Source organism: Bradyrhizobium sp. BR13661, from assembly GCF_029892425.1.
Classification (GTDB): domain Bacteria; phylum Pseudomonadota; class Alphaproteobacteria; order Rhizobiales; family Xanthobacteraceae; genus Bradyrhizobium.
On the sequence record NZ_JARXWB010000042.1, the window covers coordinates 1 to 57,671 of the forward strand.

Consider the following 57,671-nt stretch of genomic DNA (forward strand, 5'->3'; position numbering starts at 1 on the left):
AACGCAATGATGCGCGACCGAAAACCTTATATGATCGCCCCATCGACATAACAGTTGCCGGATCGGCGCTTCGCTTGTCCGGGACGACGGCGGAGTTTGTTGCGCGCGCTTGCCTCTTACTAATTCGTCGGCAGCGGGACCTGATCGTCGATCAGCGCATCGAGCGTGGCCTTCACGTCGACCTTGGCGTCGACGACGCCGGCCTGTTGCAGCGCGAGGCCGGCGGCGAGGATCGATTCGCGTTGGGGCGCGCCGATGCGGCTGTGGGTGAGCTCGGTGCGCTCCTTGAGCTGCTTGTCGACGACGGCGTCGGGCAGCTTGGTCACGGCGATGAAGGTCTTCTTCAGATCGTCGTAGTTCGCCAGCGAATATTTGCGAGCTTCCTCGTAGACCGCGAGCACGCGGCGGGCGGCGTCCGGATAATCCTTCAGGAACTGCTCGCGCACATTGAGGATGCCCCAGGTGTTGGCGTCCGCCTTGCGGTAGAACAGTTTTGCACCCTCCTCGATTTCGGCCTGCGCCATCATCGGATCCAGACCGGCCCAGGCATCGACATCGCCGCGGATCAGCGCGGTCTTGCCGTCGGCGTGCTGCAACAGCACCGGCGTGATGTCCTTTTCAGTGAGGCCAGCGCCCAGCAGCGCGCGCACCAGGAAGATGTGCGGATCGGTTCCGCGCGTCACCGCGACGCGCTTGCCCTTCAGGTCGGCAACATCGGCAATCCTGGAGTCCTTGCCCGTCACCAGCGCGGTCCATTCGGGGCGCGAATAGACGTAGATCGACTTGATCGGGTTGCCGTTGATGCGGGCGACCAGCGCTGCCGAGCCCGCGGTCGAACCGAAATCGATCGAGCCGGCGTTGAGGAATTCGAGCGCCTTGTTCGAACCCGCCGACTGCACCCAGGTGATGGTAACGCCGTCCTTGGCGAACTCTTTCTCCAGGAGGCCCTTCTGCTTCAGCACCAGCGACACTGGATTGTAGGTCGCCCAGTCGATGCGGATTTCCTTGAGCGGATCAGCAGCCTTGGCCGCGGGGGCCACGGCGAGCGCAACGGCTCCCGCCAGCAGAATGCGTCGTGTTATCTTGGTCATGCCCAGCCTCCTCAGAAATTTCATTGTTTTTCAATGAGTTATATCTAGAGGTCAACGAGAAAATCCCACCCTTGAAAGCGTGCAGCGCGAGAACAATTTTGCTCCCAGCCGGCCTTTTCAAGCATGGAACGACTATTGCCAGAGAATGGCTGATGACAGCGCCTGTCACCTCTTATATCCGGTGAGACATGGATAGCGTTACGACCGAGCATAAGCCACAGCCGGATGATCGCTTCGACACCGCGCGGATCGCCGCCGCGGTTGATGCGCTTGCCGAAAAGCATCAGGGCCGCGAGGACACGTTCCGCACCGCGACCGCGCAATTGCTCAAGGCCGAGCTGATTGCGGCGCGCGCCGCGGCGCAAACCATCCTGCTGAAAGACCGCCACGGCCGCCACTGCGCCGAGCGTCTCTGCCACGTGCAGGACGAGATCATCCGCATCCTTTATTCGGCCGCGACCCGGCATCTCTATCGCTCGCCGATCCCGAGCGGTGCAGAGCGCATGGCGGTGGTTGCGACCGGCGGCTATGGCCGCGGCCTGATGGCGCCCGAGTCCGACATCGATCTGCTGTTCATCCTGCCCTACAAGCAGACCGCCTGGGGCGAGCAGGTCGCCGAAGCCATTCTGTATTGCCTCTGGGACATGGGCCTGAAGGTCGGCCACGCCACGCGCTCGGTTGACGAATCGATCCGCCAGGCGCGCGGCGACATGACCATCCGCACCGCGATCCTGGAGACGCGCTTCCTGACCGGCGACCAGCCACTCTACGACGAGCTGGTCGACCGCTTCGACAAGGAAGTGGTGCAGGGCACCGCCTCCGAATTCGTCACCGCAAAGCTCGCCGAGCGCGAAGAGCGCCATCGCCGCGGCGGCCAGTCGCGCTATCTGGTCGAGCCCAATGTCAAGGACGGCAAGGGCGCGCTACGCGACCTGCACACGCTGTTCTGGATCGCCAAATATGTCTACCGCGTCCGCGACACGGATGAGCTGGTCGAGCGCGGCGTATTCGACGCGCAGGAATATCGCACCTTCCGCCGCTGCGCCGACTTCCTCTGGTCGGTGCGCTGCAATCTGCATTTCTATTCCGGACGGCCGGAAGAACGCCTCTCCTTCGATCTTCAGCGCGAGATCGCTGTCCGGCTCGGCTACACCTCGCATCCCGGCATGCAGGACGTCGAGCGCTTCATGAAGCACTACTTCCTGGTCGCGAAGGAAGTCGGCAATCTCACCGCCATCCTCTGCGCCAAGCTCGAGGATCAGCAGGCCAAGCCCGCGCCGGTGCTGAGCCGGATGATGGCGCGGCTGCGACCGACGCAAATGAAGCGGCGCGTCCCCGACAGCGACGACTTCATCGTCGACAACAACCGCATCAACGTCGCCGCGCCCGACATCTTCAAGCACGATCCGGTCAATCTGATCCGGATCTTCCGCCTGGCACAGAAGAACAACCTCGCCTTCCACCCGGACGCGATGCGCGACGTGACGCGCTCGCTCGGCCTGATCAACGCGCAGATGCGCGAGAATCCGGAAGCGAACCGGCTATTCATGGAGATCCTGACCTCCGACAACGCCGAAATCGTGCTGCGGCGGATGAACGAGACCGGCGTGCTCGGTCATTTCATCCGCGCCTTCGGCAAGATCGTCTCGATGATGCAGTTCAACATGTATCATCACTACACGGTGGACGAGCATCTGATCCGCTGCGTCGGCTTCCTCCAGGATATCGAGCGCGGCGGCATCGAGGAGTTCACGCTCGCCAGCGATCTGATGCGCAAGATTCGCCCCGAGCACCGCGCGGTGATCTACATCACGACGCTGCTGCACGACATCGCCAAGGGACGGCCCGAGGATCATTCGGTCGCGGGCGCCAAGGTCGCGCGCCGGCTGTGCCCGCGGCTCGGCTTCAGCGCGGCCGACACCGAGCTCGTGGCCTGGCTGATCGAGGAGCATCTGACGATGTCCACGGTCGCGCAGTCGCGCGATCTCTCCGACCGCAAGACCATCGAGAATTTCGCAGCCGTGGTGCAGTCGGTCGAGCAGATGAAGCTCCTGACCATCCTGACCACCGCCGACATCCGTGGCGTCGGCCCGGGCGTGTGGAACGGCTGGAAGGCGCAACTGCTCCGCTCGCTGTACTACGAGACAGAGCCGGTGCTGACCGGCGGCTTCTCGGAGGTCGACCGCGGCAAGCGCCTCACGGCCGCCTACGCCGAATTCCGCCACGCCTTCGCCGAGTGGCCAGCGGACGAGCTTGATGCCTATATCGCCCGGCACTATCCGGCCTATTGGCTCAAGGTCGAGCTGCCGCGAAAAATTCGTCATGCACGCTTCGTGCGTTCCAGCGAGCAGGCCGGCCACAAGCTCGCGATCAATGTCGGCTTCGACGAGGTGCGCGGCGTCACCGAGCTGACGATCTTCGCCGCCGACCACCCCTGGCTGCTGTCGATCATCGCCGGCGCCTGCGCCTCCGCCGGCGCCAACATCGTCGACGCCCAGATCTACACCACGACCGACGGCCGTGCGCTCGACACCATCTCGATCTCGCGGGAATACGACCGCGACGAGGACGAGGGCCGGCGCGCCACCCGCATCGGCGAGATGATCGAGGACGTGCTCGAAGGCAAGCTGCGTCTGCCGGAAGTGGTGGCGCGGCGCACCGTACGCAGCAAGGCGCGGCCGTTCGTGATCGAGCCGGAAGTGACGATCAACAACCAATGGTCGGACCGCTACACCGTGATCGAGGTCTCCGGCCTCGATCGCCCCGGCCTGCTCTACGAGCTGACCACTGCGATCTCGAAGCTCAATCTCAACATCGCCTCGGCCCATGTCGCGACCTTCGGCGAGCGCGCCCGCGACGTGTTCTACGTCACCGACCTCCTGGGCGCGCAGATCAACGCGCCGACGCGTCAGGCCGCGATCAAGAGCGCGCTGACCCATGTCATGGCCGGCGACAAGGCGGTTGCGCCGGCGGCGTGACTGGGGCGTCAGACGTCCACACCCTCATGCCGCAGCAGCCAGCGCTTGCGCGCGAGGCCGCCGCCATACTTCACCAGCGAACCATCGGCACCGATCAGCCGATGGCACGGCAGCACCACGCTGATCGGGTTGGAGCCGTTGGCATGGCCGACGGCGCGAATGGCCCTGGGCATATCGATCTTCGCGGCCAGCGCGCCGTAGCTCATCGTGGTACCAGCCGGGATTTTCGAGAGCGCTGTCCAGACCTTTTGCTGGAATGCCGTGCCGGCGATGCGCCATTCAATTCGCGAGAGCTGGTCGAGATCGCCCGCGAAGTAAGCCGACAGCGCGGCCTTCATTGCTGAGGGTGCGGACTGATCGATCAGATCCACCGCACCGAGTTGCAAGCGCAACAACTCGCGCATGCGCTGCTCGTAGTCATCCCAATCGAGCGCCCGTAGCGCACCGGTGGAGTCGGTGACGAGCAATGCGGTCCCGATCGGCGTCGAGAGGCGGTCGAGACCGAAGCGTTCGGGAGTTCTCGTTGATCGAGCGGGCATTAAGGCACCATCACGTCGAAACACATTTCGCACTTGCCATGCCGGCCATGCTAACGTCCACCCGAAAGCTGACGCTTGTGGGGGGCTCAACTTGAACCTGGTCGCGAATATCCTGGTGGCGCTGGTCGCCGCACTGCACGCTTACTTCCTGATCCTGGAGATGTTCCTCTGGGACAAGCCGCAAGGCTTGAAGGTTTTTCGCAACACGCCCGAGAAGGCGGAGATTACGAAGGTGCTGGCGGCCAATCAGGGTCTTTACAATGGTTTTCTCGTCGCCGGCCTGATCTGGGGTCTGGTCCACGGCAATCCGGCCTTCGCGTTCCAGATCAAGGTGTTTTTCCTGCTCTGCGTGATCGTGGCAGGCGCTTATGGCGCGGCGACCGTCAGCACGCGTATCCTGATCGTGCAGGCGCTGCCGGCCGCGATCGCGCTGGTTGCATTGTTCCTGGCGTGAAAGGCTGACCTAAGACTCTTAGCCTAGGTCCGAGACGCTGGCGCGCCGCGATCCTTGCGCGCGGCCTGCCCTTCCTCCACACTCTTCGGCAGCGATGGCAACCGTTGCAAGCAACGGGAAAAGACCATCGGCCGGAAATATTCCGTCAGGAGGAACAACCCGACATGAGCAATCGCAGAGCCTTCATTGCTGCCACGGCGGCGCTCGCCTTCGCGTTCTCCGCCACCCAAGCCCTCTTCAGTCCAGCCCTGGCCCAGAAGAAATACGATACCGGCGCGAGCGACACCGAGATCAAGATCGGCCAGACCGTGCCGTTCTCCGGCGCCTATTCCGTCTACGCCAATATCGGCAAGACCCAGGCGGCCTACTTCAAGATGATCAACGACCAGGGCGGCATCAACGGCCGCAAGATCAACCTGATCCAGTATGACGATGCCTATTCGCCGCCGAAGACGGTCGAGCAGGTGCGCAAGCTCGTCGAAGGCGACGAAGTGCTGTTCACCTTCCAGATCATCGGCACCGCGGCGAACGCTGCCGTGCAAAAATATCTCAACGGCAAGAAGATCCCGCAGTTGCTGGCTTCGACTGGCGCCGCGCGCTTCAACGATCCGCAGAACTTTCCCTGGACCATCGCCTATAATCCCAACTACGTGTCCGAAGGACGGATCTACGCAAAGTACATTCTCAAGGAGCATCCGAATGCCAAGATCGGCGTGCTCTATCAGAACGACGACATGGGCCGCGACTATCTTGCGGGTCTCAAGAGCGGCCTCGGCGACAAGGCCGCCGGCATGATCGTCGGCGAAGTCTCCTACGAGGTCACTGATCCGACGGTGGATTCTCAGGTGGTCAAGCTGAAGTCGATGGGCGCCGATCTGTTCTATGACGCGTCCACGCCGAAGTTCGCGGCTCAGGCAATCAAGAAGGTGGCCGAGCTCGGCTGGACGCCGGTGCACATCCTCGACATCAATGCGAGTCCGATTTCGGCGACATTGAAGCCCGCCGGCCTCGACATCTCCAAGGGCATCATCTCGACGCAGTACGGCAAGGAGCCGGGCGACCCCCAGTGGAAGGATGATCCCGGCGTGAAAGCCTTCTTCGCCTTCATGGACAAGTATTTCCCGGAAGGAGACAAGCTCAACACCGTCAACACCTACGCCTATTCGGTGGCGGAGTTGCTGGCGCAGGTGCTGAAGCAATGCGGCGACGACCTGTCACGTGAGAACGTGATGAAGCAGGTCGCCAACATCAAGGACTTCACCCCGAGCTTCGCCCTGCCCGGCATCAAGATCAACACCGGGCCGAACGACTACCGCGTCAACAAGCAGATGCAGATGATGAAGTTCAACGGCGAACGCTGGGAGCTGTTCGGACCGATCATCGAGGACGCGGGTCCGGCGGGTTAGTGGCTTCACAGGGTGGGTTACGCCTAGCGGGCTGCGCTTCACGCGACAGCAGGGCTAACCCACTCTGCAAGATTACGGTTAACCCCTACGAACTGCCATCGCGCCCCGATCTTGCATTGCAAAATCGGTTCCTCCACTATCCCGGCCGAGCGATGGCATGACAGACCATCGACGACCACAATGGGAGAGAGTTGCGAATGAGGAACGGGCTTTTGCATCTGGTGACGGGAACGGCGCTCGCCATGGCGCTTTCGGTTTCATCGGCCAGTGCTCAGAAGAAATATGATCCCGGCGCGAGCGACACCGAGATCAAGATCGGTCAAACGAATCCATTCAGCGGACCGGCCTCCGCCTATGCCACGATCGGCAAGACGCAGGCCGCCTACATGAAGATGATCAACGATCAGGGCGGCGTGAACGGCCGCAAGATCAACCTGGTCCAGTACGACGACGCCTATTCGCCGCCGAAGGCGGTGGAGCAAGTGCGCAAGCTGGTCGAAAGTGATGAGGTGCTACTCACCTTCCAGCTTCTCGGCACGCCCTCGAATGCCGCCGTGCAGAAATATCTCAACGGCAAGAAGGTGCCGCAGCTCTTCGCGGCAACCGGCGCCTCGAAGTTCACCGACCCGCAGAATTTCCGGTGGACGATGGGCTTCAACCCGAACTACTTCGTCGAGGGCCGTATTTACGGCCAGTACATCCTGAAGGAGCATCCGAATGCCAAGATCGGCATTCTCTATCAGAACGACGACCTCGGCAAAGACTACCTGAACGGTATCAAGGCCGGTCTCGGCGGCAAGGCCGCGAGCATGATCGTGGCCGAAGCGTCCTACGAGGTCTCCGATCCGACCATCGATTCGCAGATCCTCAAGATCAAGGACGCCGGCGCCGATCTGTTCTTCAGCGCCACCACGCCGAAGCAGGCCGCGCAGGCGATCAAGAAGATCGCCGAGATCGGCTGGCATCCGGTACAGATCCTCGACATCAACGCCACCTCGGTCGGCGCCGTGATGAAGCCCGCGGGGCTCGAGGCTTCCAAGGGCGTGATCAGCGTCAACTACGGCAAGGATCCTCTGGACCCGACCTGGAAGGACGACGCCGGCATGAAGAAGTACTTCGAGTTCATGGCGAAGTACTATCCGGACGGCGACAAGGACTCGAGCTTCAACTCCTATGGCTACATGACGAGCCAGTTGATGATCTACGTGCTCAAGCAGTGCGGCGACGATCTGACCCGCGAGAACGTGATGAAGCAGGCGACCAGCCTGAAGAACGTGCAGCTCGATCTCTTGCTGCCAGGCATCTCCGTCAACACCTCGCCGACGGACTACCGCGTCAACAAGCAGCTACAGATGATGAAGTTCAACGGCGAGCGTTGGGAGCTGTTCGGTCCGATCATGGAGGATACGGGCCCGGCGGGCTAGTCGAAGAGTCCTGAAATACAATCGGCGGCCTGCGGGCCGCCGATTTTTTTGAACCACCTACGCCGGTATCTCCCCAAAATTTTTCCCCACCGGCAGCACCGCATGCCGGATCAGGCGCGAATCCTCCACCGCGGCCTGGCGATGCTTCACCGCTTCGCGATAGACGGGGTCACGGATCATCTCGACGAAAGCGGCGACGCTTGGGTATTCGGCGATGAAGCAATGGTCCCAGCGCTCCTCTTGCGGACCGATCAGCATCAGCTCGAACCTGCCTTGCCAGACGATGCGGCCGCCGAGGCGCGTAAACACAGGGCCGCTCTCACGACCATAGGCCGCGTAGGCTTCCGCGCCGCTCGCCTTGCGCCCGTCTGGATAGGCCGCCTCTTTGCGCAGCCGCACCAGGTTAAGCATGTGGATCGGACCCGGACGGTCGTTCTCCCGGAATTGCGCGAAGATCTCCTTGGTCGGATCGATGTGGCCCATAGCTGTTCCCTCTTGTTGTGCCTGCGATCCTATCGCCGGTGCCCCGAAAGCGGAACTGCGGCGGGCGAATGTCGCACCTCCTAATCACGCGTTAACTTCGGGGTAACCGGGCCTTAAACAGCGACCGCTAGCGTGCGGCGGGGCGGGGTGACCGGGCGTTTTGCGTATGGGGTCGGCAAAGAAAAAGGGTGGGCGGAAGGAGCCGCTGTTCGGCTTGCCCGCGGCACTCGCCGATCTGCGCCTGACGGCGGCCGATCGCATCCCCGGCGGCGGCGACGACAGACCGAAGAAATCCACTGCCAAGCGCAAGAGCGAGCCTGCCGACGACGAGCCGCCGCGCGAACGCAAGGCACCGGCCAAGAACAGCGGCAACAAGCGCCGGTCGCGATCGTCCATCAGCGCCGGCCTCGGCCGCCTCGTCTATTGGGGCGCGGTGCTGAGCCTGTGGGGCGTGATCGCCGTGATCGGCGTCGTGATCTGGGTCGGCGCCCACCTGCCGCCGATCCAGTCGCTGGAGATTCCCAAACGACCACCAACGATCCAGATCGTCGGCATGGACGGCAGCCTGCTGGCGCAACGCGGCGAAATGGCCGGCGCCAATGTGTCGCTGAAGGACCTGCCGCCCTATCTGCCCAAGGCGTTCATCGCGATTGAAGACCGCCGCTTCTATTCGCATTTCGGCATCGACCCCGTCGGCATCCTGCGCGCGCTCGTCACCAATGTGCTCCATCGCGGCGTCTCGCAGGGCGGCTCGACGCTGACGCAGCAGCTCGCGAAGAACCTGTTCCTGACCCAGGAACGCACCATGGCGCGCAAGCTGCAGGAGGCGGAGCTCGCGATCTGGCTGGAGCGCAAGCATTCCAAGAACGAGATCCTGGAGCTCTATCTCAACCGCGTCTATTTCGGCTCCGGCGCCTACGGCGTCGAAGCTGCCGCGCAGAAATATTTCGGCAAGCCGGCGAAGAACGTGACAATCGCGGAAGCCGCGATGCTGGCGGGCCTGGTCAAATCGCCCTCGCGCCTGGCGCCGAACCGCAATCCGGAAGGAGCAGAGCAGCGCGCACAAATCGTGCTCGCGGCGATGGCGGATGCCAAATTCATCACCGACGCGCAGGCGCAGGCCTCGATCGGCCATCCCTCCTACAATGTGAAGCCTGTCGGCGCCGGCACCGTGAACTACGTCGCCGACTGGATCGGCGAGGTGCTGGACGACCTCGTCGGCCAGATCGACGACAGCATCAAGGTCGAGACCACGATCGATCCGAAACTGCAGGCGGTGGCGGAATCCGCCGTCATCGACGAGCTCGCGGCCAAGAGCGTGAAGTTCAACGTCAGCCAGGGCGCGCTGGTGGCGATGACGCCCGACGGCGCGGTCCGCGCCATGGTGGGCGGCCGGAACTATTCCGACAGCCAGTACAACCGCGCGGTCACCGCCAAGCGCCAGCCGGGCTCCTCGTTCAAGCCGTTCGTCTATCTGACGGCGATGGAGCAGGGGCTGACGCCCGACACGATCCGCCAAGACGCGCCGATCGAGGTCAAGGGCTGGAGACCTGAGAACTACACCCATGAATATTTCGGCAATGTCACGCTGACGCAGGCGCTGGCGATGTCGCTCAACACCGTCGCCATCCGCCTCGGCCTCGAGGTCGGGCCGAAAAACGTGGTGCGTACCGCGCACCGGCTCGGCATCTCCTCCAAGCTCGAACCCAATGCCTCGATCGCGCTCGGCACGTCGGAAGTTTCCGTCGTCGAGCTGGTCGGCGCCTATGCGCCGTTCGCCAATGGCGGCTTCGCCGCCGCGCCGCATGTGGTGACGCGGATCAGGACGCTCGACGGCAAGCTGCTCTACATGCGGCAGCCCGACGAGCACAACCAGGTGATCGACCCGCGCTACGTCGGCATGATGAACAGTATGATGCGCGAGACGCTGATCTCGGGCACGGCGAAGAAGGCCGAGATCCCGGGCTGGCAGGCGGCCGGAAAGACCGGCACCAGCCAGGATTATCGCGACGCCTGGTTCATCGGCTACACCGCGAACCTCGTCACCGGGGTCTGGCTCGGCAATGACGACAACTCGCCGACCAAGAAGGCGACCGGCGGCGGCCTGCCGGTGGAGGTCTGGACCCGCTTCATGCGCGCCGCGCACGAAGGCGTGCAGGTGGCGGCCTTGCCGAGCCTGCAAACCAATTGGGGGCCGGCGAACCTTGCGCAGATCTCATCGCAAGTGTCTCCGCCGACGCAGGCGCCAGCACCTGGTCTCGCACCGGCCCCGGTTAGCAATGGCGGCTATCGCGCGCCACCGCCGACCCGCGCCAATGTCAATGCGCGGCCGGAAGCAGCCGCAGGGCTTGATGGCTGGCTGATGGACCGGCTGTTCGGCGGGAATCGATAGGCCTCAAACGAAAACGCGAAAACAACCCCATGCACAGTAGGCGGGGCATCGCGACGTAACGCGCGCTGGATTGTGCGAAGGTGTTGATGCGACAGTCAGATCGGCGACTGTGGCACAAGGTGCGCTCTCTCCGCCGTCATTGCCCGCGAAAGCGGGCGATGACAGCATTTACTGGGCTAATCCTCGACCCCGTACCGGTGCAGATCGTTGCCGTAGGTGTCGAGCCACTTCTTGGCGCGCTCCATGGACGGACAGATCTTGCCGCAGACGCGCCAGAATCGCGCGGAGTGGTTCATCTCGACCAGATGGGCCACTTCATGCGCGGCGAGATAATCCAGCACGTAGGGCGGCGCGAGGATCAGGCGCCAGGAGAACGACAACGAGCCCGCCGAGGTGCAGGAGCCCCAGCGGCTGGACTGATCGCGGATCGAGAGCCGCTTCACCCTGACGCCGAGCCCGGCAGCATGGGTTTCGGCCGAACGCTGCAGATCCTTGCGCGCCTCGCGCTTGAGAAAGTCGCTGACGCGGCGATCGACATGCTCGAGGCCGCCGGCGACACAGAGAATACGTTCGCCGCTGTCGCGAATTTCGGTCCACACCGTGCCGCGGCTGCCTGCACGATGCACGATGCGATGGGGAGCGCCGCGAAGCGGTATCAGTGTGCCAGTCTGGAACGGTGCAGCCTTCGGCAAGCGACCGAGACGTGCCGCGATCCATGCGCCATGACGCGACGCAAAGTCCTTTGCCTCGGCCAGCGTGCCTCTCGGCGGCATCGTGAGGATCGCTTCGCGGTCGCTCGGATGGATTCTGAGCGTGTAGCGACGCGCGCGGCGATGCCTGCGCAGCCGAATCGCAAAGAATTGCGACCCATGGGTGATGACCAGGGTCTTCGGTTCGTGGGGCCGCCGATAAAGGAGTGCGCGTGTGGCCATGTCTGTCAGTCCGGGGAGCAGGAGATCGCCCGGATTCTGCCATAACCGCCGCCAGGGAAAGCGCTCGGCGCAAAAACAAATCATTTGCCCAATATACAGGGGTTCGGCAGTCCGGAGACCCTACAGACTGGGGTTGGAACCCGCTTTTTTCGCCCCCGCTGGACGCATGCGACACCCCCAAGGGGTGAGGGGCGACTCACTCCTATAAGACTACCTAAATACCTCGAATCTGCCGGGAACTTGCCCCTTCCGGGGCCCTTGCCGAGGCCTCGGATTTCGACGGGAAAGCCGAAATGCGCGGTTATTCCGCCGCTAACGCCTGCAACGAGCTCGGATTCGCAGCCGAGACCATGAAGTCGTGGATGCGCGGCACGATCTCCGACTTGAAGCGCGATCCGTTGAACACGCCGTAATGTCCAACGCCCTTCTGGACGTAATGAACGCGACGATGATCCGGAATCGCACTGCATAATCCGTGCGTTGCTTCAGTCTGACCGAGACCCGAGATGTCGTCGTTCTCGCCTTCGACGGTCATTAACGCAACGCGCCTGACCTTGGACGGATCGACGCGAGTTCCGCGGTGGGTCATCTCGCCCTTCGGCAGCGAATGCTTCACGAACACGGTGTCGACGGTCTGCAGATAATACTCGGCGGAGAGATCCATGACCGCGAGATATTCGTCATAGAACTCGCGATGCTTGTCGGCGAGGTCACCGTCGCCTTTCACCAGATGAGCGAAGAGCTGCTTATGGGCATCCATATGGCGATCGAGGTTCATGCTGATGAACCCGTTGAGCTGCAGGAAGCCGGGATAGACGTCGCGCATCATGCCCGGATGCGGGAACGGCACCTTGGTGATGACGTGGTTGCGGAACCAGTCGATGCCGCGCTGCTGGGCGAGGTCGTTCACACCGGTCGGATTGCGGCGGGTGTCGATCGGGCCGCCCATCAGCGTCATCGAGGTCGGCACGAACGGATCGCGCCGCGCTTCCATGATCGAGATGGCAGCAACGACAGGCACCGAAGGCTGACACACGGCCATCACATGGGTGTTGCCACCCAGCACATGCAGCATCTCGATGACGTAGTCGATGTAATCGTCGAGATCGAAGCGGCCTTCGCTCAAGGGCACCATGCGAGCGTCGGCCCAATCGGTGATGTAGACCTCATGTGCCGGCAGGAACGCCTCGACCGTGCCGCGCAAGAGCGTCGCATAGTGACCGGACATCGGCGCCACGATCAGCACACGCGGCTGCGGGCTGCGCAGCGGACGGGTGAACTTGCGATCGAAGTAAAGCAGGTTGCAGAACGGCTTTTCCCAGACCGAACGGACCTCGACCGGGACGCGGATGCCGTTGACCTCGGTGTCATTGAGGCCCCATTCCGGCTTGCCGTAGCGGCGCGTGGTGCGCTCGAACAATTCGCAGGCCGCGGCGACCGACTTGCCAACCTCGGTGCGCGCCCAGGGATTCAGTGGATTCTGAAACAGCAGCTTGGTCGCGTCGGTGACCGCGCGTGCCGGATTGAGAGAGGCGTGCGCCATCTCATACATCCAGTACATCGGCGTGGTCAGAACCGGACTGCCTTCTGCAGCCAGGGGCGGTGCGCCGCCAAACTCACCAATAGGCATATTATAATCCTCGTCGCATCGCAGCATACTGCCGAATGCGTAATATTGCGTCAATGCGTGGTTCCGTACATCTACGTGCTCGCAGCAGCCAAACCAGCCTGAATCCACGAGAAAGTGACATTATTCGCCGCCCGACAGCAGCGAGCCGTGGATCTTGGCGCTGCGCAAAAGGGCAAGGAATGCCCAAAAAGAAGCAACCAGAAGCACTGCGTTGATGGCTAACGCCTCCCCCATCAAATCGGCCCGGAAGGTGTTCTCGATCAGGAGCGCACGCATGCCCTCGAACACGTAGGTCGGCGGGAGTAGCCAGGCGATATATTGCAGCCAATGCGGCAAGACGCTGACCGGATAATAAATGCAGGCAAGCGGCATGATCGCGAACATCAGGGTCCAGACGATGCTCTCGGCGCCGAGGCCGTTCCGCAGCACCAGGCCCGAGACGAAGATGCCGACCGACCAGCTGGTGAAGATCAGATTGCAGAAGAAGGCGATCAACGGCAGGCCGAGGCTGTAAAAGTTGAAGTGAAACAGAAACAGCGCGAGCAGCGTCATCGGGATCACGCCGATCGCGAGCCGGATCAGGCTCATCACCGTCAAGGACAGCAAAAATTCGATCGGCTTGAGCGGACTCATCATGAGATTGCCGAGGTTGCGCGCCCACATCTCCTCGAGGAAGGAGATGGAGAAGCCGAGCTGGCCGCGGAACAGGATGTCCCAGAGGATGACGGCGCCGATCAGCGTACCCCCGGCGCGCGCAAAGAAATTGGCGTTCTGGGCGATGTAATATTGGATGAAGCCCCAGGTGATGACCTGGAGCGCCGGCCAGTACAGCAGCTCGAGCAGCCGCGGCCAGGATGACATCAAGAGATACCAGTAACGCAGGATCATCGCGCCGATGCGATGAACGGAGATGCCGCGGTGGAGGGATAGCTCACTCATCGCGCCTCCTCTTTCGCGCCGTTCACCCGACCGCGCGCGACATCGAGAAATACCTCTTCCAGCGTGGCGCGGTTGTAACGGGCCATGATGGCGTCGGGCGTGTCGTCGTCCTCGACGCGGCCGCGCTTCATGATGATGACGCGGTCGCAGAGACGCTCGACCTCGAGCATGTTGTGCGACGCCAGCAGGATGGTGGCGTTGTTGTCGCGGCGATACCGCTCCAGATGCGCCCGCACCCAGTCGGCCGTGTCAGGATCGAGCGAGGCGGTTGGCTCGTCCAGCAGCAACAGCTCCGGCTGGTTGATCAGCGCCTTCGCCAGCGCGACGCGGGTCTTCTGGCCGGCGGAGAGTTTTCCGTTGGCGCGGTCGATGAAATCGCCGAGATCGAGGTCGTCGGCCAGCTTCGCAATACGGTCGGCAAGGTGCCTGACTGCATAGAGCTTGCCGAATATCGTGAGGTTCTGCCGCACCGTCAGCCGCATCGGCATGTCGACATAGGGGCTTTCGAAATTCATCCGCCCCAGCACCTCGGCGCTCTCTTCGGGCATCCGGTGCCCGAGCACGCGGACGCGGCCGGAGGTCGGCAGCACCAGCCCCATGATCATCGCGATGGTGGTGGTCTTTCCGGCGCCGTTGCCACCGAGCAACCCGGTGATGCTGCCGCGCGGAAGCGAAAAGGAAATGCCGTCCACCGCGCGGGTCTGCTTGTAGACCTTGACCAGGCGATCGACCTCGATAGCCGCGGACAAAGTGCTGTCCGCGACAGTCGGCCGACTTGAAGCATTGTCGTTCCCGGTCATGCTGGAGGCGTTCTTCCGCCATTGCGTGGTGGAGCGCAAGGCTTGATTGACCTCGAGGCTTGGTTGACCTCAAGACTTGATTGACTTGATGAAAATGGCTCGTCACCAGACCTGACTTGAGGGCCAGCGTGTTTGTGATCGGACACGCGCACCGCTAGATTGATCTTTGATGACCGAGACCGCTGCTTCCGACTTCCGCCCGTCGCAACGACATATCCGCCTGGACACCCTCCTGCGGCTGCGCTGGCTCGCGGTGCTGGGCCAGCTCGCTGCAATCTTCGTCGTGGCGCAGGGGCTCGAGTTCAATGTCGAGGTCGTTCCCTGCGTCACCATCATCGGCCTGTCGGCCATGCTCAATCTGGGGCTCCAGACCGCGATCAATCCGATGCGGCGGCTGGAGCCGATCCACGCCGCAGCGCTGCTGGCGCTGAACATCATGGAACTGGCCGGCCTGTTGTTCTTCACCGGCGGATTGCAGAACCCGTTCTCGTTCCTGTTCCTTGCGCCGGTCCTGATATCGGCCACCGCCCTGCCGGCCCGGCTGACCTTCGCTCTCGGCATTCTAGCGGTCGCCTGCGCCTCGATCCTGTTCTTCTTCCATTTCCCGCTGCCATGGGACTCCGAAGACCCTGTCGTGCTGCCGCCGATCTATCTCGTCGGCGTCTGGCTTTCGATCGTGCTCGCGATCGGGGTCACCAGCCTCTACTCGTTCCAGGTGACCGAAGAGGCGCGCAAGCTTGCGGACGCGCTTGCCGCCACCGAGCTGGTGCTGACGCGCGAGCAGCACCTGACCCAGATCGACGGCCTCGCTGCCGCTGCTGCGCACGAGCTCGGCACGCCGCTTGCGACCATCTTCCTGATCTCGCGCGAGCTGGAGAAGACGGTGAAGGATCCGAGCTTCGCCGCCGATCTCAAGACCTTGCGCGAGCAGACGCAGCGCTGCCGCGACATCCTCGGCAAGATCACCCAGCTCTCCTCCTCCGGCGCGCCGTTCGATCGCATGAAACTGTCCGAGCTGATCGAGGAGGTGGTGGCGCCGCACCGCGATTTCGGCATCGACATCAAGGTTCGGATCGCGGTGGCGGCGACATCAGAGCCGGTCGGATCGCGCAATCCTGCGGTGCTCTACGGCGTCGGCAACATCATCGAGAACGCCGTCGATTTCGCGCGCACCACCGTGGAAGTGAATGCGTGGTGGAACAACGAAACGGTCGAGATCGTGATCTCCGATGACGGCCCGGGCATTCCGCCCGATCTCATGAACCGGATCGGCGAGCCTTATTTGTCGCGTCGGCGCACCCAGGATGCCGGCGGCGGCCTCGGGCTCGGCGTGTTCATCGCCCGCACGCTGCTCGAACGCACCGGCGCCAAGGTCTCGTTTACCAACAGGACCTTTCCGGAACATGGTGCGGTGGTCCAGATCACGTGGCCGCGAGAGCGTTTTGAGGCTATCGAGAGCGTAGAGGAAACAATAGGATAGGCCGCGACCTTGCGTCGCACGCAGGGCCCGATCGACTATTGGCGGCCTTGGCACCGCCTGATTGCGGCGCCATATGTGGATGCGCAGGAGAGAGGACAAAACCTTGAACGCCATCGCCGAACTGAACGAACAAACCGACCGCTCGCTTCTCATCGTTGAGGACGACAAGCCGTTCCTGGAGCGCTTGTCGCGCGCCATGGAGACGCGCGGCTTTGCCGTGACGTCATGTGACACGGTTTCGGATGGTCTTGCGCAGATCGGCAAGTCCGCGCCCGCATTCGCCGTCGTCGATCTTCGCCTGGGTGACGGCAATGGCCTCGACGTCGTCTCCGCACTGAAGAAGAAGCGTCCCGAAGCGCGCGCGATCGTGCTGACCGGCTATGGCAACATCGCCACCGCCGTCACCGCGGTAAAGATGGGCGCGATCGATTATCTTTCGAAGCCCGCGGATGCCGACGACGTCGTCGCCGCGCTGCTCTCGACCAGCGCCGAAAAATCCGAGCTGCCGGCAAACCCGATGTCGGCTGACCGCGTGCGCTGGGAACACATCCAGCGCATTTATGAAATGTGCAACCGCAACGTCTCCGAGACGGCGCGGAGGCTCAACATGCACCGCCGCACGCTGCAGCGCATTTTGGCGAAGCGCGCGCCGAGGTAACGGTGCCGTAGGGTGGGCAAAGGCGCCCTTGCGCCGTGCCCACGTTTTCTATCCGCTTTGAACCGATAGGTTTGGTGGGCACGCTTCCGCCTTCGCTCTTGGAGCTACGGCGGACAAGTCGCTTTGCCCACCCTACGGCACCTTCTTTGTGGCGCCGCTACTCCCAAAACTCCGCATGCCCCTGCGGATCGACCAGGCGGTTGATCCGAAGCGCTGCCGCCATGCCAAACCGCACCGTGATCTGCTTGCGTGTTGCGGCGGCGATCTTGTGCTCGGGCGCCTCGCAATGCATGTGCGCGCCGTAGGCATCCGCGATGATCAGGCCGGTACCTTCGGGGAAGATCTCGCAAGGCAGATCCTGCGTGAAGGCGAAGAACAGCCGGTCGCAATGCGCGCGGTATTCGTGCCATTTCTGATCGGCGCGCAGGTCTTCGACCGACGATTTGATCTCGACGATCCAGATTTCGCCGCGCTCATTCAGCGCGACGAGGTCGGCGCGCCGGCCCGACGGCAGCGGCAGCTCGCTGATGCAGGAAAAGCCGAGTGAGCGCAGCAGTCGCGCGGTGCCGCGCGCGATGGCGAGCGCGGTTTCCGACTGGCGACGATCCGGCGGCGGCACGAGGGAGATGTTGCGGGCGGGGTTGTCCATGGCGGGAGATTAGCCGATTCCTCAGTCGTCGTCCTGGCGAAAGCCAGGACCCATTACCCCGAAAGGTGGTTGTCGCGCGAGCCACTAACCGCGAGTCTTCGCCAAACTCCTCCCTGTGGTAATGGGTCCTGGATCTGCGCTTCGCTTGTCCAGGACGACGGCGAGGGTGGGAACCCGATCTCATCACAGCACTTATCACGCAGCCGCCGCACCCCTCGGCGGGAGCATCGAGGCTGCGCGCATGATCGACGATCTCTGGTACAAGAACGCCATCATCTATTGCCTCTCGGTCGGCACCTACATGGATGCCGATGGCGACGGCATCGGCGACTTCAAGGGTTTGCTGCGCCGGCTCGATTATCTGCACGGGCTCGGCATCACCACGATCTGGCTGATGCCGTTCCAGACCTCGCCCGGACGGGACGACGGTTACGACATCGCCGACTATTACAGCGTCGATTCCCGTTACGGCACGCTCGGCGATTTCGTCGAGTTCGCCCATGGCTGCAGGCAGCGCGGCATCCGCATCATCATCGACCTCGTCGTCAACCACACCTCCGATCAGCATCACTGGTTCAAGGATGCGCGGCGCGACAGGAACTCACCCTATCGCGACTGGTATGTCTGGGCGGACAAGAAGCCGGCCAACGCCAACCAGGGCATGGTGTTTCCCGGCGTGCAGAAATCGACCTGGACGCGCGACAAGGAAGCCGGCGCCTGGTACTTCCACCGCTTCTACGATTTCCAGCCCGATCTCAACACGTCGAACCCGCTTGTGCAGGCGGAGATCCTGAAGATCATGGGCTTCTGGATTCAGCTCGGGGTCTCAGGCTTTCGCATGGACGCGGTGCCCTTCGTGATCGCCACCAAGGGCGCAAAGGTGAGCAGGCCGCTCGAACAATACGACATGCTGCGCACCCTCCGCGAATTCCTGCAATGGCGCGAGGGCGACGCCATCATCCTGGCCGAAGCCAATGTGCTGCCCGATACCGACATGGAGTATTTCGGACGCGACGCCGACCGCATGCACATGATGTTCAATTTCCACGTCAACCAACATCTGTTCTATGCGCTGGCGTCGAGCGATTCACGTCCGCTCGCCAAGGCGCTCAAAGCAACAAAGCCGCGGCCGGCGTCGGCGCAATGGGGCCTGTTCCTGCGTAATCATGACGAGCTCGACCTCGGACGACTGACCAAGGCGCAGCGCGACACCGTGTTCAACGCGTTCGGTCCCGACAAGGACATGCAGCTTTACAATCGCGGCATCCGCCGTCGGCTCGCACCGATGCTCGGCGGCGACCGCAGGCGGATCGAGCTCGCCTACAGCCTGATGTGCACGCTGCCCGGCACGCCCGTGATCCGCTACGGCGACGAGATCGCGATGGGCGACGATCTCTCGCTGCCTGAGCGCGATTGCGCGCGGACTCCGATGCAGTGGTCGACCGAGCCGCATGGCGGCTTCACCAGCAGCGACAAGCCGGCTAGCCCCGTCATCGACAAGGGCCCCTACGGCTACGAACACGTCAACGTCGCAAAACAGCGGCGCGATCCGAATTCGATGCTGAACTGGACAGAGCGGATCGTGCGCATGCGCAAGGAGGTGCCCGAGATCGGCTGGGGCGATTTTGCTGTGATCCCGACGCGCGATCCCGCCGTGTTCATCATCCGCTATGACTGGCGCAATAATTCGGTGCTGTTCGTGCATAATCTCGACGAGAAGCCGCGTGAGATCGCGTTCACGGTGGGGCTGCCCGATGATGCCGGCGCGCACCTGATCAATCTGCTCGCGGAAGACCACAGCCACGCCGACAGGCGCGGGCAGCACCGCGTGGTGCTGGAGCCCTATGGGTATCGGTGGTACCGGGTTGGCGGGCTGGATTATCTACTGAAGCGGAGCGATGTGGATGAGAAGACGGTGACGAAGGGGCACGGAAGGTAGCCCCTCACATCGCTGTCGTCCCGGCAAGGGCTACGGCGGCACGACGATCACGCCCTCATTGCCGCGCAGATCCAATACGCCTTCGAGCTTCTCGCCCTCACGATCCAGAAACGTCGACAGCAATATCTCGCTGCCAAAACGTACCGCGCTCGTCGTCACCGCAATCGGCTCGGGGCCGAGATTGAGCACGACGATGAGCGCTCCGCCCGCGGCCTCGCGGCGATAGACGAGCAAATCTCCTTGCGCGGCGATCGGGTGATAGTCGCCGGCGAGCAGCGCCGGTGAACGCTTCCGCACCGCGATCAGGCGCTTGTAGAGGCTGAGAATCGAGCGCGTGTCGGCATCGAGATTGAGGACGTTCTCGCGGACATGATCCTCCGGCAGGGGCAACCATGGTCTCGCCTCAGAGAAGCCGGAGAAATCAGACGAATCCCACTGCATCGGCGTGCGGCAGCCGTCGCGCCCCACACCGATGCCCGGCATGTTCTTCTCGAAGGGATCCCTGACATCCTCGGGCGCGATGGCGAGCTGATGCATGCCAATCTCGTCGCCGTAGTAAAGCGTCGGCGTACCGCGCAAGGTCAGCAGCAACATGGCGGCGACGCGAGCCTGCTCGGGCCCGACGCGGCTCGCGACGCGCGGGCGATCGTGATTGCCGAGCACCCAGTTCGGCCAGGCGCCTGTGGGCAGCGCCTTCTCGTAGTCGTCGATGATCTTCTCGATCGCGCGCGCGCTCCAGAAGGTCGAGAGCAGCGCGAAATTGAACGGCATCTGCGCGCCGGTGAGGTCATTGCCGTAATAGGCCATGAGGCGGTGCAGGGGCAAATAGATCTCGCCGATCAGCACGCGCGCGGAATAGGCATCGGTGACACGCCGCATCTCGGCGATGACGTCAAACACCTCCGGCTGATCGGTAGAATATTGCGTCAGAATCCGTTCATTCGACGGCCGGCCTTCGACGTAATGCGGGTTCGGCGGATTGTCGCGAAACCCGGAATCCTTGATCAGGTGCCAGATCACGTCGACACGAAAGCCATCGACACCTTTCTCCAGCCAAAATCGCATCACGTCGTACATGGCGGCGCGGACGTCAGGATTGCGCCAATTGAGGTCCGGCTGTTGGACGAGGAAGGCGTGATAGTAATATTGGCCGGTGGCCTCATCGAATTGCCATGCGCTGCCGCCGAACTCGGACAGCCAGTTGTTCGGCACGCCGCCATCCGGCGCCGGATCGCGCCAGATATACCAATCGCGTTTGGGATTATCGCGTGAGGAACGGCTTTCGACGAACCAGGGATGCTGGTCGGAGGTGTGGTTCGGCACGAGGTCGAGGATCAGCTTGAGGCCGCCTTCGTGCACAGCGCTGAGCAGCGCGTCGAAATCCGCCATCGCGCCGAACAACGGATCGATGCCGACATAGTCGGAGATGTCGTAGCCGAAATCGGCCATCGGCGAGGGGAATATAGGCGACAGCCAGATCGCGTCGACACCGAGCGATTTGACGTAAGGCAGCCGCCGCAATATGCCGGCGAGATCACCGACGCCGTCGCCGTCTGAATCCTGAAAGGAGCGGGGATAGATCTGATAGAAGATGCCGTCGCGCCACCAGTTCTTACTGCCCTGTACCATCGGAAATCCCACCCGGAAATCTGTGCTTCGCGCGAGAGAACGCGGAACGAACGCCCCGGTTCAAACAGCCACGCGAATTGGGACGGCCATGTGACGGTCAGCCAGAGCTGTTCCGCGAGCGGGCCACGACTATTTTGCTTGGCGGCGCAGCAAAAATCGGCATTGTGGCGCCATGACCGAGCAAAACGATACCAAAGCCAAGGCCGGCGCGATCATCGTTCCCGTGACGCTGTTCGAGCAGAACTGCACCATCATCTGGGACGAGCCTTCCAAGAAGGCCGTGGTGATCGATCCCGGCGGGGACGTGCCGAAGATCCTGGATGCGATCAAGCAGACCGGCGTCACCGTGGAGAAGATCTGGCTGACCCATGGCCATATCGACCATGTCGGCGGTGCGGCCGACTTGCGCGATGCGCTGAAGGTGCCGATCGAGGGCCCGCATGTGGCCGACAAATATCTGCTCGACAACGTGGTCGAGAGCGGCGCGCGCTTCGGCATGACCGGGGTGCGCAATTTCGAGCCGGACCGCTGGCTCGACGAGGGCGACACCGTGTCGATTGGCGCGCTGACATTCGACATCCTGCACTGCCCTGGTCACTCGCCGGGCAGCGTGGTGTTCTTCAACAGGGATTTGCGCTTCGCCCATGTCGGCGACGTGCTGTTTGCGGGCTCGGTCGGACGCACCGATCTGCCCGGCGGCAGTCATGCGACACTGATCAACTCGATCATGACCAAGCTGCTGCCGCTCGGCGACGACGTCGGCTTCATCTGCGGCCACGGCGCCGGCTCGAGCATCGGGCAGGAGCGGATGACAAATCCGTTCATCACCGGCGAGATGTGAGTCTTGTTCGGCGGCGTCGGCCACCGCCGCCACAAACACCGCCGTCGTCCCGGACAAGCGTCAGCGCAGATCCAGGACGGCAGCTGAGTTTGTATCGACCAACTACTTCATCAAGCCCGCGGCGGTCAGTGCACGGGTGATGATCTGGCCGAGATCGAAGCCTCGGCCTTTGGCGCGCTTCGGCTCGGCCTTCTCCTCGGCGACTTTCGCACGGATCGTGCGGGCGAGGTGCGGGGCGGGTGAGCGCGCAGGCACAGGCTTTGCCAGAGCTACAGGCTTTGTCTCGGCCTTTTTCTTGGCGTCCTGAATCCAGCCGGTCAGGCCGAAGAATTTTGCGATGTGATAGGATGAGGAGATGCCGGCCTCGATCAGGAAGGCGCCTTCGATGCCATAGCGCTGGTCGTTGTCGGCGAGCCCGAGTGGCGTGCCGTGGGCCATGCCTGTGATGGCGTAGGATTCGACCAGCGTCTCACCGCTCTTGTTCCACCAGGCCTGGCGCGGATAGCCGTCGACATTGGTCTCGGCCATCGGCGTCATCGGCAGATCGTGCAGATCGAGCCACTGCTTGACGATCTCGTTGGCATTGCCGGGATTGACGGTGCGATCGGCGCTGCCATGCCACACCGAAATTTTCGGCCATGGCCCGCGATGGTCAGAGGCGCGCCGCACGAAATCGCCAAGCTCGCGCTCGGGCCGCGCAGGCGAATGGAACATGCCGTCGAGCGCCTCGCGCAGATTCGACGCAATGCCGTAAGGCAGACCTGCGATGATCGCGCCGGCTGCGAACACTTCCGGATAGGTCGCGAGCATCACCGAAGCCATGCCGCCGCCGGCCGAGAGTCCGGTGATGAAGACGCGTTTGGGATCGACGCGATGCGCCTGAACCATATGCGCGATCATCTCGCGGATCGAACGCGCCTCGCCGCTGTCGCGCGCGGTGTCCTCGGGGCTGAACCAGTTGAAGCAGGTGTTGCCGTTGTTGACGCGCTGCTGCTCGGGCAGCACCAATGCAAAGCCGTAGTGACGCGCGAGCGTCGACCAGCCGGCGCCGAGATCGTAAGCGGCTGCCGTCTGGCCGCAGCCATGCAGCACGACGACGAGCGCGCGCGGCTTCTGCAATTCCGCCGGCACGAACGCGAACATGCGCAGGGCCCCCGGATTGTCGCCGAAGCCGGTGACTTCCGTCAGCGGGCTGGACGTATCAGTGCCTGCACCGAAGTCCGGCAGACGCAGACCGTCCATTCTTCGATCGAGTCTCGGCAGGCGTCTCAACAGATCGACATTGCGGGCAAGCGACACGGCAAATTCCTGGTGGGCGGCTTTCAACGTTTACCCAGAGCAGATAGTTGCTGCAGTGCAAAATGAAAAGACCGTGTGCTGCCGATCACTCCTAGATCACACAAAATCCCGCAGAAATCCGCACGTATTAACCGCAGTGCCTCAACTTCGTGCAGCGGCGCGACACATCCATGACAGGAATGCGGCTGACGTCATCATTAACGCCGCAAACAGCACGAGCGAGACGAGAAATCCTGCGCGCGTTGATTGCAGTGATTCGATCGCGAAGAACACCACGCCGATGCGCAACCTGTGGTCAACCGCCACGGGCTGCGACACCGCTTGGGCGGCGCCCCTGCGGATCTGCTTTGTGACGGTTTGATGCATGGCATCAGCTTTAACCGCACGATGACCGGCTTGGCGCCTTGGCCTGATTGCTGCATGTCGGCTCCCGCTGATTCAGCGGGCTCGGAAGTCTTCCGGATGTACGACTACGACATGGTGGTGATCGGCTCGGGCCCATCGGGGCGCCGGGCCGCGGTGCAATGTGCCAAGCTCGGCAAGGCTGTGCTTGTGGTGGAAAAAGGCCGGCGGGTCGGCGGCGTCTCGGTTCACACCGGCACGATCCCCTCCAAGACGCTGCGCGAGACGGTGCTCAATCTCTCGGGCTGGCGCGAGCGCGGCTTTTACGGCCGCTCCTACCGGGTGAAGCAGGATATCGCCGCGAGCGATCTGATGACGCGGCTGCAGAAGACGCTCGACCACGAGGTCGAGGTGCTCGAGCATCAATTCAGCCGCAACCTCGTCCGCACCGCCAATGGCGAGGCGCGCCTGGTGTCGCCGCACGAGGTCGAGATCACCAGCGCCATCGGCGAGACCAAGACCGTGTCGGCCGCCTTCATCCTGATCGCCTGCGGCACGCGCCCGTTCCGCCCCGACTATGTGCCGTTCGACGGCGTCACCGTGCTCGACAGCGACGAGATCATCGAGCTGCCAAAACTGCCGCGCAGCCTCGCCGTGATCGGCGCCGGCGTGATCGGTGTCGAATACGCCACCATCTTCAGCGCGCTCGACGTGCCCGTGACCCTGATCGAGCCGCGGCCGACCTTCCTCGATTTCATCGACAAGGAACTGATCGACGAGTTCATGCACGAGCTGCGCGACCGCAACGTCGCGCTGCGGCTCGGCGCCAAGGTCAATTCGATCGAGAAGAATGCGCAGGGCAGCACCGTCACGCATCTCTCCGACGGGCGACACGTCACCACGGAAATGCTGCTGTTTGCGGCCGGCCGCGTCGGCGCCACCGACCGGCTCAATCTGGAGGCCGCCGGCATCGCCGTCGATCATCGCGGCCGCATCAAGGTCGACCCTGTCACCTTGCAGACCAGCGTGCCGCACATCTATGCGGCCGGCGACGTGATCGGCTTTCCGAGCCTCGCCTCGACCTCGATGGAGCAGGGCCGCGTCGCCGCCTGCCACGCGCTCGGCATGGAGCCCTTGGCGCCGCCGGAATTCTTTCCCTACGGCATCTATTCGGTGCCGGAGATCTCGACCGCCGGGCTGACGGAAGAAGAGGTGCGCACGCGCGGCATTCCCTACGAGGTCGGCATCGCCCGCTTCCGCGAGACCTCGCGCGGTCACATCATGGGGCTGAACAGCGGCATGATGAAGATGATCTTCTCGACCAAGACCCGCCGCCTGCTCGGCGTACACATTCTCGGCGAAGGCGCCACCGAGCTGATCCATATCGGCCAGGCCGTGCTGAATCTCAAAGGCACCATCGACTATTTCATCCAGAACACGTTCAACTATCCGACGCTGGCCGAGGCCTACAAGATCGCCGGGCTCGATGCGTGGAACAGGATGACGCGGTGATCCTTCCTCACCTCGCCGCGTAAGAACGGGGAGAGGGAGAAGAGACATCTCGTCTCAGCGCGCATGCCTTTCATTCCGCAGCGCGGGACATCGCGCGATTGCGTTCGTGCCATCGGACACGTAGCTTCCGCCTACCAACAAATAGAAAAACAAAGCCGGAGAGAACGCCATGGCGCGCCTGAAGTTTGGGGCCTTTCTTGCCCCGCATCACCCGATCGGGGAGCACCCGATGCTCCAGTTCCGGCGCGATCTCGACCTGGTCGAGCAGCTCGACAATCTCGGCTATGACGAGTTCTGGTGCGGCGAGCACCATTCCTCCGGCTGGGAGATGATCGCTTCGCCCGAAATGTTCCTGGCCGCAGCCGGCGAGCGCACCAAGCGGATCAGGCTCGGCACCGGCGTGATATCGCTGCCCTATCACCATCCCTTCAACGTCGCCCAGCGCATGGTGCAGCTCGACCATATGACGGGCGGCCGCGCCATCTTCGGCTCCGGCCCGGGCGCGCTCGCCTCCGACGCGCACACGCTCGGCATCGATCCGATGACGCAGCGCGATCGCCAGGACGAGGCGATCGACGTGATCCGTCGCCTGTTCAACGGCGAGCGTGTCACCGCCAAGACCGACTGGTTCACCATGAACGACGCCGCGCTGCAGATCCTGCCCCTGCAGGAGGAGATGCCGTTCGTCGTGGCCTCGCAGATCTCGCCTTCGGGCATGACGCTGGCCGGCAAATACGGCATCGGCATCATCTCGCTGGGCTCGATGACGACACAGGGGCTGATGTCGCTGCAGCAGCAATGGCAGTTCGCCGAAGATGCCGCCAAAAAGCATGGCACCAAGGTCAACCGCGCCGACTGGCGCGTGCTCCTGTCCTTCCACATCGCCGAGAGCCGTGAGCAGGCGCGGAAAGAAGCCGGCGCCGGGCTGATGCGCTGGCACAACGAATATAATGTCGGCACGCTGCAGCGGCCGGGCCTGACCGAATTCTCCTCGCCCGACGAAGCCGTGGACAAGACCGCGTTTGTCGAGGGCGCGGCGTCAACCATCGGCACGCCCGACGATCTCGTCAAAACCATCAAGAACGTGATGGAAGTCTCCGGCGGCGTCGGCGCCATCATCGGCTTCGTGCATGACTGGGCCAATCCGGAAGCCACGCGCCGCAGCTGGGACATGGTGGCGCGCTATGTCGTACCTGAAATCAACGGCTATATCGACGGCCTGCGCAGGTCGCAAAAGTTCGTGATCGAGAACCGCGCGATCTTCGAGCGCGCGGGACAAGCCGTGATGGCCAAGATCATGCAAAACGAGAAGGCCGCCGAGGCGCTGAAGGTGACCGGCCCCGGCCGCGTCGCCATTCCCGCCGTCAACGCGCCGGATCTGCAGAAGGAAGCGGCCAAGCGATAGGTCTAGATCACCCGTCGTCGCCGGATTGTGCTATAGAAGCGCGGCTAACCGGAGCAATCGTCATGTCGATGCAGAACGTGGCCTCACCCGCGCTTGAGTACACAGCGCCCAAGCGCAATGCGCTGACGCACATTCCCGGCGACGAGGGCTGGCCGATCATCGGCAAGACCTTTCAGACGCTCGCCGATCCCAAGGGGCATATCGAGGCGAACGGCGCCAAATACGGCCCTGTTTATCGCACCCATTTGTTCGGCGAGACCAACGTGGTGCTGCTCGGGCCCGAGGCCAACGAGCTCGTGCTGTTCGACCAGCAGAAGCTGTTCTCGTCCACGCACGGCTGGAACAAGGTGCTGGGCCTGCTGTTTCCGCGCGGTCTGATGCTGCTCGATTTCGACGAGCACCGGCTGCATCGCAAGGCGCTGTCGGTCGCGTTCAAGTCCGGGCCGATGAAGTCGTATCTGAGCGATCTCGATCGCGGCATCTCCGCGCGCGTCGCCCGGTGGAAGGCCAAGCCCGGCGAGATGCAGCTTTATCCGGCGATGAAGCAGCTCACGCTCGATCTCGCGGCGGCGTCTTTCCTCGGCGCCGACATCGGGCCCGAAGTGGACGAGATCAACCGCGCCTTCGTCGACATGGTGGCGGCCGCCGTCGCCCCGATCCGCCGTCCCCTGCCCGGCACCCAGATGGCGGCCGGCGTGAAGGGGCGCAAACGCATCATCGCCTATTTCCGCGAGCAGATTCCGCTCCGTCGCGGCAATCACGGTGGCGATGATCTGTTCTCGCAGCTCTGCCGCGCCACCCATGAGGATGGTGCGCTGCTGTCCGATCAGGACATCATCGACCATATGAGCTTCCTGATGATGGCCGCGCACGACACGCTGACATCGTCGCTGACCTCCTTCATCGGCGAGCTCGCCGCCAACAAGGACTGGCAGACCAGGTTGCGAGACGAGGTTCTCGCGCTCGGGCTGGCGCCGGGCGCGCCGACCAGCTTCGATGATCTCGAAAAGATGCCGCTGTCGGAGATGGCGTTCAAGGAAGCACTGCGGATCAAGCCGCCGGTGCCCTCGATGCCGCGCCGCGCGATGCGCGATTTCACCTTCAAGGGCTTCACGATCCCGGCCGGCACCGCGGTCGGCGTCAATCCGCTCTACACGCATCATATGAAGGACATCTGGCCGGAGCCGGACCGTTTCGATCCGTTGCGCTTCACCGAGGAAGCCCAGCGCAACCGTCACCGCTTCGCCTGGGTGCCGTTCGGCGGCGGCGCGCATATGTGCCTCGGCCTGCACTTCGCCTACATGCAGGCGAAGTGTTTCGCGCGGCATTTCCTGCAAAACATCGAAGTGTCGCTCGCGCCGGGCTACAAGCCGGATTGGCAGATGTGGCCGATCCCGAAGCCGCGGGATGGATTGAAGGTGCGGATGAAGGCGGTCTAGCGCTCGCTTCTCGTTTCTTCTTTAATCTCCGCGGCGACAGAAGTGGTGGGTTACGCCAGCGCCTGCGCGCAGACGCCGTCTAACCCACCCTACGGCACTGTCGCCGGAGCTGCGAGGCTTCCTGATTGAACGCCATGCGCGCGAGCGCTGCCGCTGGCTTCGGTTGCGCGGGCCTGCGATCACAATTTTGGCACCTTCGGCAATGAAGACTTCGGCATGGGGAAGCTGATCGACGAATTCCGCAAGGGCTGGCAGGGCGTAGCGCCGCCATCGCTTGGTCTCAGCATTGCATTCGCGGTGGCCTGCCTGCTGCTCTCGACCTTGGCGCGCTGGGGCCTCGCGCATGTCCGCCCCGACGTCTACTTCACGCCGTACTTCCCGGCCGTGTTCTTTGCAGCCGCCTTCGGAGGGCTGCGGGTCGGCATCGTGACCGCGCTGGTCGGCGGCGTGCTCGGCGTCGTCCTGAATTTCGGCGACGCCTATGCCGATCGCGCGCGGTTCGCGCTGCTGACGCTCTATTGGGGCGTCTGTGCGCTCACCATCTGGGGCGTCGAGCATTATCGCACGATGCTGGCGGAGCAGCGCAGGATTTCCAGGCGCCTGATTGAAGAAGAAGACTATCGCAAGGTGCTGGTCGACGAGCTGCAGCACCGGCTCAAGAACAAGCTGTCGACCGTGCACGCCGTGCTGCACCAGGTGCTGCACGATCAGCCACAGGTCTGGGCCCGGATCGACCCGCGGCTGCGCTCGCTGGCCGCGACCGACGATCTGATCTCGCGGATCGACAAGGCCGGATGCGACATCCGCGATCTCCTGATCTCCGAGCTCGGCCCTTACGGCCATGTCCGCTTCACTCTCAATGGTGATCGGCTGTTCCTGCCACCGAAGCTAGCGGTGACATTGTCACTGATGTTTCACGAGCTCGCCACCAACGCCGGCAAATACGGCGCCTTCTCATCACCGCGCGGATTGTTGCAGGTATCATGGACCCTCACCGACGATCGCCTGACCGTCACCTGGGACGAAACCGAGGGGCCGACTGTCGGCGACATCTCGGCGCCCGGCTTCGGCACCAAGCTCCTGAAGTCGGCGCTCTCGGCCTTCGACGGCAAGACCGAGGTCTCTTATTTGAAGACCGGGCTGCATTGCATCATGCAGTGCAGGATTCCCAAGAGTGAATAGCCTGCGCGCACGCCTCGTCCTTCGAGACGACCGCTCCGCGGTCATCCTCAGGATGAGGCTAAATACTCGTCGACAACGGCTCACATGTCTTCAAACGAAAGCGATCCGCGCGCTATGCTCGCGCTTTCGCAAGCGTTGTTGACCTTCTGTTAATGACGATCGGCGGCGTGCCCTGCATCGCGGCAAGTTTCTCGCCAAACACCCCAGTATTTCTGCGGACCCCTTAACCAAACCTAAGAGGGAACTGCGCATGATCGCGCCCATTGCAAAGGCGCGCTGAAACAACAAGATTCATGACTTCTATGAACGACAACAAATATTCCGGCGCGAGCGAAGCCGAACTCGGTTTCCTCAAGGAAATCGTTAGAATGCTGCCTGCCGGCCTGACCGTGCAGGACGCGCAAGGCAAGCTTCTCCTGGTTAACGATGTCGCCGCCGCCCAGCTCGGCATGGACGGCAGTCGTCCATCGCCGGATCTCGCGCAACGCCGCGAGGCATGCGAGCGCGCGCTCAAGGCCGGACAAGCCGTTGTCTCCGAAGAAGCGCTCCAGGACGGCGCCGCGCGCCAGGTGCTGCTGACCACCCATCGGCCGGTGCAGCTCGCCGGACGCGAGCTCTTGATCTCGGCTTCCGCCGACATCACCGAACAAAAGAATTTCGAGGACCAGCTGTTTCGCTCGGCCTATTTCGACGAGCTGACCGGACTACCCTCGCGGCGCGTGATCGAACATCGCGCCAACAGCCTGCTGGCGCGCGATCGCAGCGGTGAGCAGTTCGCTCTCGCCTTTCTCGACGTCGACAATTTCAAGCACATCAACGACTATTACGGCCACGCCGTCGGCGACGCGCTGCTGGTCGAGCTGTCGAAGCGGCTTGGGCGCGACTTGCGCGATTCCGACATGCTGTCACGCATCTCCGGCGACGAATTCCTGCTGCTGCTCTCACCGATCCAGAGCCAGGAGGAAGTCGCAGAATTCATGCGGTCGACCCTGGAGCGGCTGACCGCGCCGTTCTTCATCGACAATTCGGAGGTCTTCGTCTCGACCTCGGTCGGCGTCAGCCTCTATCCCGATCATGGTCGCAGCTTCGAGACGCTGCGCCAGAACGCCGACATCGCGATGTACCGCATCAAGAACAATGGCAAGGGATCTGCCTCCTTCTTCGATGCCGGCATGGAGCGCGAGGCGCTGGCACGGATGAAGATCGAGCAGTCGCTGCGGATGGCCATCCTCGAAAAGCGGTTCTGCTGCGCCTTCCAGTCCAAGGTCGACATCCGCACGCAGGAGGTGAAGGGCATCGAGGCGCTGGTGCGGCTGCGCGACGACGAGGGCGTGATCCAGGCGCCGGGCTCGTTCATCAATCTCGCGGGCGAGCTTGGGCTGATCGACGAATTGACCCATCTCGTGCTGGCCGAGATCGTCAAGTCGATCGACCTGATCAACGACACCTTTGGCGCGGAAGCCACCATCAGCATCAACGTCGCCGCCAAGCAGGCCGGCAACCCCGAATTCATGCGCAACTTCGCGCAGGCGCTGGAGGACACCGGCTTTCCCGGGCGATTCATGATCGAGGTGACGGAGGACGCCTTCGTCGCCAAGAACCACTTTCAGGCCGAAATCCTGCCGATGTTCCGCAAGCTCGGCGTCGGCATCTCCATCGACGATTTCGGCACCGGCTATTCGTCGCTGTCGGCGCTCGCCGACATCACCGCCGACGAGATCAAGATCGACCGTTCCTTCATCACCGACATCCATAAGCGGCCGCGCAGCCAGGGCATCCTGCGCGCGATCGAATCCCTGAGCGAAGCGCTCGGCATGACGGTCATTGCCGAAGGCATCGAATCCTACGAGGAACTCGCCTATCTCCAGGCCGCGACCAAGATCCGCTATGCGCAGGGCTATTACTTCGCCCGCCCGATCTTCCTGGAGGAGCTGAAGCTCGCCACCCCCGCATCAAGCGAGTCCCGCGCGAGCGTCTCTGCCGCCCGTCCGATGCAGCAGAATCGGCAGGGTTATTCGCGGGCAAACGGGTATCGGCGGTAACTGACGCAGCGCAGCAAGCTCACTGTCATCCCGGGGCGCGCAAAAGCGCTTGTCCGGGACGACGACCGAGTCTGACGCCGGACTTCTGCATTAACCCCGCCCCACCGATTCCCCTTTGAAACAGCTGCGCTTTTGGTAATAAACAGGCGGGCTTCCCGCGAGGTACGCCATGTCCGGTCCCTCTTCCGTCGTCAGTGATCCCGCCTACATCCGCGCCCGCGCGATGGAGACGCTGTTCGAGCGGCTGGAGCATCTGTGCGAAGGTGCCATCGCGATCGATCGCAGCGGACGTGTGGTCTATGTCAACGAGAAATACGTGACCGCGATCGGCCTCTCGCATGAATCCGAGGCGCTCGGCCGTCCGATCGAGGAGGTCATCCCCAACAGCCTGATGCGCAGGGTCGTGGAAACGGGCGAGCCGATCATCCTGGACATCATGGAGCTTGGCGGCGAGCAGCTCGTCGTCACCCGCATGCCGATCGAGGACGAGAAAGGCAACATCATCGGTGCGATCGGCTTCGTGCTCTATGATCGCCTCGAAGGCCTGAAGCCGCTGCTCGGTCGCGTCGCCCAGCTCGAGAACGACCTGCGGCTGGCACGACGACAATTGTCGCACGCGCGCGCCGCACGTTTCACCTTCGAGGACTATGTCGGCAACACCGCGAGCATCGCGCAGGCCAAGAAGCTCGCCGCGCGCGCCGCGCGCCAGAGCGTCACCGTGCTGCTCACCGGCGAGACCGGTACTGGCAAGGAAATGCTGGCGCAGGCGATTCACAATGCGTCCGCGCGCGCCGAAAAGCCGTTCGTCAGCGTCAACGTCGCGGCGATCCCGGATACGCTGATCGAATCGGAGTTCTTCGGTGCGGCGCCGGGCGCCTACACCGGCGCGGATCGCAAGGGCCGCGACGGAAAATTCCGGGTCGCCGACGGCGGCACGCTGTTTCTGGACGAGATCGGCGAGATGCCGCTGCAATTGCAGGCCAAGCTGCTGCGCGTTCTGCAGGAGCGGGAGATCGAACCGCTCGGCTCCGACAAGGTCACCAAGGTTGACGTTCGCGTGATTGCGGCCACCAATGTCGACCTGCACAAGCGGGTCAGCGAGGGGACATTCCGGGCCGATCTCTACTATCGGCTGAACGTGCTCTCGATTGTGCTGCCGCCGCTGCGCCAGTGCCTGGACGACCTGCCCGAGATCTGCGGACGGCTGCTCGAAGACATCAGCGCATCCGGCGACTATCTCAATGCCAGGATCACGCCGAGCGGCCTGACTGCGCTCGCGCGGTACGGCTGGCCCGGCAATGTCCGCGAGCTGCGCAACATCCTGGAACGGGCGCTGATCCTGAGCGATTCGGGACGCCTCACCAGCGACGACTTCGATCGCATTCTCCCTGTGAGCGCAGAAATGATACCCGCGGCACCATTGCGGCCGACCGGTCTCGTCCTGCCCTATGCGGAAGCCGAGGCCGAGTTCGAGAAGCACACGCTGGAGCAGGCGCTTGCCGCCAGCAACGGCCAGATCTCGGAAGCAGCCAAGATGCTCCAGATCTCGCGCGCGACCTTCTACAAGAAGCTCGCCAAGTTCGGGCTCGCCTCGGGCGCCGCCACCGTCTGAGATCCGAGACACCGCGTGTCCGGAGTCTCGGATTCCTGACACGGCGCTCCGAGATCGCTTCTCCGAGCGGACGCTGAATCTGCTGTATTTTAAGCCATTTTGCCTCATGCGAACGCAACTGGCGCGGACCTTGCTCTTCGCTCTGCACAATGACGCATGCTGCACATGCGCATTCGCAACCAGGGAGGACGCAAGATGAGTGAAGCGATCTCAGTCCATCAGCTTCAGGCCAAACAGCCCTCGCACGTCACGGTCGCCACCGCGAGCCTGATCGGCACGGCCATCGAGTGGTACGACTTCTTCCTCTACGGCACCGCCGCGGCGCTGATTTTCAACAAGCTGTTCTTTCCGACCTTCGATCCCATGATCGGCACGCTGCTGGCGTTCGCGACCTATGCGCTCGGCTTCATCGCGCGTCCACTCGGCGGCGTCGTGTTCGGTCACTACGGCGACAAGATCGGCCGCAAGACCATGCTGTATCTCACGCTGCTGATCATGGGCGCAGCGACGGCTGCGATCGGATTCCTCCCGACCTACGACACCGCCGGCATCTGGGCCGCCATCCTGCTCGTGACCTGCCGTCTGGTTCAGGGCTTTGGCCTCGGTGGCGAATGGGGCGGCGCTGTGCTGATGGCAGTCGAGCATGCGCCCGAGAACAGGAAGGGCTTTTACGGCAGCTGGCCGCAACTTGGCGCGCCGCTCGGCCTCGTGCTCGGCACGCTGGTCTTTTCGGTGGTCTCGGCGATGCTGACGGACGCGCAACTGCTGGCCTGGGGCTGGCGCATCCCGTTCCTGTTCTCGATCGCGCTGGTGCTGGTCGGCTTGTGGATCCGCTTCACCATCGCGGAATCGCCGGAATTCCAGAAGGTCAAGGACAGCAAGCAGGAAGTGAAGATGCCGATCCTCGAGGCGATCAGGATGTATCCGAAGAACATCCTGCTCGCGATGGGCGCGCGCTTCGCGGAGAACGGCTTTTTCTACATCTACGCGACCTTCGTGCTCGCCTATGCGACGCAATCGCTCGGCATGAACAGGCAGGATATGCTGAACGGCGTGTTGATAGCAGCCGCGATCGAGACCGTCACCATTCCGGCTTTCGGCGCGCTATCGGACAAGCTCGGGCGCCGGCCGATCTATATTTTCGGCGCGGTGTTCTCGGCGCTGATGTCGTTCCCGCTGTTCACGCTGCTGGCGACCAAGAATCCGCAATATGCCTGGATTGCGATCGTGCTTGGCCTCGCGGTCGGTCATGCCGCGATGTACGGCCCGCAGGCGAGCTTCCTGTCGGAGCTGTTCGGCACCAAGGTGCGCTATAGCGGCGTCTCGCTCGGCTACAACCTCGCCTCGATCTTCGCCGGCGCGCTGTCGCCGTTGATCGCGACGGGCCTGATGACGGCCTATGCACCCGCGACCTGGCCGATCTCGGTCTACATGATCGCGCTTGCGATCATCACGGTGGTCTCGGTCTATTTCGCGACCGAAACGCGCAAGGTCGGCCAAGCCTGAAGGACCCGTCGTTACGGCACGGGAGCGGCACGCCGCTCCCGTGATACAGATCAAACAAGGCAAGACAAGCGGACCCTACGATCCGCATCAAACATGGGAGGGAATGCGATGAGCCAGCATCCTGCCTTGGCTTACCTGCCCAATTCCGAGAAGGGCAAGATCGTCACGGCGGCTGAGGCCGTCATGCTGATCCGCGACGGCGACACGGTCGCGACCGGCGGCTTCGTCGGCATTGGCTTTGCCGAGGAGATCGCGATCGCGCTGGAGGAACTGTATCTCTCCAACGAAAGCGATGCGCCCTACACGCAGGGCAAGCCGCGCAATCTGACGCTGGTCTATGCCGCGGGCCAGGGCGACGGCAAGCATAAGGGCCTCAATCATTTCGCACATGAGGGCCTCGTCCGCCGCGTGATCGGCGGGCATTGGGGCCTTGCGCCCAAGCTTCAGCAGCTCGCGATCGCGAACCAGATCGAGGCCTATAATCTGCCGCAGGGCGTGATCACGCATCTGTTTCGCGACATCGCGGCACACCGGCCGGGCCATATCACCCGTGTCGGCATGGGCACCTTCGTCGATCCCAGGCATGGCGGCGGCAAGCTGAACGCGCGCACCACCGAGGACATGGTGGAACTGATCACGCTGCGCGGCGAGGAGTGCCTGCTGTATCGGACGTTCCCGATCGATGTCGGCATCATCCGCGCCACCACTGGCGATCCCGACGGCAATTTGACCATGGAGAAGGAAGCGCTGACGCTGGAGGCGCTGGCAATTGCCATGGCCGCGCATAATTCCGGCGGCATCGTCATCGCCCAGGTCGAACGTGTCGCCGAGAGCGGCAGCCTCAACCCGCGTCAGGTCAAGATCCCCGGCGTGCTCGTCGATTGCGTCGTCGTGGCCAAGCCGGAGCATCACTGGCAGACGTTTGGCACGCAATATAGCCCTGCCTATTCCAGCGAGATCCGTGTGCGCACGGCCTCGCTGCCGGTGATGCCGCTGAGCGAGCGCAAGATCATCGCCCGCCGCGCTGCCTTCGAGCTGAAGGCCAACAGCGTCGTCAATCTCGGCATCGGCATGCCCGAGGGGATCGCTTCTGTTGCCAATGAAGAGCGCATCATCGACTTGATCACGCTGACCGCCGAGCCCGGCGTGATCGGCGGCATTCCCGCAAGCGGCATCGATTTCGGCGCGGCGATCAACACCCAGGCGGTGATCGACCAGCCCTATCAGTTCGACTTCTATGACGGCGGCGGGCTGGATGCCGCCTTCCTCGGGCTTGCGCAGGTCGATCGCACCGGCAATCTCAATGTCAGCAAGTTCGGGCCGAAGCTTGCCGGCGCCGGCGGCTTCATCAACATCAGCCAAAACGCCAAGGAGGTCGTATTCGTCGGCACTTTTGCCGCCGGGCGCCAGCGCATCGCGGTCAACGACGGCAAGCTTGCCATTGTCGAGGAAGCGAAGTCGCGCAAGTTCGTCGACAAGGTCGAGCACGTGACTTTCAGCGGGCCGTTCGCCGCCAAGCGCGGGCAGCGCGTGCTCTACGTCACCGAGCGCTGCGTGTTCGCGTTGCGACCCGGCGGGCTCGAACTTACGGAAGTCGCGCCCGGCATCGACATCGAACGCGACATCCTCAACCTGATGGATTTCAAGCCGCTGATCCCGCGCGAACCGGGCCTGATGGATGCACGCATTTTCCGCGACGGCCCCATGGATCTGCGCGAACGGCTGCTGACCATCCCGCTCGACCAGCGCTTCACCTTCGACGAGGAACAGAACCTGTTCTTCGTCAACCTCGAGCGCTACCCCCTGCGCAGCAAGACCGATATCGAAGAGATCGGGCGGATTGTCGCAACCAGGCTCGGCCCGCTCGGCCGCAAGGTCTACGCCATCGTCAACTATGACAACTTCTCGATCCTGCCGGAGCTGCTGGACGATTACTCGGCTATGGTGAGGAGCCTGGTCGACCGCTACTATTCCGGCGTGTCACGCTACACGACCTCGGGCTTCCTGCGCATCAAGCTCGGCGAGGCGCTGGAGCGGCGCGGCGTCGCGCCGCACATCTTCGAGAGTGCCGAGGAAGCCCGGTCGGACTGGCAGATCGAAGCGGGTGGCGCGACCGACGGAGCGCGGCTCGCGGCACGGCAGGGTCAAAAATAATGCAGAGCGTGCTGGCAGCGATCTCGGCCGTAAGGTCGAATTGCAATGTTCATCAAGCTATGCAAATCGCTGTTGCCCAATAAATTTAGACAGGAGGGACCATCGTGCGTCGATCACTCATCATAACAACAACCATTCTCGCCATGGCCGCGGTGACCTCCGCGCGCGCCGACGACCTCAAGATCGGATTGATCTACGGCAAGACCGGTCCGCTCGAGGCCTATGCCAAGCAGACCGAGACCGGCCTGCAGATGGGCTTCGAATACGCCACCAAGGGCACCATGACGCTCGACGGGCGCAAGATCGTCATCGTCACCAAGGACGACCAGGGCAAGCCGGACCTTGCCAAGGCCGCGCTTGCCGAAGCCTATCAGGACGACAAGGTCGACATCGCTGTCGGCACGACCTCATCGGCTGCGGCGTTGGCGATTCTTCCGGTGGCCGAGGAAAACAAGAAGATCCTGATCGTCGAGCCGGCGGCCGCGGACCAGATTACCGGCGAGAAGTGGAATCGCTACATCTTCCGCACGGGGCGCAATTCGTCGCAGGATGCGATCTCGAACGCGGTCGCGATCGGCAAGCAGGGCGTGACTGTCGCCACGCTGGCGCAGGACAACGCCTTCGGCCGCGACGGCGTCGCCGCTTTCAGAGAGGCGCTTGCCAAGACGGGTGCGACGCTCGCGACCGAGGAATACGCACCCGCCAACACGACCGACTTCACCGCCATCGGGCAACGCCTGTTCGACGCGCTGAAGGACAAGCCGGGCCGCAAGATCATCTGGATGATCTGGGCCGGCGCCGGCAACCCGCCGTCCAAGCTCCAGGACATGGATCCGAAGCGCTACGGCATCGAGCTCTCGACCGGCGGCAACATCCTGCCGGCGCTCGCCGCCTATAAGGGCCTGCCGGGCATGGAAGGCGCGACCTATTACTACTACGACATCCCCAAGAACCCGGTGAACGACTGGCTCGTCGCCGAGCACCAGAAGCGCTTCAAGGCGCCGCCGGATTTCTTCACCGCCGGCGGCTTTGCGGCCGCGATGTCCGTCGTCGCCGCCGTCACCAAGGCGAAGTCGACCGACACCGAGAAGCTTATCACGGCGATGGAAGGCATGGAGTTCGACACGCCGAAGGGCAAGATGGTGTTCCGGAAGGAAGACCATCAGGCGCTGCAGAGCATGTATCACTTCAAGGTCAAGGTCGATCCGAACGTCGCCTGGGCCGTGCTCGAGCCGGTGCGCGAGCTGAAGATCGAGGACATGGACGTTCCGATCAAGAACAAGCGTTGATCTTTCTTTCTTCACCTCTCCCGCTCTTGTCCGCCGAAGCTTTGGCGAAGGCGGGAGAGGCCGGTAGAGGGCTCTCACCTCTTGGGGTTCTCGCCCGCGGAGATACCCTCTCCCCTACCCTCCCCCGCAAGCGGGGGAGGGGCGCAGCGGTGCTAGCCGTCACACTCATCTCACCCATCGCAGACCCCAATGACGCTCTCTCTCGAAACCCGCGACCTCACCATCCGCTTCGGCGGGCATGTCGCCGTCAACAAGGTCAGCTGCACGTTCCGCCCGGGTGAGCTCACCGCCATCGTCGGGCCGAACGGCGCCGGCAAGACCACCTATTTCAACCTGATCTCGGGCCAGTTGCGTGCATCGAGCGGCAGCATCCTGTTTGACGGCACCGACATCACCCAGCATTCCGCACCACTGCGGACCCGTGCGGGTCTCGGGCGCGCGTTCCAGCTCACCAATTTGTTTCCCAATCTCACGGTGGAAGAAAACGTCCGCCTCGCGGTGCAGGCAGCCGATGGCACCCATTACGACATGCTGCGGCCCTGGATGGTCCGCCGCGATCTGATCGCGCGCGCCGACGCCATCCTCGACCAGGTCGCGCTCGGCAACCGCCGCGGTGTCGCCGCGACGGCGCTGTCGCATGGCGACCAGCGCAAGCTCGAGGTCGCGCTGATGATCGCGCTGGAGCCAAAAGTCTTCATGTTCGACGAGCCGACCGCCGGCATGAGCATCGACGAGGTGCCGGTCGTGCTGAATCTCATCGCCCAGCTCAAGCAGGACAAGAGCAAGATCATCCTGCTCGTCGAGCACAAGATGGACGTGGTGCGCTCGCTCGCCGACCGCATCATCGTGCTGCACAACGGCCAGCTCGTCGCCGACGGCCTACCTGCCGAGGTGATCGCCTCGCCGATCGTGCAGGAAGCCTATCTCGGCGTCGCACCCAAGAACGCTGCAGGGAGCGCGGCATGAGCGAGCTTCTCAATCTCTCCGGCGTGCACACCCATATCGGGCGCTATCACATCCTGCAGGGCATCGACCTCGCGGTGCCGCAGGGACAAGTGACGATGCTGCTCGGGCGCAACGGCGCCGGAAAGACCACGACGCTGCGCACCATCATGGGGCTGTGGCAAGCCTCCTCGGGCGAGATCACGCTCAGTGGCGAGCGCATCGAGAGCCGCGCCACGCCCGACATCGCGCGGCTCGGCGTCGGCTATGTGCCGGAGAGCATGGCGGTGTTCTCCGATCTCACGGTGAAGGAAAATCTCATCCTCGCCGCGCGCGACGCGGCAATGGATGACAAGCAGCTGGAATGGATTTTCGGCTTCTTCCCGGCGCTGCGCCGGTTCTGGCTGTCGCGCGCGGGCAGTCTCTCGGGTGGGCAGAAGCAGATGCTGTCGATCGCGCGCGCCATCATCGAGCCGCGCAAGCTGCTGCTGATCGACGAGCCGACCAAGGGCCTCGCGCCCGCGATCGTGATGGCGCTGATCGAGTGCCTGAAGGAGATCAAGCGCAAGGGCGCGACCATTCTCCTGGTCGAACAGAATTTCTTTGCCGCCCGCGAGCTCGGCGACAGCGTGCTGGTGATGGACAACGGCACCATCGTCCATCGCGGCGAGATGGCGGCCTTGGCCTCCGACGTGCCGCTGCAGGAGCGGCTGCTGGGCCTGAGCCTGGAGGCGCATCAATGACGGACCTCGCCGCATCGGATCCGCTGCCGAAGCCGAAGCGCGACCTCGCGCCGGTCCTGCTGCCGATCGCGCTCGCGCTCGTCATGATCCCGCTGGTCGGCTCACCCTCGACCTGGCTGACGCTGACGGCCGCGAGCCTCGCCATGGGCATGATAATCTTCATCATGGCATCCGGGCTGACGCTGGTGTTCGGCCTGATGGACGTGCTGAATTTCGGCCACGGCGCCTTCATCGCGGTCGGCGCCTATGTCGCAACGCTGGTGTTCGCGCCGTTCGCGGCCTCCGTGCAGGCCGATTCGCTCTGGATCAACCTTGCAGTGCTGGCGCCGGCGGCGCTGCTCTCGATGGCCGTCTCCGGCGCGCTCGGCCTGGTCGTCGAGCGCGTGCTGATCCTGCCCGTCTACGGCCAGCACCTGAAGCAGATCCTGATGACGACCGGCGGGCTGATCGTGGCGGAGCAGACGCTCTATGCGCTGTGGGGACCGCAGATCATCCCGATGCCGCTGCCATCATCGCTGCGCGGCTCCTTCATCTTCGGCGACGTCGCGATCGCAAAGTACCGCGTGCTGGCGACGCTGATCGGGCTTGCGGTCTTCGTCGCGATCCAGCTCGTGCTCAACCGCACCAAGCTCGGCCTCTTGATCCGCGCCGGCGTCGAGAACCGCGAGATGGTCGAGGCGCTCGGCTATCGCATCCGGCGGCTGTTCCTCGGCGTGTTCATGACGGGGTCGGCGCTGGCCGGCCTCGGCGGCGTGATGTGGGCGCTGTATCGCGAGCAGGTCCATGCCTCCATGAGCGACGAGCTCACGGTGTTGATCTTCGTCGTGGTCATCATCGGCGGCCTCGGCTCGATCGGCGGCTGCTTCATCGGCGCGATCCTGGTGGCGATGGTCGCCAATTACGGCGGCTTCCTGGTGCCGAAACTCGCTCTCGTTTCCAACATCCTGCTGATGGTCGCCATTCTGATGTGGCGGCCGCGCGGCCTCTATGCGGTGACCAGCCGATGATGATTTTGTCAGGCGATCCGCCGCGCAGCCGCGTGCTCACGCTTCTTCTCGTCGTCATCATCCTGGCGCTGGCGGCAACGCCGTTCCTGTTCCCGGGCGCCAAGGCGCTGAACGTCGCGGCCAAGATCTGCGTGTTTGCCGCGCTGGTGGCATCCTACGATCTGCTGCTCGGCTATACCGGCACGGTGTCGTTCGCGCACACCATGTTCTACGGCATCGGCAGCTACGCAATTGCGATCGCGCTGTACGGCATGGGACCGAACTGGGCCGCGGTCGCTTCAGGCATCGTCGTCGGCCTGCCGCTCGCCGCGCTGCTGGCGCTCGCCATCGGTCTGTTCTCGCTGCGGGTGGCGGCGATCTTCTTTGCGATGATCACGCTCGCTGTCGCCTCCGCCTTCCAGGTGTTGGCCTCGCAGCTCTCCTGGCTCACCGGCGGCGAAGATGGGCGCAGCTTTCAGCTGCCCGAGCTGCTGCGCCCCGGCACGGTGCTGATCTCCAAAAGCCTGTTCGGCTTCGAGATCAACGGCCGCATCCTGACCTTCTATCTGGTGTTCGCGGTCTCGGCCCTGATGATCCTCGCGCTGCTGCGCGTGGTGAACTCGCCGTTCGGCCGCGTGCTGCAGGCGATCCGCGAGAACCGCTTTCGCGCCGAGGCGCTCGGCTTCCGCACCGTGTTTCATCTCACCTACGCCAACTGCCTCGCGGCCCTGGTCGCCGCCAGCGCCGGCATTCTCAATGCGCTGTGGCTGCGCTATGCGGGACCGGACACCTCGCTCAGCTTCTCCATCATGCTGGACATCCTGCTGATGGTCGTGATCGGCGGCATGGGCACGATCTACGGCGCGATCATCGGCGCCACGATCTTCATCCTCGCCCAGAACTATCTGCAGTCGCTGATGGGCGTCGCCTCGAAAGCGGCGAGCGAGGCGGGTCTGCCGCTGCTGCCGGGGCTGCTGCATCCCGATCGCTGGCTGCTCTGGCTCGGGCTGCTGTTCATCGCCAGCGTTTATTTCTTCCCGACCGGTGTGGTTGGGCGGCTGCGCAACGGCCGTGGCGAGAAGAGCGCCGGCACCTCGCATTAAGCGTCCATTAACGATGCAGCGCAGCGCGCGTTCCACGCCGCGCGCAACCAACGCGTGACGCGCGGCGCTCCCGCGTTGCTGGATATCCATACTATTGCGCAACTGGTTTAAGCCATGGGTAACCGGCTTTCCTAAGCATTGCGCCATCTGTCCGTAGTATTTCTCATCCTCCAGGGGAGTGGGATGCGCCAGGTTTTTGCTCGGATGGCAGCTGCGATGGTCCTGGCCGCGAAAGGCGGCCGGGACGCGGCCATGCGGCGGGGCCCGGTGCTGTGGTTGACGCTCTCGGGCGCCTTGCTGGTCGCCGGCATTTTTGCCGTGACTGCAATGGCCGTCAGCGAGTTTCGCGAGCGCACGCTGGCCAACCGCGAGCGCGAGCTGGAAAACACCGTGCAGCTGATCGCGCGGCACTTCGATCAGCAGTTTGAGGATTCCGACGTCGTCGCCGCCGAATTGATCGGGCAAATGCACCTGCCTGATATCACCTCGCCGCAGATGTTCCGCGAGCGCATGTCGGGGCCTGAGGCCCACCGCATGTTGCGCGGCAAGATCAGCGTGGTCTCCTATCTCGGCGACATCGCGATCTACGATGCCGACGGCGAGCTGATCGCCTGGTCGCGTGCGCAGCCGCTGCCCAAAATCAACATCGCCTCGCGAGCCTATTTCCAGTCGTTCAAGACGAACCCCACGTCCGAGCCGGTGCTGCTGGAGTCCGTGCGCAGCTTCCTGATTGGCAAGTGGACCACGGTCGTCGCACGGCGGCTGAGCCTGCCGGACGGCACCTTCGTCGGCGTGCTGGTCCGGCGAATCGATCCCGACAGCTACCAGCGCTATTTCGCCTCGGTCGCGCTGGCCGAGGGAGCCGCGATCACGCTGTTCGACCGCGAGGGCATCATGCTGGCGCGCTACCCGCATGTCGAATCGATGATCGGGGCCAACTACAAGAACGCGCCGCTGATGCAGAAGGTACTGACCCGCGGGGGGCAGCATACGCTCCGCGTCAAGAGCCCGGTCGACGGCACGGAGAAGCTCGGCTCGGCTGTCTCGCTGACTCATTTCCCGCTGGTCATTATGGCCACCAACACCGTGTCGGCCGCGCTTGCCGACTGGCGGCAGCAGACCGGTTTCATGGTCACCACCGCGACGCTGTCGGCCGCCGTGATCGCGCTGATCCTGTTCCTGATCATCCGGCAGATCGTCAGGCAGAACCGCGAGGCCCAGCAACGGCTGGAGGCGGAACGGCTGCGGCTCGACACCGCCCTCAACAACATGTCGCAGGGGCTGATCCTGTACGACGCGGGCGGCTATATCGTCACCTGCAATCGCCGCTACGCCGACATGTTCGGCCTGTCGCACGACGTGATCAAGCCCGGCTGTCACATCCGTGAGGCGATGTATCATCGTCAGGAGCGCGGCGCGTTCGACGGTGACGTCGAGGCGTTTTGCGCCGAGGTCATGAGGGTCGCCGCCGAAGGCACGGTGTCGACGCTGACTCATCAGCTGGCCAACGGCCGCGCCTTCCAGGTCATCAACACGCCGCTCGTACAGGGCGGATGGGTCGCCACGATCGAGGAGATCACCGAGCGCCGCAACCTGGAACAGGAGCGCGACCGCAACTACACCTTCCTGAGCGAGATCATCGACCACATCCCCTCGCAGATCACCGTGAAGGACGCCCGTACGCGGCAATATCTGCTGCTCAACGTCGTCGCCGAGCAGCTGTTCGGCCAGTCCCGTCAGGACGTCGTCGGCAAGACCGCCTTCGACATCTTCCCCGAGGGGGCCGCCGCCCACATCACCGACGACGACAGCATGGCGCTGAAATCGGCCAAGGGATTGTTCAAGGACGAGCACGCCTGGCAGATGCCCGGCATGGGCCTGCGCTACATTACCTCGACCCGTATCGGCATCAACGACGGCGCCGGCGAGCCGCGCTATCTCATTCATGTCATCGACGACGTCACCGAGCGTCGGCGCGCCGACGAGAAGATCGCGCATATGGCGCATTACGATGCGCTGACCGACCTGCCGAACCGGACCCTGTTCCGCCAGCAGATCGAACGCGAGCTGGCGAACGTCGCCGATGGCTGCCAATTCGCCCTGCTCTACATCGACGTCGACGAATTCAAGGGCATCAACGATTCGCTTGGCCACCACGTCGGCGACGAGCTGCTGAAAGCGATCGCGGGGCGCATCCGCGCCTGCCTCAAGCCGGGTGACCTGATCGCGCGCCTCGGCGGCGACGAGTTTGCCGTGATCCAGACCAAGATCGAATCGTCCACCGACGTGCTGGCCTTCGTGACGCGGATCCATGAAGCGATCCGCCGCCCCTATCACTGCCTCGGCCACCAGCTCTCCACCGACGCCAGCATCGGCATCGCGCTGGCGCCGCAGGACGGCGCCGATCTCGACCAGCTCATCAAGAACGCCGACCTCGCGATGTACGGCGCCAAGGCGGAAGGACGACGGACCTATCGCTTCTTCGTGCCGGAGATGGATGCGAGCGCCAAGGCCCGTCTCAGCCTGGAGCAGGATCTGCGTCAGGCGCTGGTCAATGGCGGTTTCGAGATCCACTACCAGCCGCTGGTCAATCTGCACTCGGGCGAAGTCTCCGGCTGCGAGGCGCTGCTGCGCTGGCGCCATCCCGAACGCGGCATGGTGTCACCGGTCGAATTCATTCCGATTGCCGAGGACACCGGCCTGATCAATGAGCTCGGCGACTGGGTGCTGCGCACGGCCTGCAACGAGGCCGCGACCTGGCCCGCCCATGTGCGCCTTGCCGTCAACGTCTCGCCGGTGCAGCTCAAATGCGACACGCTGGCGCTGCGAATCGCGGGCGCGCTGGCCGCCTCCGGCCTCGCGCCGCACCGGCTCGAGCTCGAGATCACCGAGGCCGTGCTGATCCGCGACGACGAGGCGGCGCTCTCGATCCTGCACCAGCTCCGCTCGATCGGTGTGCGCATTGCGCTCGACGATTTCGGCACCGGCTATTCCTCCTTGAGCTATCTGAAACGCTTCCCGTTCGACAAGATCAAGATCGACCGCTGTTTCGTCGCCGACATCGCCGAAACCAGCGAGTCACCCGTGATCGTGCAGGCGGTGGTGAACATCGCCTCCGCCAGCAACATGACGACCGTTGCCGAGGGCGTCGAGACCGAAGCCCAGCGCGAAATGTTGCGCAACCTGGGCTGCACGGAAATGCAGGGCTATCTGTTCAGCAAGCCGAGGCCGGCGGCCGAGGTGCGCGGGCTGTTCGGCCCGCGCGATATCATTCCTGTCGCAGCGGTGGCCTGACATGGCAAAGCTCGTCAAGGCTCCCGCGAAGACCTTTGATGTCGCCGATTCCTACGCCGTGCGGCTGATGCAGCATCTGGTGGTGCCGACCTTCGTGATCGATCCGAAGCGGCGCGTCGTGATCTGGAACAGGGCCTGCGAACGGCTGACGGGCGTTGCCGCCTCCGAGGTGATCGGCACGACGAAGCACTGGCAGGCCTTCTACGAGACCAAGCGCCCCTGCCTCGCCGATATCGTCGCGCTCGACCGCCCCGAGCAGCTGCCGGAATTCTATTCGGAATACTCCGCACGCGGCCACAACGGGCTCGGCTTCAGCGCCGAGAATTGGTGCGTGATGCCGAAGCTCGGCAGCCAGCTTTATCTTGCGATCGACGCCGGCCCGATCCACGACGAGGCGGGCAATCTGATCGCCGTGGTCGAGACGCTGCGCGATCTCACCGACCAGAAGCGCGCCGAGATGGCGCTGAAAGAGCTCGCGAGCAAGGACGGGCTGACCGGGCTTTCGAACCGTCGCTCGTTCGACCAGATGCTGATGACCGAATGGGCGCGCGCGCAACGGACGCAAAAGCCGCTGGCGCTGCTGTTCGTCGACGTCGATCATTTCAAGCTATTCAACGACGCGCACGGCCACCAGACCGGCGACGAGTGCCTGCGCGAGGTCGCGCGCGTGGTCAGCCGCCATGCGGTACGCCCGCTCGACCTGGCCAGCCGCTATGGCGGCGAGGAATTCGCGCTGATCCTGCCTGAGATGAGCCGCGACGATGCCTGCGCCATCGCCGAGGAGATCCGCAGCGCCGTGTTTGCCTTGCAGATCACCCATGGCGCCGATGGCGCCGGCGATCACGTCACCCTCAGTGTCGGCGTCGCCAGTCACGTCCCCGGCGAGGCCGATGGCGCCCCCAATGGCCTGCTGGGTGCAGCCGATCAGGCGCTCTACGCCGCCAAGCGGCTCGGCCGCAACCGCGTCGTCTGCTCCGAGCGGATGCTGGCCGAACTCGCAGGCCTCGGCCGGGATGACGCGGCGGTTCCTGCCATCACCTCGCGCAAATCGGCCTGAAGCGCCGATCTTGCCTTTTGACGTCCGACGTCGCGGTCGCGCTGGGCGAGGCCAGCCTCTGTCGAAACCAAGACCGTGAAAACAACCCCATGCACAGTAGACGGCGGTCGTGGAATCAAAGGCTTAGCAGGAGCACAACCGATCCGACGGAAGCCCGCATGGAACGCCGCGAAATCCGGGATTTTCCCCGTGCGAATAGACCTCTCCGAAATACGCGACGTCGCCGATTTCGGAAAATCCGTTGACGCGTCGGGCAAAACAGTGGCATGATGGCATCATCGCAAGATCAAGGGACCGGTTGCCCACCCCTCGCCATTAGGCTATTGAGGCCTCGCTGCACCCGTAGCTCAGCTGGATAGAGCGTTGCCCTCCGAAGGCAAAGGTCACACGTTCGAATCGTGTCGGGTGCGCCACTTCGGTACAGATCTGCGAACACCGCCGGATGCCACGACGCGGCCGGCAACCGCCTGCTCTAGCGTCGCTTTATCTCCGACGATGCGGATGACGTGGTCGTCGACCTCGATCTGGTCAACGACACTCCGGATGTAGGCCTTACGGAAGGGGATATCGCCGGAGGTGATGTTCTCGCGCATGGCCCGTCCGAAACGCTCGATGGCTTCTGAATCAAACACGGTGGCGCCGGCCGTCTGGGACTTGATCCGTTCGAGTGCTGTCTTGGCACGATCGCGGTCGAGCTTGAGGCTCGCGATCCGCTGCTTGAGGACCTCATCGAGATCCGTAATCCCTTCCTCGACCATTTTGTAAAGGCGTTTCAATCTCTCGTCCGCCTCGGTGACTTCCGTCTGAAGGGTGGAGACGCGCCGATCGATCTCGATCGCCTTTTCGGCTCTCCTGGCCGAAACCGAGGCCAGAATCGCCGTCAATCGCTCCGGGTTAAACAGGCGATCCACCAGGTGGGTGGTTACCAGATCGTCCAGCTTCTTCATCGGGATCGAACGTCCCTTGCAGGCCATCTTGCCTTGGCGGACGCAGGTCGAGCAGGTGTAATATTTGTGAACGGTGCCGGACTTTGATGTTCCCGTGCGCAAGGTCATCGCCCCGCTACAGGATGCGCAGATGGTCAGACCGGTTAGGAGAATTGGACCGGTGACGCTGCGAGGTGCAGCGACGCGCGGATCCCGGCTTTTGAGCGAGGCGGCAACCGCATCGAATTCATTGTTGGGGATGATCGGCGGAACGTCGACTTCGATATGTTCGCTGCCGGGCTTCTCGCGCCCGGTCTTGGCGCAACGCTTGTTGAAGACCCATTTGCCGATATAGACCGTATTGGTCAAAATCTTATGCACGGCGGCAACGCCGAACAACCCGCCGGTGCGAGTGCGGTATCCGTTTTTGTTCAGCCAGGTCGCGCTTGCCTTGACGCCGAGCGGCCCGGATTTGCCGTCGCCGAGCCGATGGAGCTTAAAAATCGTCTTGACGGTTTCGGCTTCGACAACGTCGACGCAGAGTCGTTTCTTGATGCGCGCGCCTCGTTTCTCGACCTCCTCCACCGCATAGCCGAGGGGAATAGGCGAGCCGTTATAAAAGCCCTGGCGCGCATTTTCCTTCATTGCACGCAGAACATGCTTCGAGTTCTCCCGCGACTGATATTCGTCGAACAAGGCGATGATCTGCCGCATCATCACTTGCGCCGGGTCATCTCCCAGTTCCTGCGTGATCGACACGAGCCGAACACCGTGCTTGGCAAGTCGGCGAACGTACATTTCGAGGCCGAAGGCATCGCGGAAAAATCGACTAAAACTGTGCACGACGATGACATCGAACGGATGATCGTCGTCACATGCGCGCTCGATCATGCGCTGAAACTCGGCGCGATCTTCCTCCATGCCCGAGGCGCCCGCATCGACATATTCAGAGGCGGATTTCCAGCTGCGCGCCTTACAGTAATTTAAAAAGCTTTTCCGCTGGTCCGGGATGGACAGGTCCGATTCCGCCTGTCTCCCCGTGGATACCCGAAGGTAAGCGCAAGCGCGCAGGTTCGCGGCGTCGGGGCTTTTATTGTTTGCACGATCGGATTGATCTAACTCGACGCTCATGACTTGGACTCTATTTCCGCCAGCTCAAGACGGACAAGGCCGGGCACGTTCAACTATGCCCATTCCGCGAATCGTCGTCAAACTGCTATTTTTCGCGGGTTTTTGATTGTGCGCTCAGCAGAATTGGACAATCAGGCAATTGAGGCGAGGGTGACGGCGGATACAGATCGCGGCGTACGTCCCGACAAATCCAACGATTGCGCGAGAAGAGGCGTCGCGCTCATCATAGTCGGTGGAGCGCTCGTTATCCAATTCGATTTTCGACATCGAGTTCAGAGGCCGCACTTCGAAATCAACATCGCCCCTCTTGAACGCGCTTTTGATCCTTTCGAATTGCTGGAAGTCGCAAAGATGGATTTCGACATATGCTTTACAGTCGAGCGCGCGTTTCAGCACGGCGACTTCGGCCAGCAGGCTGCGATGGGCGCAGGCGGCCGCAAGCGGTGCGGCCGTTTCGATGGCGTCGCCCACAAAGCGCTTCAACAGCAGCTCGCTGGAGGCGAGTATGTTCCGGGCGTTTTCGGCGTTGGTCATGTGCGTCATTTTCTTCCTCTTTTGGAGTTGTGAGTGCTTTGCTGTGATGGTCGTTAGAGGGTCTGCAGTCAGCTAATGGTCGCGGGTGGCGCCTCCGAGAATTTCGTCGAGTAACTCCCCGAGGAACGTTTCCAGCACGTCGATTTCGGCCTGGGTCACCGGGATGATGTCGGGCCAGGTGTCGACGACTGGGAACGGGTCTGTGGAAACTGTCGCCGGGCTCGCATCACTCGTTGCTGCCGGAGCGAAGCCGGTACAGTCCAAGGGATCGGTGCGTTGGCGAGAGAGGGGCTCAGTCAAAGGATGCCTCCCTCGACTTGCTCCGCTTTTGCTGGGTCTCAGGCTCTAGTGATAGACCGGTAAAGCCGGCCTCTCGACGAACCGCAACATCGAGCTCGATCGCGTCAAGGGTGGTCTCTCGAACATGGGCCAGGGATAGTCGCTTTGCGAGCCAGGCGAGTCGCTCTTCGGAAGAAGGCGCAGTAGCTTTTACCTGCTGGTCCAGCGGAAGCTCAGCCGCAATGCTTTTGTCAATCGAGGTGGCGTCGATAACAAAATTGGTCGACTTGCGGGCGCGACTGGCCGCGACATAGATCTGGTGGCGATCGAATGCGGGATCGACGAATACGATCGCGTTATCAACCGTCACCCCCTGGGCTTGATAGGTCGTCGATGCGTACGCCCAGCTGAGGCGTGCCCGCCCCTTGTGGTCCGCAATATCGTCGGGGCTGAACGTGATGCGGCGTCCCGCAACCAAAGCTTCGATCCGGACCGTCTGCTGCTCGTCCGGGGTATCTGTCAGGATCCGCTTGACGCCGAGGACGGTACCTATTGTTCCATTGATGACGCCGAGGGCGTCATTTCGCGTTCGGAAGCAAATGCGATCGCCCCTTGCCAAGGCGAGCTTGGTCGCTTGCCCCGAGGGGGTCACCGCAGCAAAAACAACGTCCGGACCTGTGATGCGGCCTTCTGAACGCAAAATGCCGCGGACGGCCACGGAAATCGCGCTGACGTCGGCGTTTGTCCGGGCCAGCAGCAAGGGCTCGCTGGCCGGGTGCGCTGCACGCTTTTCGCGCCAGCTCTCGACCATCGTTGCGATCGTAGCCGAATAGCCGTCGGCCTCCTTGAGATGGCCGTGGTGAGCGTATTCCGTCAGCGCCTCCTCGGCGCGGCCGTTGCCGAAAGCATGAATGGCGTCGCGCTGCCACTGATCGTGCTGACGCACGATCGTCTCCACGCGCGCGGTCTCGATCGCGCGTTGAACCAGGCTGAGACCCGGCCCGCCGATGGCCTGCAGTTGCTTCGGGTCGCCCACACAGATGAGCTTCGCGCCCGCTCGTTCGACGGTCGCCAGCAACAATGCCATATCGCGCGAATTGACGAGCCCGGCCTCGTCAAGGACGAGCACGTCACCAGGCCGCAAGAAGTCGCCGCCGTGACGCGCTTTTTCGAGCCACGAGGCGAGCGCCCGCGCAGGAATCGAAAAATCGCTCTGAAGGGCTGTGGCCGTCTTCCACGCTGTCGCGGCGCCCAGTACACGTCGCTGCCCGCTTTCCTCGTACAGAGCAACGACAGGACCAATGGTCGTTGTCTTACCCGAGCCCGGCGCGCCAGCAACCACGGTGATCGCGGAGGCCCCGGCCATCGCGAGGGCCGCCTCGATTTGCTCGCCACTGAGGCCGGCCTGCGCGCACCGAGCACGAACGCGGTCCGCATCCAGCGCAAAGCCATCGCGCGCGGCGAGGCGAGCTGCGCAGGCCACTACCTCACGCTCCAACACCAACATCTCTGGCGTCGAGTAACGCGGCCGGTCGAGTTGGTCCCGCCCGATCTCCACGAAGGCTTGCGTGTCGAGCAGTCGCTGGATCTCGACATCGATCTGCGTTGTCGGCAAACCTGTTCCGACAAGGGCCGAGGCGACTGCGCGCAGCAGGTCCTTGCGCTCGATGACCGATTGATTTTCGGTCAGCAGCCGCGGCAATTCGGTGAGGCGTTCCGCCAGCAGGCGTTCCGAGGCCTCGTGATCGAGAATGTGATCGGGGTGGCGCAGATTATCGACGTAGTGTTCGACGTCGATACCGTGCGCCTTGGCGGCTTCCGCCCAGATTTCCTCCCGGTGGCGAGATGCCACCTTGTCTTTCGAGCCCCGGGTCGCCTTCGCGATCGCGCCGGCCAGCGCGGGCGCCTCCGTGCTGGCGAGCCCATATTTTTTGAGCTCGTTTTTGATTTCCTGCCTGCGCCCCGAAAAATAGTCGATGTGGGCCTGGTCAACACCTTTGATCTCGAAGACGCCGTTGGGACCGATGCGATCGATCTCGAATCCGAGAGCCTGCACCTCATAGGCCCATGCGGCGTGCACCTGAGCGCCCAGGGTCATTTTGAGGTCGCGCTGTGCGATCGAGTGCAAACCGCCCACCGTGCCATCTGCACGCGTTGCCAAATTCAGGGCAACGCAGTGTAGGTGCCAGTTTGGGTCCGCAAAGAATTTTCCGTCGTCATGAACGCTGGGGCGGCTTTCGCCGTGGCGATACATGGCCGCCGAGAGGGGCACACGTTCGACGCGAATCCCATTGCGACCGCGGCGGGCGTAAGTTCCCTCGCGTTCGAGCAAATCGAGCGATGTTCTGGCTGCGCGAGCTAATGCTTGATCGAGTTCTGTGCGCAGCTCGGGGGACGCCAGCGCCCAGATCAGTGCCAGTGAGCGCGGGACGGAAAACGTGATGTCATAGGCCGGAACACGATTGCCGCGCCGACCGGGCGCGCTTGAGTTCAGTGGCGTCCCATCTGCCGCCAACCCGGCATACAGTCGCTGAAACACCACGGGATCGACTTGTGCGCCGTCGACCAGACCGAAGTCGCCTTGCGGCGCGTACCAGACGCCCGGCGGCTCCCGGCCGCCTTCGTAGTATGAGCCACGCCGATCCCGCTCGGCTTCCCGAGGGTAGTAACTGGCGTCGGCAGCGATGCTCCAGGTTGCGACCACGAATTGGACCTCGATTGAGGTCCGGAGAATTCGTCATCTGCGCGCTGGCTGATGGGACGCTTATCCTAAGATAACGAGCCGCTCAGAAAAAAAGTCGAGACCGTCGCCGACAGACGCAGATCAGGTCGGTATACACGTTCGTAAACCTGCAAATCCTCTCTCGGGGCGCGTGCCAGCGGCTGCTATTCCTGCACAGTGGCTAAGCTAGTCGCCTCTTGGCGGCCGAGGCCGCCTCTTCACTGACTTACCTTTGCGCTGAAGCGCATCTTTCTCAGCTCTCCATCGATTGCAGCCCACTCGCTCAGAGCATCTTCGTGACCGCAGAATCCTGCAAAGTTGCAATGCGACGTTCATACGCCTATTTAGGTCATTAGCAATCAAGTGTCTCCCTAACCGTGGATCAGAGAGAAGAACCGTGGCGACAATGCTCACGCAGGCGGGCCCGATGCTAGAAGCAGAATCCGTCGAGCAATTCGATCTGACGCCGGAACAGCGTGACACTGCGGCGCGACTTGATCGGCTGCTCGGAACCGCGGTTGCGGATCGCTATACAGACTTTTGTCGCCTCGCAGCCGGGGCCTGCGAGTTGCGGGTGGCTAGACCCATCGCCGCCCACGCGCTCCGAGAACTTGACTCGCTGCTGCGGCATATTCTCGAAGTCCCCATGGATGCCCGAGCTGTGGAAGACGAAAAGACTACTGAGCTTATTGAAAAAGCACGGCAGAGTCTGATTGAACACGGCTTCGACGAGCCCGCAATTCAGCGTGCAGCAAAAGCTCTGAAGCCGCGCTTCAGTCACAAAAACCAAATCCGCGCAATTGTGACGCGTTTAGGCCTCGCGCCGGACGGCGACGTTGCAAAATGTTGGATTGCACTTTGCGACGGTGCCGGACGAGCCCATGAGCGCTCCTTTCATCATTCGCTAGCGGTCGACGACGAGTTCCGGACAAAATACCAGCAGCCTCTCGACACGGTGATTCGTGCCGTCGCTATCGCCCTCGAAGGCCGCTACGTTGCCTTGATGCGTCGCGTGGAAGAGCTGGCTGCTTTACCTAATCGCTCTGAAGCGGTCGCGCTCTTTGCCAGCGAAATTCCCGGCACTCTTCCTCTTCAGAAGCATTTTTTTGAGAGACTTCAAACGGGCGATTGGCTGCCACATCTTGCCGCAAAGAGGCTCCTTGGCGAGCCGCTTGCGGATTCGACGAACGGCGATGAAATACGCTTTCGCCAATGGCCTGCCGGAAGTTTCCTCCTCAGGATGGCGGCATCGGACGATGCTGTCACGCGGAAAGGGGTTGCTGACGCCCTAAGGACTGTTGGACCGTCGCTTCACCCAAGCATCCATGAGAATGGGTTAGAGATTTTAGCTGCTCTCCCAGCGGACGAGTCCGCGCAGCTCATCGATCTGGCGGTCGGTTGGCTGAGCCGCGAGAACAGATCATTCTTTCTTCAGGCTCCCGAAAAGCTTCTGAAGAAGCTGGCCGAAGCCAAGCAAACGAGCGCCCCACTCACGGTTGCCAGAGCGCTTCTCCAGATTTGGGACCGTAACGGCGAGATTGCCAGCCTCTATGGCCACCATATGTATGAACATCATCTACCGTCGATGGTGGTCCCGCTCACTAAGGCCTGCGGCGAAGATGCTGTCCGTCTGTTCATCGAACTTCTCCAGCAGGCAATACGCATCACGGATAGAGATACGTGGGGTTATCACTCATCTGAGCCGGTCGCGAGCGACGAGCGAGCCCAGCACGATATCTATGATGCGCTCCTGAGCGCCGTGCGCCGTTCGGCCGAAACGCTTGTTGCGGATAATCCCGCCGAGATGCGTGGCACCATTGGCATTCTAACTTCTCAAGACTCGAAGATGTTTACGCGGATCGCGTTGCATATCCTGGCCCAGAATCCCGCTGCCGCACCGGAATTAGCCAAAGAGTGCTTGCTTGATCAGGAACTGATCGAAGCGTCGTGGGCCCAGGACGAGTACGCCTCGCTCGCGCTCGCGTGGTTTCCTTCGCTGGCGGCCGAAGAGCAAAACAGCATATTGGCTGTAGTTGACGGTATTCCGAATAAATATCGCGCTGCGTGGAAGGCGAGATTTGAGGAGCACACGAAGGCACCTCCGACCGCCGAGAATGAACGCAGATTCGATGCGTCATCGATTCGGGACGCCGTTTGGAAATGGCGCGCCGTTCTGCCGCCTGAGCGGCAAGAAGCCCTGAACAAGATCGTCGCCGAACTCGGAGACCCGGATGCTTGGAAACACCAGATGTTTCCCGAGGAAGTAAGTCCGTTAACGGGAGCGGACTTCTCATCAAGGCCCATGCCGGACATCGTAGCCTTTCTGAAATCGTGGCGTCCCGAGACAGGGCCACAGCGGCAAACCGTGACGGCGCTGGCTCAGGAACTCAGGACCGCCGTAGGTAATGATCCCAAGGCATACGCCGCCGGTGCAGACCAGTTGATCGGCTTAAAACCGATCTTTATTCGACGAGCGCTGGAAGGTCTCCAGAACGCAGCGAACAATGCGCAAAGTTTTGAGTGGGGCAACCTACTAAAATTGATTGAACATGTCTTCGCTCAGCTGCATCAAACGATTGATCCAACTACGGTCGTTGATGGCGACGACAAAGATTGGGTTTGGGCTTGCAAGGCAGCGTGCGAGACGCTGGCAGCGGGATTGCGGCGCGGAGCCGCGGATATCGGATTTGAGCATGCCGACATGGTTCGCCAACTCGTGCTCACGATCACGAAATCGGCTCCAAAGCAGCCCGAATTTACCGATTTCGAAGAACGCTTCGCAAAAGAGCCGTTCTTTGCGGCTCAAACCACTGTGCGCGGACTTGCCCTCGAACTCTGTATTTTCCTAATGTTCTGGCTGAGCAAAGACCAATCCAGCGCATTCGGCGTGTTACCGCGGCAGACGTTGGCCAATCTCCCCGAAATTCAAAATATCCTCGATGCAGAACTGGCCGATAGGTCCCCGAGCGGTCGCATCCCATATGCCATCATGGGGGCGCATCTCCGCTACTTGCTGTACTTCGGCGAAGAGTGGCTTAGACCGAAGATGAAAGCGCTCTTCCCGGCCGATGATGACGCTTTGCGTCAATCGGCATGGCTCTCGTATCTTGGGTTTGGCCGAGGGCCGCTCAACGACCTGATTTCCGATCTCCGCGATTGCTATGCGGCGGAAATTGCTCAGTCCGGCACGTCCGACAAACAATCCGACCGAGACTTCCGTCAAGACAGCCTGTGCCAGCACCTCATTATCCTGCATCTCTGGGGCGGCCTGCCGGACGATCTGCTTGAGCAATTTTGGCGCGATGCGCCAGCGCGCATGAAGCGCTATGCGATGTGGTATCTTGGCACTCAGCTCGACCTGCCGAGCACATCGCTGCCGGACGAGATGCGGAGCCGCGGATTCTCATATTGGGAACGACGGCTCTCGGCAGCGATTGCCGCACCTGATCCTGAGCCATTCCGTTCCGAGCTAGGCGCTATCGGACAATGGTACGTTCGACGTCAGATTGACGATCAATGGCTCTTGGGGCAATTGACCACCATGTTGCAGGCCGGGTTCGTTCCGACCGATGTATTCAGCGTCGTCGATCGGCTTCATAAAATGTCGGCAAATCATCCAGATCAAGCCGTTGCCGTGCTCACGTCGCTCTTAAGGAATCCGCGTGTCGATCGGGCGGCCTACGTTACTCAGCGCGAGTTCATCCGCGGCATCTTGAGCGCTGGTATTAGTAGTGAAAATGCGGAAAGCAAATTGCTCGCGGAGGAGCTGATCGGATTTCTCTCGACGATCGGTGAAACGAGTTATATCGACCTCGTTCGGACAGCCGCCGCGTAGTCCTTGCTCACATGGCCAGGAGGCGCAACAATTCGGCGCGGCCGAGTTCGCGGCGTTCTAACAGCGCTGCGGCGACTATTTCCACCAATGGCCAATTCTCCTTGAGCAAGCCCTCCGCCTCTTGCCTCGCCGACGCCAGATAGGCGTCACGGTCATCTTCGAAGTGCACGCCTTCGGTAACGAGTCGCTTCGCCCAATGATCGTCGTAGGCATCGCCCTCATCATGGGTGCGCCCTGGAAATTTGATGTCGTGCGCTATGGTTCCGGCAACTTCGATCAGCACGCGCGTCCTGATGTATTTCTTTTTTGCCTCGGACTGATCGAAATGACGAAAACCGCCTTGAGGCGCATCCTGCTCAAATTCCGTCTTGCCAACCGCGCCTCGGCCGTCCGCGATGATTGATACCGAAAGCGGATAGCGTTCGAGCACGCAGCCGATAACCGCATGTCCCGCTTCGTGATAGGCTGTCTCCTCCTTATTTTCTTCGTGACCTGGCATGGTGGCGCTTTTGCTGTCTGGTAGACGAGGTCGAGTTTAGCCCGTCAGCGCCCTTTCGAAAACAACCAATCCGCCAACCAAGGCGTCCTCTCACTGTGCCCGGTTCTGCCGAGACGCGCGTGCCTGTCAAAGCCGCTCGCTTCCTGCTCTGCGTTGCGTGCAGCTCCGCGCCTCCGGTGTCCTTCGGACAGCTTGTGACAGCCCCGCTTTTCCGCCTCGGCTTGCGAACGGGCATCGAGGCCGCCGGGCGAACCGGAAATCGGTTGCCGACATTCCGGGCCAGTTGCCGCTGTTCCGAGGCCGCCACGAAGCCGCGCCTGCCTTAGCAGGCGCGGCTTTTGCTCGACCGGAAAGAAAGTCGCCGAGAGCGTACGTTGTCGCTATTCTAAACAGCGACGATTCATCCAAGCGCTGTGTGATCACATCCCATGGCATTTCCGATCGGGCCAGACCCGCGTTCCCAAGAGCCCGAGACCGACTTTCTCATTCAGGACCCCTTCGGTTTACGGCGGGCCGTCACGCCCGTCTTCGCCTTTGACTTGAACGACGGAATGCTAGTCGACCCAGTCAACGGGCTGTCGATCGGCCTCGGCACATCTTTCTATGTAACACCCTTTGGTCATCAGCTTTCAGCGATGCACGTTGTTACAGATTTCTTAAACGAGCTGGGCGTTCCAATCCGGCCAGGACCCGAAAAGAATTTGATCCAGCCCGAGCGCACATGGATCGGCATCTACCAAGATCCGGGCCTCGTCTTCGGCGCTAGACCGGCAGGAAGCTTGTTACTCGCAACCGACTTTGTTCTGTTCCCAGTCGATCAATTGCAGCACCCGTTGGCCGTGACATTCACATCCGAACAGCTCAATTACGTGGAACCATCGCTTGATCTTGCGAGCTGGAACATCTCCGGCCTTAACGAGCGCAGAACGACATTTCTTCCGATGCGGGTTGGCTGCCGCGCCAGTATCGCCGAGGGAGATCGCGTGCTGGCGGCCGGCTATCCCGAAATAAAAAGCTGGCGGCGGCCAGGCGCACAGATCGTTTCATTCCAAGAGGAGATGCGAGGCTCAATTGGCCGGGTTACGAAAGTCGATCGCACATGGGAGCAAGGCCGCAAGGTCTGGCCGACGTTTTCGGTCGATGTTCACTGGAAGCCAGGCATGAGCGGCGGGCCTGTCTTCAACGAAAACGGTGAAGTCGTCGGGATTGTCAGCCGCGGTGGCGCTCTATCCGATGAAGCGGGTGGATGGGGACACGCCCTATGGCTTGAAGCGCTGCCGTATCGACAAGACATTTATGGCTGCATTGATCCAATGAATCCGGGATGGATACTGGGCTGGGGCGTTTGCAACAACGCCCATTCGCTGGTCGAACTTTTCCCGACCCGCGAAGGAGCCGAAGCATATGCCGGAATCCACGGTCCGGGCTTAAGCGTGCGGTATGTTTCGACGCAGCATCCCGCGCGGCTCGGAAAGTCAGCCGGTTGAATGGGGCGACAAGTCACGTCGCGCCAGCACGAAGCGAATATTGCGCAAAGTCATGCACGCGGCAGCTCGCTCAGGCGAGCCTTCGGG

Annotated in this window: 43 protein-coding genes and 1 tRNA gene (1 of these 44 running past the window's edge); 27 read left to right on the forward strand and 17 right to left on the reverse strand. The window is 62.6% G+C overall.

All coding sequences use genetic code 11. From position 1 onward, the window contains the following. Window positions 1–119: 119 nt before the first annotated feature. Window positions 120–1,091 (reverse strand): aliphatic sulfonate ABC transporter substrate-binding protein, encoded by a 972-nt coding sequence (locus tag M2427_RS38180; protein ID WP_280711969.1) that lies wholly within the window; start codon window positions 1,089–1,091, stop codon window positions 120–122. A gap of 188 nt (window positions 1,092–1,279) precedes the next feature. Between M2427_RS38180 and M2427_RS38185 the strand changes: the two genes are divergently transcribed. Further along, window positions 1,280–4,069, forward strand: coding sequence for a [protein-PII] uridylyltransferase (locus M2427_RS38185; protein ID WP_280711970.1), 2,790 nt, complete (start codon window positions 1,280–1,282; stop codon window positions 4,067–4,069). A gap of 8 nt (window positions 4,070–4,077) precedes the next feature. On the opposite strand, the gene M2427_RS38190 is transcribed toward M2427_RS38185, so the two are convergent. Then, entirely contained in the window at window positions 4,078–4,608 is a 531-nt protein-coding gene (locus tag M2427_RS38190; RefSeq protein ID WP_280711971.1) for a methylated-DNA--[protein]-cysteine S-methyltransferase, read from the reverse strand. Window positions 4,609–4,705: 97 nt separating this feature from the next. Here M2427_RS38190 and M2427_RS38195 point away from each other — a divergent pair, with 97 nt between their 5' ends. The 3 genes from M2427_RS38195 (at window position 4,706) to M2427_RS38205 (ending at window position 7,892) form a co-directional block, all read left to right on the forward strand. Further along, entirely contained in the window at window positions 4,706–5,062 is a 357-nt protein-coding gene (locus M2427_RS38195; RefSeq protein ID WP_280712015.1) for a DUF1304 domain-containing protein, read from the forward strand. Between the two features lie 164 nt (window positions 5,063–5,226). Then, window positions 5,227–6,468, forward strand: coding sequence for an ABC transporter substrate-binding protein (locus M2427_RS38200; RefSeq protein WP_280711972.1), 1,242 nt, complete (start codon window positions 5,227–5,229; stop codon window positions 6,466–6,468). Between the two features lie 197 nt (window positions 6,469–6,665). After that, window positions 6,666–7,892, forward strand: a complete 1,227-nt coding sequence (locus M2427_RS38205) for an ABC transporter substrate-binding protein (protein ID WP_280711973.1) — start codon at window positions 6,666–6,668, stop codon at window positions 7,890–7,892. Window positions 7,893–7,949: 57 nt separating this feature from the next. Here M2427_RS38205 and M2427_RS38210 read toward each other — a convergent pair whose 3' ends face one another. Continuing rightward, window positions 7,950–8,375, reverse strand: a complete 426-nt coding sequence (locus M2427_RS38210) for a DUF1330 domain-containing protein (RefSeq protein ID WP_280711974.1) — start codon at window positions 8,373–8,375, stop codon at window positions 7,950–7,952. A 166-nt stretch (window positions 8,376–8,541) separates the two neighbouring features. Here M2427_RS38210 and M2427_RS38215 point away from each other — a divergent pair, with 166 nt between their 5' ends. After that, window positions 8,542–10,767 (forward strand): penicillin-binding protein 1A, encoded by a 2,226-nt coding sequence (locus M2427_RS38215; protein WP_280711975.1) that lies wholly within the window; start codon window positions 8,542–8,544, stop codon window positions 10,765–10,767. A gap of 176 nt (window positions 10,768–10,943) precedes the next feature. On the opposite strand, the gene M2427_RS38220 is transcribed toward M2427_RS38215, so the two are convergent. The 4 genes from M2427_RS38220 to M2427_RS38235 all read right to left on the reverse strand — a co-directional run bounded on the left by M2427_RS38220 (window position 10,944) and on the right by M2427_RS38235 (window position 15,068). After that, entirely contained in the window at window positions 10,944–11,783 is an 840-nt protein-coding gene (locus tag M2427_RS38220; RefSeq protein WP_280711976.1) for a SprT family zinc-dependent metalloprotease, read from the reverse strand. Window positions 11,784–12,000: 217 nt separating this feature from the next. Then, window positions 12,001–13,329 (reverse strand): polyhydroxyalkanoate depolymerase, encoded by a 1,329-nt coding sequence (phaZ, locus tag M2427_RS38225; protein ID WP_280711977.1) that lies wholly within the window; start codon window positions 13,327–13,329, stop codon window positions 12,001–12,003. Between the two features lie 120 nt (window positions 13,330–13,449). Then, window positions 13,450–14,268 carry an ABC transporter permease gene (locus M2427_RS38230; RefSeq protein WP_280711978.1) on the reverse strand — a complete coding sequence of 273 codons (819 nt, stop codon included), beginning with the start codon at window positions 14,266–14,268 and terminating at the stop codon, window positions 13,450–13,452. After that, window positions 14,265–15,068, reverse strand: a complete 804-nt coding sequence (locus M2427_RS38235) for an ABC transporter ATP-binding protein (protein WP_280711979.1) — start codon at window positions 15,066–15,068, stop codon at window positions 14,265–14,267. The genes M2427_RS38230 and M2427_RS38235 overlap by 4 nt, the downstream gene beginning before the upstream one ends. A 169-nt stretch (window positions 15,069–15,237) precedes the next feature. On the opposite strand from M2427_RS38235, the gene M2427_RS38240 reads away from it, so the two are divergent. Both M2427_RS38240 and M2427_RS38245 read left to right on the forward strand, forming a co-directional pair. Next, complete coding sequence (locus M2427_RS38240) at window positions 15,238–16,548, forward strand: ActS/PrrB/RegB family redox-sensitive histidine kinase (RefSeq protein WP_280711980.1); 1,311 nt, start codon at window positions 15,238–15,240, stop codon at window positions 16,546–16,548. Window positions 16,549–16,651: 103 nt separating this feature from the next. Then, complete coding sequence (locus tag M2427_RS38245; RefSeq protein ID WP_271607750.1) at window positions 16,652–17,206, forward strand: ActR/PrrA/RegA family redox response regulator transcription factor; 555 nt, start codon at window positions 16,652–16,654, stop codon at window positions 17,204–17,206. A 157-nt stretch (window positions 17,207–17,363) separates the two neighbouring features. On the opposite strand, the gene M2427_RS38250 is transcribed toward M2427_RS38245, so the two are convergent. Then, a complete protein-coding gene (locus M2427_RS38250; protein WP_280711981.1) occupies window positions 17,364–17,855 on the reverse strand; it encodes an MmcB family DNA repair protein in 492 nt (163 codons plus the stop codon). Window positions 17,856–18,096: 241 nt separating this feature from the next. Between M2427_RS38250 and M2427_RS38255 the strand changes: the two genes are divergently transcribed. Beyond that, window positions 18,097–19,794 (forward strand): alpha-amylase family protein, encoded by a 1,698-nt coding sequence (locus M2427_RS38255; RefSeq protein ID WP_280711982.1) that lies wholly within the window; start codon window positions 18,097–18,099, stop codon window positions 19,792–19,794. Between the two features lie 30 nt (window positions 19,795–19,824). Here the strand turns inward: M2427_RS38255 and M2427_RS38260 are convergent, their stop codons facing one another. After that, entirely contained in the window at window positions 19,825–21,423 is a 1,599-nt protein-coding gene (locus M2427_RS38260; protein WP_280711983.1) for an alpha-amylase family glycosyl hydrolase, read from the reverse strand. Window positions 21,424–21,595: 172 nt separating this feature from the next. On the opposite strand from M2427_RS38260, the gene M2427_RS38265 reads away from it, so the two are divergent. After that, window positions 21,596–22,264 (forward strand): MBL fold metallo-hydrolase, encoded by a 669-nt coding sequence (locus M2427_RS38265; protein WP_280711984.1) that lies wholly within the window; start codon window positions 21,596–21,598, stop codon window positions 22,262–22,264. A 102-nt stretch (window positions 22,265–22,366) separates the two neighbouring features. Here M2427_RS38265 and M2427_RS38270 read toward each other — a convergent pair whose 3' ends face one another. Both M2427_RS38270 and M2427_RS38275 read right to left on the reverse strand, forming a co-directional pair. Then, window positions 22,367–23,563 (reverse strand): PHB depolymerase family esterase, encoded by a 1,197-nt coding sequence (locus tag M2427_RS38270; protein ID WP_280711985.1) that lies wholly within the window; start codon window positions 23,561–23,563, stop codon window positions 22,367–22,369. 141 nt (window positions 23,564–23,704) lie between these two features. Beyond that, window positions 23,705–23,929, reverse strand: coding sequence for a hypothetical protein (locus M2427_RS38275; RefSeq protein WP_280711986.1), 225 nt, complete (start codon window positions 23,927–23,929; stop codon window positions 23,705–23,707). Window positions 23,930–24,025: 96 nt separating this feature from the next. Between M2427_RS38275 and sthA the strand changes: the two genes are divergently transcribed. From sthA to M2427_RS38355, 16 genes are all read left to right on the forward strand, one after another. Further along, the gene (sthA, locus tag M2427_RS38280) at window positions 24,026–25,417 is read left to right on the forward strand and encodes a Si-specific NAD(P)(+) transhydrogenase (RefSeq protein ID WP_280712016.1); all 1,392 of its coding nucleotides are present in this window, start codon (window positions 24,026–24,028) and stop codon (window positions 25,415–25,417) included. 169 nt (window positions 25,418–25,586) lie between these two features. Next, window positions 25,587–26,822 (forward strand): LLM class flavin-dependent oxidoreductase, encoded by a 1,236-nt coding sequence (locus M2427_RS38285; protein WP_280711987.1) that lies wholly within the window; start codon window positions 25,587–25,589, stop codon window positions 26,820–26,822. Window positions 26,823–26,884: 62 nt separating this feature from the next. Continuing rightward, window positions 26,885–28,261 carry a cytochrome P450 gene (locus M2427_RS38290; protein WP_280711988.1) on the forward strand — a complete coding sequence of 459 codons (1,377 nt, stop codon included), beginning with the start codon at window positions 26,885–26,887 and terminating at the stop codon, window positions 28,259–28,261. A 216-nt stretch (window positions 28,262–28,477) separates the two neighbouring features. Further along, the gene (locus M2427_RS38295) at window positions 28,478–29,443 is read left to right on the forward strand and encodes a sensor histidine kinase (RefSeq protein ID WP_280711989.1); all 966 of its coding nucleotides are present in this window, start codon (window positions 28,478–28,480) and stop codon (window positions 29,441–29,443) included. Window positions 29,444–29,745: 302 nt separating this feature from the next. Beyond that, on the forward strand, window positions 29,746–31,485 hold the full coding sequence (locus M2427_RS38300) for an EAL domain-containing protein (RefSeq protein ID WP_280711990.1): 1,740 nt from the start codon (window positions 29,746–29,748) through the stop codon (window positions 31,483–31,485). A 169-nt stretch (window positions 31,486–31,654) separates the two neighbouring features. Then, complete coding sequence (locus M2427_RS38305) at window positions 31,655–33,097, forward strand: sigma 54-interacting transcriptional regulator (RefSeq protein ID WP_280711991.1); 1,443 nt, start codon at window positions 31,655–31,657, stop codon at window positions 33,095–33,097. A 195-nt stretch (window positions 33,098–33,292) separates the two neighbouring features. Beyond that, window positions 33,293–34,603: an MFS transporter gene (locus tag M2427_RS38310; RefSeq protein WP_280711992.1), complete on the forward strand. Its 1,311-nt coding sequence runs from the start codon at window positions 33,293–33,295 to the stop codon at window positions 34,601–34,603. Window positions 34,604–34,711: 108 nt separating this feature from the next. After that, the gene (locus M2427_RS38315; RefSeq protein WP_280711993.1) at window positions 34,712–36,757 is read left to right on the forward strand and encodes an acyl CoA:acetate/3-ketoacid CoA transferase; all 2,046 of its coding nucleotides are present in this window, start codon (window positions 34,712–34,714) and stop codon (window positions 36,755–36,757) included. A gap of 104 nt (window positions 36,758–36,861) precedes the next feature. Beyond that, the gene (locus M2427_RS38320; protein ID WP_280711994.1) at window positions 36,862–38,046 is read left to right on the forward strand and encodes a substrate-binding domain-containing protein; all 1,185 of its coding nucleotides are present in this window, start codon (window positions 36,862–36,864) and stop codon (window positions 38,044–38,046) included. Window positions 38,047–38,235: 189 nt separating this feature from the next. Continuing rightward, the gene (locus tag M2427_RS38325; protein WP_280711995.1) at window positions 38,236–39,012 is read left to right on the forward strand and encodes an ABC transporter ATP-binding protein; all 777 of its coding nucleotides are present in this window, start codon (window positions 38,236–38,238) and stop codon (window positions 39,010–39,012) included. Next, window positions 39,009–39,731 (forward strand): ABC transporter ATP-binding protein, encoded by a 723-nt coding sequence (locus M2427_RS38330; protein WP_280711996.1) that lies wholly within the window; start codon window positions 39,009–39,011, stop codon window positions 39,729–39,731. Before M2427_RS38325 ends, M2427_RS38330 begins: the two co-directional genes overlap by 4 nt. After that, window positions 39,728–40,738, forward strand: coding sequence for a branched-chain amino acid ABC transporter permease (locus tag M2427_RS38335; protein WP_280711997.1), 1,011 nt, complete (start codon window positions 39,728–39,730; stop codon window positions 40,736–40,738). Before M2427_RS38330 ends, M2427_RS38335 begins: the two co-directional genes overlap by 4 nt. Beyond that, the gene (locus M2427_RS38340) at window positions 40,735–41,820 is read left to right on the forward strand and encodes a branched-chain amino acid ABC transporter permease (protein ID WP_280711998.1); all 1,086 of its coding nucleotides are present in this window, start codon (window positions 40,735–40,737) and stop codon (window positions 41,818–41,820) included. Before M2427_RS38335 ends, M2427_RS38340 begins: the two co-directional genes overlap by 4 nt. Before the next feature lie 183 nt (window positions 41,821–42,003). Next, a complete protein-coding gene (locus M2427_RS38345; RefSeq protein WP_280711999.1) occupies window positions 42,004–45,114 on the forward strand; it encodes an EAL domain-containing protein in 3,111 nt (1,036 codons plus the stop codon). 1 nt (window position 45,115) lies between these two features. Further along, window positions 45,116–46,171, forward strand: a complete 1,056-nt coding sequence (locus tag M2427_RS38350; RefSeq protein WP_280712000.1) for a diguanylate cyclase — start codon at window positions 45,116–45,118, stop codon at window positions 46,169–46,171. 336 nt (window positions 46,172–46,507) lie between these two features. Further along, window positions 46,508–46,584 (forward strand) — tRNA-Arg (locus M2427_RS38355). Here the strand turns inward: M2427_RS38355 and M2427_RS38360 are convergent. The 4 genes from M2427_RS38360 to mobF all read right to left on the reverse strand — a co-directional run bounded on the left by M2427_RS38360 (window position 46,555) and on the right by mobF (window position 51,745). Next, entirely contained in the window at window positions 46,555–48,228 is a 1,674-nt protein-coding gene (locus M2427_RS38360; RefSeq protein WP_280712001.1) for a recombinase family protein, read from the reverse strand. The genes M2427_RS38355 and M2427_RS38360 overlap by 30 nt on opposite strands. Before the next feature lie 114 nt (window positions 48,229–48,342). Further along, window positions 48,343–48,771, reverse strand: a complete 429-nt coding sequence (locus M2427_RS38365; protein WP_280712002.1) for a hypothetical protein — start codon at window positions 48,769–48,771, stop codon at window positions 48,343–48,345. 63 nt (window positions 48,772–48,834) lie between these two features. Further along, the gene (locus tag M2427_RS38370; RefSeq protein WP_280712003.1) at window positions 48,835–49,062 is read right to left on the reverse strand and encodes a hypothetical protein; all 228 of its coding nucleotides are present in this window, start codon (window positions 49,060–49,062) and stop codon (window positions 48,835–48,837) included. Further along, on the reverse strand, window positions 49,055–51,745 hold the full coding sequence (gene mobF, locus M2427_RS38375) for a MobF family relaxase (protein ID WP_280712004.1): 2,691 nt from the start codon (window positions 51,743–51,745) through the stop codon (window positions 49,055–49,057). The genes M2427_RS38370 and mobF overlap by 8 nt, the downstream gene beginning before the upstream one ends. Before the next feature lie 415 nt (window positions 51,746–52,160). On the opposite strand from mobF, the gene M2427_RS38380 reads away from it, so the two are divergent. After that, window positions 52,161–55,598 carry a hypothetical protein gene (locus M2427_RS38380; protein ID WP_280712005.1) on the forward strand — a complete coding sequence of 1,146 codons (3,438 nt, stop codon included), beginning with the start codon at window positions 52,161–52,163 and terminating at the stop codon, window positions 55,596–55,598. Between the two features lie 7 nt (window positions 55,599–55,605). Here M2427_RS38380 and M2427_RS38385 read toward each other — a convergent pair whose 3' ends face one another. Next, window positions 55,606–56,097: a hypothetical protein gene (locus M2427_RS38385; RefSeq protein ID WP_280712006.1), complete on the reverse strand. Its 492-nt coding sequence runs from the start codon at window positions 56,095–56,097 to the stop codon at window positions 55,606–55,608. 428 nt (window positions 56,098–56,525) lie between these two features. Here M2427_RS38385 and M2427_RS38390 point away from each other — a divergent pair, with 428 nt between their 5' ends. Then, the gene (locus M2427_RS38390; protein ID WP_280712007.1) at window positions 56,526–57,584 is read left to right on the forward strand and encodes a serine protease; all 1,059 of its coding nucleotides are present in this window, start codon (window positions 56,526–56,528) and stop codon (window positions 57,582–57,584) included. Here the strand turns inward: M2427_RS38390 and M2427_RS38395 are convergent. After that, window positions 57,573–57,671, reverse strand: the 3' end of a protein-coding gene (locus M2427_RS38395; protein ID WP_280712008.1) for a hypothetical protein. The gene runs 219 nt beyond the window's last position; only the last 99 of its 318 coding nucleotides appear in the window; its start codon lies off the right edge, out of view; the stop codon is at window positions 57,573–57,575. The genes M2427_RS38390 and M2427_RS38395 overlap by 12 nt on opposite strands.

Bases quoted from the DNA above. Each gene is read 5' to 3' on its own strand.
- M2427_RS38325 (WP_280711995.1), top strand. From the start codon at position 38,236: ATGACGCTCTCTCTCGAAACCCGCGACCTCACCATCCGCTTCGGCGGG.
- phaZ (WP_280711977.1), bottom strand. From the start codon at position 13,329: ATGCCTATTGGTGAGTTTGGCGGCGCACCGCCCCTGGCTGCAGAAGGC.
- M2427_RS38215 (WP_280711975.1), top strand. From the start codon at position 8,542: ATGGGGTCGGCAAAGAAAAAGGGTGGGCGGAAGGAGCCGCTGTTCGGC.
- M2427_RS38300 (WP_280711990.1), top strand. From the start codon at position 29,746: ATGAACGACAACAAATATTCCGGCGCGAGCGAAGCCGAACTCGGTTTC.
- M2427_RS38275 (WP_280711986.1), bottom strand. From the start codon at position 23,929: ATGCATCAAACCGTCACAAAGCAGATCCGCAGGGGCGCCGCCCAAGCG.
- M2427_RS38255 (WP_280711982.1), top strand. From the start codon at position 18,097: ATGATCGACGATCTCTGGTACAAGAACGCCATCATCTATTGCCTCTCG.
- M2427_RS38235 (WP_280711979.1), bottom strand. From the start codon at position 15,068: ATGACCGGGAACGACAATGCTTCAAGTCGGCCGACTGTCGCGGACAGC.
- M2427_RS38265 (WP_280711984.1), top strand. From the start codon at position 21,596: ATGACCGAGCAAAACGATACCAAAGCCAAGGCCGGCGCGATCATCGTT.
- M2427_RS38220 (WP_280711976.1), bottom strand. From the start codon at position 11,783: ATGATTTGTTTTTGCGCCGAGCGCTTTCCCTGGCGGCGGTTATGGCAG.
- M2427_RS38340 (WP_280711998.1), top strand. From the start codon at position 40,735: ATGATGATTTTGTCAGGCGATCCGCCGCGCAGCCGCGTGCTCACGCTT.
- M2427_RS38295 (WP_280711989.1), top strand. From the start codon at position 28,478: ATGGGGAAGCTGATCGACGAATTCCGCAAGGGCTGGCAGGGCGTAGCG.
- M2427_RS38335 (WP_280711997.1), top strand. From the start codon at position 39,728: ATGACGGACCTCGCCGCATCGGATCCGCTGCCGAAGCCGAAGCGCGAC.
- M2427_RS38350 (WP_280712000.1), top strand. From the start codon at position 45,116: ATGGCAAAGCTCGTCAAGGCTCCCGCGAAGACCTTTGATGTCGCCGAT.
- M2427_RS38365 (WP_280712002.1), bottom strand. From the start codon at position 48,771: ATGACGCACATGACCAACGCCGAAAACGCCCGGAACATACTCGCCTCC.
- M2427_RS38180 (WP_280711969.1), bottom strand. From the start codon at position 1,091: ATGACCAAGATAACACGACGCATTCTGCTGGCGGGAGCCGTTGCGCTC.
- M2427_RS38210 (WP_280711974.1), bottom strand. From the start codon at position 8,375: ATGGGCCACATCGATCCGACCAAGGAGATCTTCGCGCAATTCCGGGAG.
- M2427_RS38285 (WP_280711987.1), top strand. From the start codon at position 25,587: ATGGCGCGCCTGAAGTTTGGGGCCTTTCTTGCCCCGCATCACCCGATC.
- M2427_RS38200 (WP_280711972.1), top strand. From the start codon at position 5,227: ATGAGCAATCGCAGAGCCTTCATTGCTGCCACGGCGGCGCTCGCCTTC.
- M2427_RS38185 (WP_280711970.1), top strand. From the start codon at position 1,280: ATGGATAGCGTTACGACCGAGCATAAGCCACAGCCGGATGATCGCTTC.
- M2427_RS38360 (WP_280712001.1), bottom strand. From the start codon at position 48,228: ATGAGCGTCGAGTTAGATCAATCCGATCGTGCAAACAATAAAAGCCCC.
- M2427_RS38230 (WP_280711978.1), bottom strand. From the start codon at position 14,268: ATGAGTGAGCTATCCCTCCACCGCGGCATCTCCGTTCATCGCATCGGC.
- M2427_RS38330 (WP_280711996.1), top strand. From the start codon at position 39,009: ATGAGCGAGCTTCTCAATCTCTCCGGCGTGCACACCCATATCGGGCGC.
- M2427_RS38305 (WP_280711991.1), top strand. From the start codon at position 31,655: ATGTCCGGTCCCTCTTCCGTCGTCAGTGATCCCGCCTACATCCGCGCC.
- M2427_RS38310 (WP_280711992.1), top strand. From the start codon at position 33,293: ATGAGTGAAGCGATCTCAGTCCATCAGCTTCAGGCCAAACAGCCCTCG.
- M2427_RS38385 (WP_280712006.1), bottom strand. From the start codon at position 56,097: ATGCCAGGTCACGAAGAAAATAAGGAGGAGACAGCCTATCACGAAGCG.
- M2427_RS38250 (WP_280711981.1), bottom strand. From the start codon at position 17,855: ATGGACAACCCCGCCCGCAACATCTCCCTCGTGCCGCCGCCGGATCGT.
- M2427_RS38290 (WP_280711988.1), top strand. From the start codon at position 26,885: ATGTCGATGCAGAACGTGGCCTCACCCGCGCTTGAGTACACAGCGCCC.
- M2427_RS38345 (WP_280711999.1), top strand. From the start codon at position 42,004: ATGCGCCAGGTTTTTGCTCGGATGGCAGCTGCGATGGTCCTGGCCGCG.
- M2427_RS38205 (WP_280711973.1), top strand. From the start codon at position 6,666: ATGAGGAACGGGCTTTTGCATCTGGTGACGGGAACGGCGCTCGCCATG.
- M2427_RS38240 (WP_280711980.1), top strand. From the start codon at position 15,238: ATGACCGAGACCGCTGCTTCCGACTTCCGCCCGTCGCAACGACATATC.
- M2427_RS38260 (WP_280711983.1), bottom strand. From the start codon at position 21,423: ATGGTACAGGGCAGTAAGAACTGGTGGCGCGACGGCATCTTCTATCAG.
- sthA (WP_280712016.1), top strand. From the start codon at position 24,026: ATGTACGACTACGACATGGTGGTGATCGGCTCGGGCCCATCGGGGCGC.
- M2427_RS38390 (WP_280712007.1), top strand. From the start codon at position 56,526: ATGGCATTTCCGATCGGGCCAGACCCGCGTTCCCAAGAGCCCGAGACC.
- M2427_RS38190 (WP_280711971.1), bottom strand. From the start codon at position 4,608: ATGCCCGCTCGATCAACGAGAACTCCCGAACGCTTCGGTCTCGACCGC.
- M2427_RS38315 (WP_280711993.1), top strand. From the start codon at position 34,712: ATGAGCCAGCATCCTGCCTTGGCTTACCTGCCCAATTCCGAGAAGGGC.